The sequence below is a fragment of the Pseudarthrobacter sp. Y6 genome (assembly GCF_050156205.1).
Taxonomy (GTDB): Bacteria; Actinomycetota; Actinomycetes; order Actinomycetales; family Micrococcaceae; genus Arthrobacter.
Genome location: NZ_CP189574.1, coordinates 2,095,693 through 2,151,289, shown reverse-complemented (window position 1 = coordinate 2,151,289; position 55,597 = coordinate 2,095,693). Strand labels below are relative to the sequence as shown.

The window sequence follows — 55,597 nt, the reverse complement described above, 5'->3', positions numbered from 1 at the left end:
TCGTAGGCCTGCTCGGGAACCACATCGCTGCTTCCCGTGTGCTTCTCCAGGGCGCGGAGCTCTTTTCGGGTCAGCGGCCTGGCGCCATCGTTGCTCGTGGCGCCTGAGGCGTCGTCGTTATTGGACGGGCTCACTGTAGCCTTCCGTGTTCTGAGATCGAGTCATGCCTTCCGGGGCCGCATGGTCGGGCTGAACTGCCGAACCTGCTCCGGATGGCCGCGTACGGGGCGGCGCAGTCACGCGGCTGCCAACGTCCGTTCCCCTGGCTTTTTGCATGTCGATGGCGTGCTGGAGGATGCCTGCCGCCGCGACCTGATCCACCACTTTACGGTGGTTCCGGCTGCTCATGCCAGCTTCGCGCAGGTTACGGTGCGCCGTAACACTGCTCAGGCGCTCGTCCACCATATTGACCGGAACATCCATTCCCCGGGCAGCGAACTCCGCAACCAGCAGTTCGGCGTAGTCGGTGGCCATCCTGGCAGAGGCGTGCTCCTCGCCCTTCATGGTGCGTGGCAGCCCCACGAAGACCTGGACGGCGCCGAGTTCCCCAGCGAGGGACGCGATGACGCGCACGTCGGAATTCTTCTTGACGTTGCGGTCCAGGGTCTTGTATGGAGTGGCCAGGATTTCGTCCCGGTCGCAGATGGCGACACCCACGCGAACGGTGCCGACGTCAACCCCCAGTTTGATGCCCTGGGGATAGACGGCGGCGCCAGCGGATTCTGTCACGGGTTCCCTAGCGCCGGGAGATGGCGTCCACCACAGCGGCCAGCGCCGGTGCGACCTTGGCGGCGTCCGTACCGCCGCCCTGGGCGACGTCGTCCTTGCCGCCGCCGCCGCCGCCGAGGATTCCGGCCGCGAGCCGGACCAGGGCGCCGGCCTTCACGCCGGCTTCCCGGGCTGCCTCGTTGGTGGCCACGAGGATCATAGGCCGGTCATTGCTGACGCCGGCCACTGCCACGGTGGATGCTCCCGAACCGAGGCGGTTGCGCAGGTCAAGGGCAAGGTTTCGGATGTCGTCGGCCCCGCCGATCTGGCCAGCGTCGTGCGCGATGACTTGGATGCCAGCTGCGTCCCGCGCGGTGCCCACGAGGTTTCCGGCCGCCGCGGCGATCTGTTCCTTGCGAAGGCGGTCGAGTTCCTTCTCCGTCGCCTTGAGCTTGTTCAGCGTGCTGGCGATTCTGTCGGCGAGCTGACCGGAAGGCACTTTGAGCATCTCGGTCAGTTCGGTCACGAGGGCGCGTTCGGCGGCCAGGTGGCGGAAGGCGTCCATGCCCACAAACGCTTCGACACGGCGGTTGCCGGAACCAACTGACTGCTCGCCGAGCAGCGACAAGCTGCCGATCAGGGACGTGTTTGCCACGTGCGTGCCGCCGCAGAGTTCCCGGGACCACGCGCCGTCGATCTCCACAACACGCACTTCGCTGCCATAGTTTTCTCCGAAGAGCGCCATGGCCCCCAGCGCCTTGGCCTCTGCCAGGCCCATGATCTTGGTGTCCACGCGGAAGTTGTTGCGGATGGCGAGGTTGGAAACTTCCTCGATTTCCGAACGCGTGGCGGTGCTGAGACCTTCGCCCCAGGCGAAGTCGAAGCGCAGGTAGCCGGCCTTGTTGTAGGAACCGCGCTGGGTGGCTTCGGGGCCGAGGATCTGGTGCAGGGCGGCGTGCACAATGTGCGTACCCGTGTGGGCCTGTTCGGCGGCGTGGCGCCGCTCCCGGTCCACGGCTGCGCGGACCAAAGAGTCGGAGCCGATCTCGCCTTCGCGGACGATTGCCTTGTGGACGCTCAGTCCCTTGATGGGGCGTTGGACGTCCAGGACTTCGACGACGAATCCGTCACCGGTGATGAGGCCGGTGTCAGCTGACTGGCCGCCTGCTTCAGCGTAGAACGGGGTCTCCGCCAGGACGAGTTCAATCTCGTCGCCGGTGGCGGCGTGCCCCACGTGCTGTCCGCGGCTGAGGATGCCCCGGACCCGGGACTCACCATCCAGTTCGGTGTATCCGGTGAAGACAGTCTCGCCCTGGGCCAGCAGTTCCTGGAAGGCGCTGAGATCGGCGTGGCCGCCCTTTTTGCCCTTGGCGTCCGCCTGGGCACGCTGGCGTTGTTCGAGCATCAGGCGGCGGAATTCCGGCTCATCGACCTTGAGTCCGGCTTCCTCGGCCATTTCCAGGGTGAGGTCGATCGGGAAGCCGTAGGTGTCGTGCAGGGCGAAGGCATCGGCGCCGGACAGCGGTGTGCCGGCGGCCTTGGACTCCGTCACGGCGTCTTCGAGGCGGGCGGTACCTGAAGCGATGGTGCGCAGGAAGGCCCGCTCTTCGGCATAGGCGATCCGGCTGATGCGGTCAAAGTCCGTCGCCACGATGGGGTACACGCCCTTCATGGCATCTCGTGAGGCGGGGAGCAGGTCCGGCAGGCAGGCCTTTTCGACGCCGAGCAGGCGCATGGAACGCACGGCGCGGCGGATCAGGCGGCGCAGGACGTAGCCGCGGCCCTCGTTGGACGGTGTCACGCCGTCGGCGATCAGCATGAGGGCCGAACGGATGTGGTCACCCACAACACGCATGCGGACGTCGTCCGTGTGGTGCGGATCCTCAGGCGTTTCGGCCGACGTGTACTCCCGGCCCGACAGCTCAGCAGCCTTGTCGATCACAGGCCGGACCTGATCGGTCTCGTACATGTTCTCGACGCCCTGCAGGATCATCGCGAGGCGCTCCATGCCAAGGCCGGTATCGATGTTCTTTTTGGGCAGCTCGCCGACGACGTCGAAGTCGTCCTTGGAGCGGACGTTGTCGATCTGGTACTGCATGAACACCAGGTTCCAGATTTCAACGTAACGGTTTTCGTCGGCGATGGGACCGCCCTCGACGCCGTAGGCAGGGCCCCGGTCGTAGTAGATCTCCGAGCAGGGGCCTGCGGGGCCCGGCTGGCCGGTGTGCCAGTAGTTGTCGGCCTTGCCCATACGCTGGATGCGCTCGGACGGAACGCCGGTGTTCGTCAGCCACAGCTCCTTGGCTTCGTCGTCCTCTTCGTAAACCGTCACCCACAGCAGTTCCGGCGGAAGGCCGTAGCCGCCGTCGTCCACGCTCTTGGTGAGCAGCTCCCAGGCGTACTTGATGGCGTCTTCCTTGAAGTAATCACCGAAGGAGAAGTTGCCGCACATCTGGAAGAAGGTGCCGTGGCGGGCGGTCCTGCCCACCTCTTCGATGTCACCCGTGCGGATGCACTTCTGAACGCTGGTGGCCCGGGCGAAAGGGGCCTCTTCGCGGGCAGTCAGGTAAGGGATGAACGGGACCATGCCGGCCACGGTGAACAGGAGGGAGGGGTCGCTGGAGACCAGCGAGGCGGAGGGAACCGCGGTGTGTCCTTTGCTGACAAAAAAGTCCACCCAGCGCTTTGTGATCTCCTGCGACTTCATGAGCTGATTACATACCCTTCTCGGTTCACGCGTTGTGCCACGCATGACTTATTGATTCAGACGGCAGTGCCGGCAAGCGGCGGCTGCTGGTTTAATTCTCGCGCGTTCAGCGGCGGGCTGGATCCCGCGATGGGACGGCCGGGGAGTCGACCCCGAGTGCGGCCCGAAGGTCCGTCTCGCGCTCACGCATTCCGGCACGCACGGCATCGGCGAAGTCGTACACGCCGTCCGTCAGCCGGCTCACCGCGCGGTTCAGGCCTTCCGCCCCCAGGTTGGCCTGGGCTTCGCTGACCTTGCGGAACGCGATGACTCCGATGGCCACGCCGATTCCCATCCAGACAAATCGTTTCATTTCAGTTCTCCGGTGGCTTAGCGGCTGCGGCGGCCGGGGGCGGGCTTCTTGCGGTTGGCGAGGGCGGAGCGCACGCCGTAACTGAAGGCTGCCACCTTGATCAGCGGGGAACCGACGGTCGCTGCAACGAGTGATGACAGCGCTGAGAGGTTTGCCGACGCATCTGAAATGTTGGAGGCGATGCCATCCACTTTCTTCAACTGCTGGTTGGTGGTGGACACGGTCGCTGTGACTTCGTCCATCAGGGGCGTGGCGCCGTCGCTGAGGGAGCGGATGGAGGTCCTAATTTCCTCCAGCACACTGCCGAGCTTCAGGATGGGCACGGCGAGCAGCAGCACCAGCAGCGCGAACACTCCGGCTGCGATCAGGCCGGCAATATCGCCACCAGACATAGACGTTCATCTCCTTGAAACTGACGTGGATCCGTTACCTGCGCGCACGCTGCCTTGATGCGTTCCGCAGATGTCCCCCAAGTACCTTACATACAAAGAAGCCCGTGGCGCTTGCCACGGGCTTCTTTGGATACGCTGCTGGGATTTAGCGTGCGTAGAATTCGACGACGAGCTGCTCTTCGCAGGTTACGGGAACCTCGGAGCGCTTCGGGCGACGGACCAGGCGGGCCTGCAGGGCGTCAAGCTTGACGTCCAGGTAGGCCGGAACCTGGGGCAGGACGTCGCGGTGTGCGCCGGCGGCTGCAACCTGGAGCGGAACCATGGTTTCGCTGCGGGTGTGGACGTGAACAAGCTGGCCTTCGCCGACGCGGAAGGACGGGCGGTCAACGCGGATGCCGTCAACCATGATGTGGCGGTGCACAACGAGCTGGCGGGCCTGGGCGATGGTGCGGGCGAAGCCGGCACGCAGCACGAGGGCGTCGAGACGCATTTCGAGCAGTTCGATCAGGTTTTCACCGGTCAGGCCCTTGGTGCGGCGGGCTTCTTCGAAGGCGCGGGTCATCTGGGCTTCGCGGATGCCGTACTGGGCGCGCAGACGCTGCTTTTCGCGCAGACGTACGGCGTAGTCGGAGTCCTGCTTCTTGCGGGCACGGCCATGCTCACCGGGGCCGTACGGGCGGCGCTCCATGTACTTGGCGGCCTTGGGGGTCAGAGCAATGCCGAGTGCACGCGAGAGGCGTGCTGTACGGCGAGCACGAGTGTTGTTAGCCACTTGTGTCCTTCCAATATCTGCGGTGTGTCAGTGTTACTGGCCTCCACGATGGAGAGCATCGGCCAACCGCTGCCTTTTGCTACTGGGCACAGGGCTACCCCAACGAACAGCAGAAAATACTGAAGGATGGAGAGATTGCGTCCGCGCCTTGCCAGACAACGAACAACCTTAGCAGGATTCGCGTGCATTCCCTCACTCCGCTCCGGCCGCCGCTTCCCCGCGTCACTCCGGTGGCATCACTGCCCGGGCCACTCCACTGCCGACGCCGGTCAGTTGCCGCGGATGATCTTCCGCAGCCGTTCGAGGCGCACGGCGATGTCCCGTTCCGCACCGTTGGCGGTGGGCTCGTAGTAATCCCGACCCACCAGGTCATCCGGCGGGTACTGCTGGCTGGCCACGGAATGGGGTGCATCGTGGGCGTACTTGTAACCGAGCCCGTGGCCCAGCTGCTTGGACCCCGGGTAGTGTGCGTCACGCAGGTGCGCCGGGATCCCGTTGCCCAGGCCGGCACGGACGTCCGCGACGGCCTTGTTGATTCCCATGTACGCGGCATTGGATTTCGGCGCCGTGGCCAGATGCACCACGGCCTCGGCCAGGACGATCCGCCCTTCGGGCATGCCGATCAGCTGTACCGCCTGGGCGGCCGCAACCGCCGTCTGCAGCGCTGTGGGGTCTGCCATTCCCACGTCTTCCGCTGCGGAAATCACGATGCGCCGGGCAATGAACCTCGGGTCCTCCCCTGCCTCCAGCATCCTGGCGAGGTAGTGCAATGCGGCGTCCACGTCGGACCCGCGGACTGATTTAATGAAGGCACTGGCGACGTCGTAGTGCTGGTCCCCGGCGCGGTCGTAGCGGACGGCGGCCACATCCAGGGCGCGTTCGGTGTGCTTGAGCTCCACGGTGACCCGCGCGTCGGCATCGGCGTCGTCTGCGTCGCCGAATGCCACGCCTGCCGCGGCTTCGAGGGCCGTCAGCGCACGGCGCGCGTCGCCGCCGGCGAGCCTCACGAGGTGCGCCAGGGCCTCGGCGTTGAGCTCCACTTTCCCGTTCAGGCCGCGATCGTCCGCGACGGCGCGCTGCAGGAGCCCTTCAATGTCCGCCTCCGTCAACGGTTTCAGTGTGAGCAGGAGGGAACGGGACAGCAGCGGCGAGACCACCGAAAAGGACGGGTTTTCGGTGGTTGCCGCCACGAGCACCACCCAGCGGTTCTCCACGCCGGGCAGCAGGGCATCCTGCTGTGCCTTGTTGAAGCGGTGAATCTCGTCAAGGAAAAGCACCGTGGTGGTCTTGTACAGATCCCGCGCTGTGAGGGCTTCGTCCATGACCCGCCGAACGTCTTTGACGCCTGCGGTGATGGCGGACAGCTCCACGAACTTCCGCCCCTTGCCCTTGGCGATCACGTGGGCGAGCGTGGTTTTTCCGGTCCCGGGCGGCCCCCAGAGGATCAGCGAGCTGGGGCCGGCGGGACCCAGGGCGTCGGTGCCGGCCGCCAGCTGACGCAACGGCGACCCCTGCCCCAGCAGGTGTTGCTGGCCCACCACATCATCCAGCGTGCGTGGCCGCATCCGGACGGCCAAGGGACTGCGGGGCGCGGCGGTACGGCCGGACGACGACGGTTCGTCACTGTCGTCGTCGTCATTGCCATGCCCTTGGGCGAAGAGATCATCCACATAGATAGGCTACTCATTAGTTCACTGCCCCACTTCCGCCCTCCATGCAAGGGATCCCGCCATGAGCGCACGCAGTACCCCCGGCGCCGGCCGGCCGGGGTCCGTCAGGACCGCGTTTGTGTCCGGCGAACGCCTGGCCGGCTGGGCGGAACGCTTCGGTGCCGCGCACGGCGGCTTCCGGATCAGCGATGACGACGACGGCGTGCGGCTGCTGGCGGCCGACGGCACCACGGCGCTGCTCCAGGCGCCCTGGCCGCCGGACGGACGGCCTGGACGGGGCGCCGATCCGCTGGAGCGCTTGGCTTCCGTCGCCGCCCAGCCACGGACGGCTGGCCTGGTGCTAGTGCGGCGCGGCGGCTATGCGGCGGCCGTAGCCCGGGAAGGCATCCTGCTCGCGTCCAAGGCAGGGTCCCCCTACGTGCAGTCCCGGACCGCGGCCGGTGGCCAGTCCCAGCAGCGGTTCGCACGGCGCCGGGCCAACCAGGCTGATGAGCTGGTGGAGAAGGTGGCGGCGCACGCAGCCGCGGTCTTCGGCGGCCAGCCGATCGAGTACCTGGCGCCCGGCGGGGACCGGACCCTTGCGGGGCTGGTCATGGACCACCCGGCCCTGAGGCTCTACGCCACAGTCCCGCGGCTGGACCTCCTGGATGTGCCTGATCCCACCGGCTCGGTGCTGCGGAAGGCCGCCGCGGATGTCTGCGCCGTCCGGATCCAGGTGGCGGATGCGCCGGCGGACTACCCGGCCAACAATCCGAATCTCCGGGCCCTTTAGCAGCCGGTCAGGTGCCGTTTGGGCCGTTCCTGCCGATAGAGGTAACGGCCTGATTCCAGGAATCCTGCCCTGGCGTAGAGCTGCTGGGCCCCGGAGTTCGCTGCGGTGACCAGCAGCCAGTAGCCGGCGAGGTTCCGGGCGGCGCCTTCTTGCAGGAGTGCCTGCATGATCCGCAGCGCATGGCCGCGCCGCCGGGCGTCCGGGCGGGTGGCCATGCAGTAAAGCCCGCCCCAATGGCCCTCCTCCGTCCCGTCAGGAACAGCCAGCCTTCCGACGGCGGCGGGGACGCCGTCGTCGGACCTCACCAGGGCATAAATCGACGGGCAGCCTGCCAGGATGCTGCGTGCGGTCTCGCGCTCGGCCGGGCCGCCGCGGCCATCGACGCTCCACCACAGTTCAAGCCACTCATCGCTGGGGGCCATGGAGATCTCGACGCCGGGTTGAGCCACCGCAGGTTGGGTCAGCGCAGGTTGGGTCAGCGCAGGTTGGTCCGCCGCCTGCGCCCCGTTGCTCCGGCACATCACCAGCGTTGCGGACTGCCTGGTGAAGCCTTCCCCGTCGAGGACGGTATTTAGTCCGGTGGAGCGGGGTTCATCGAAGACCTGGAAAATCAGCGGCAGGCGCCGGCCGCGGTACCAGAGCCGCGCCGCACGCAGAGCCTCGTGCTGCTGGTGGGTGTCGCACTCCAGCTCGCGAGGCCAGACCGAATTGGCGCGCTGGGTCACGCCGGAGGCCGCGCGAAGCACCCAGCCGTCGGATTCCTCGCGGTCCGGGGCCGGCCAGGCGGCGTCCATCAGCGCCTCAAGCCCGGGCAGGGCTGGTGCTGGAGCTGGAGCTGGAGCTGTCATGGCGTACCGCCCTTCCAATGCGAAAGGCCCCCCGGTTTCCCGGGGAGCCTCTCGACTGCGGTGCTTGGATTACTCAGACTTTTTGGGCTCTTCCGTTTTCGTTTGGGGCTTGAAGTCCACGCCGGCTTCCTTGCGCTGCTGCGCCGTGATCGGCGCGGGAGCCTGCGTCAGGGGGTCGTAACCGTTGCCCGTCTTCGGGAAGGCAATGACGTCGCGGATGGACTCAACGCCCGCCAGCAGTGCCACCACGCGGTCCCAGCCGAACGCGATGCCGCCGTGCGGAGGTGCCCCGAATTTGAAGCCTTCCAGCAGGAAGCCGAACTTGGTCTGGGCGTCTGCCTTGTCCAGCCCCATCAATTCGAAAACCCGTTCCTGGACGTCGCGCTCGTGGATACGGATGGAGCCGCCGCCGATTTCGTTGCCGTTGCAAACAATGTCGTACGCGTAGGACAGGGCCGATTCCGGGTCCTTGTCGAACGTGTCCATGAACTCGGGCTTGGGCGAGGTGAAGGCGTGGTGGACGGCCGTCCACTTTCCGGCGCCAACAGCCACATCGCCGGACGCCACCGCTGCGGCAGCCGGTTCGAACATGGGGGCGTCAACCACCCAGCAGAAGGCCCAGGCGCTGGGATCGATCAGGCCGGTGCGGTGGCCGATCTCCACGCGGGCAGCACCCAGGAGTGCGCGGGCGGCTGACTTCTCACCTGCGGCGAAGAAGATGCAGTCGCCCGGCTTGGCGCCCACAGCGTCGGCGAGGCCTGCACGCTCGGTTTCGTTCAGGTTCTTGGCAACCGGGCCGGCCAGCTCGCCGTCTTCCTTGAAGAGGACGTATGCCAGGCCCTTGTGGCCGCGCTGCTTGGCGAATTCCTGCCAGCCGTCCAGGGTGCGTCGCGGCTGGGAAGCACCGCCGGGCATCACTACGGCGCCGACATACGGAGCCTTGAAGACGCCGAAGCCGGTGTCCTTGAAGAATTCGGTGAGCTCAGTCAGCTCCACAGCGAAACGGAGATCGGGCTTGTCCGAGCCATAGCGCGCCATCGCGTCTGCGTAGGTGATGCGCTGGATGGGAGTCGGGATCTCGACGTCGATCAGCTTCCACAGCGCCTTGACGATGTTTTCGCCCAGGGCGATGATGTCGTCCTGATCCACGAAGCTGGCTTCGATGTCCAGCTGGGTGAATTCGGGTTGGCGGTCGGCGCGGAAGTCCTCGTCGCGGTAGCAGCGCGCGATCTGGTAGTACTTCTCGAAGCCGCCCACCTGCAGGAGCTGCTTGAAAAGCTGCGGGGACTGCGGCAGTGCGTACCAGGAACCCGGCGCCAGGCGGGCGGGGACTACGAAGTCGCGGGCGCCTTCCGGCGTCGAACGCGTCAGCGTGGGGGTCTCGATCTCGACAAAACCGTCCTGGTGGAGCAGTTCCCGGGCAATCCGGTTGGCTTCGGAGCGCAGCCGGAGGTTGCGGGCGGGGCCGGGGCGGCGCAGGTCAAGGTAGCGGTGCTTCAGGCGGGCTTCCTCACCGACCTCCACGTGCTCATCGATCTGGAACGGCAGCGGATCGGAGGTGTTGAGGATAACCACCTTGTCCGCCATGACCTCGATAGCACCGGTGGCGAGGGCCGGGTTTTCGTTGCCCTCGGGGCGCTTGGAGACAGTGCCGGTGATCTGCAGTACGTACTCGTTGCGCAGACCATGGAAGACCTCTTCCTCACGGACCACAACCTGGGCCACGCCGGACGCATCGCGCAGATCCACGAATGCAACACCACCGTGATCACGACGGCGGCCCACCCAGCCAGCCAGGGTTACGGTTTGTCCAATATGCTCGGAGCGAAGGGATCCGAGGTCATGTGTGCGCAGCACAGCACGCCTTTCTGAAGACGACAGCAGGAAAACAAAAGAAACTGCATAGGATCGTTCCGGGAACAATCCCGTCTGAGTTTACCCGCTGGAAAGGCCCGCCTCCCCCATGTCCGAACACCAGCAGCTTCAACGGAGGCTGGGCGTGTTTGACGCCACGTCGATCGGCCTCGGCTCCATGCTCGGGGCCGGCGTTTTTGTGGTCTTCGCCCCGGCTGCGGGACTGGCCGGACATTTCCTGGTCCTCTCCGTCCTGATCGCGGGTGCCGTGGCCTACTGCAACGCGGTGGCCTCCGCAGAGTTGGCCGCTCGGTATCCGGCCAGCGGCGGAACGTACGTTTACGGCCGGAAACGCTTGGGGCAATGGCCTGGTTTCCTGGCCGGCTGGGGATTTGTCAGCGGCAAAACGGCCTCCTGCGCCGCCATGGCCCTGACGTTCGGCCACTATGTCTCCCCCGGCTACGCAGTGCCGGTTGCCGTCGCCGCGGTGGTGGCGCTGACCGCTGTGAACCTGTTTGGGATTACCCGCACAGCGCTGCTGACCAGGATCCTGTTGTGCGTTGTCCTGGCCACACTGGTGTTTGTTGCCGTTGCCGCCATCGTGGGGCCGCATCCGGCTGGAGGGATGTCCCTTCCTGGTAGTCACGGGGGAATCGAAGGGGTGCTGCCGGCCGCCGGCCTGATGTTCTTCGCCTTCGCAGGCTACGCGCGCATCGCGACCCTCGGCGAGGAAGTCAAGGACCCGGCCAAGACCATTCCGCGTGCCATCCTGGCTGCCCTGGCCGGAGCCTTCGTCATCTACCTGGCGTTGGCGCTGCTGCTCCAAAACCACTTGACCGAAGGCCGGCTGGCCGCCACCACGGCTCCGTTGCTGGACGCTGTGCTCAATTCGCAGCTCGCCGCCGGTGCGCCGCTCGTCCAGGCCGGCGCGGCAGCGGCGTGCCTGGGTGCGTTGCTTGCGCTCATCACCGGAGTCGGCCGCACCACCCTGGCTATGGCGCGCGAACGGGACCTGCCGGCGCCCCTGGCCCGGGTGGGCGGCAAGCACACCGTGCCGTTCGTCGCAGAACTGGCGGTGGCCGCCGTCGTGATTTTCCTGATCCTGACCACTGATGTGATGACCGTGGTGGGCTTCTCCAGCTTCGGTGTGCTCATCTACTACGCGGTGACGAATGCCGCGGCGTACACCCTTGGAGTGCACCCGGCCCACGGCCCGAGGTGGCTCAATGTGGCCGGCTTCATCAGTTGCCTGCTGCTGGCATTCACACTGCCGCCCGCCTCGGTGTTGGGGATGGCCGCCGTGCTGACCGCCGGAGCGGCCGGCCGGTTCGTGGTGCTTCGTTTTCGCCGATAGCGCGGCGCGGCAGCCTTAAGTTACTCCGTCGTGGGGCACTTTGGGGCACCTGACCAGGGAAACAGAACTAGAGTGCGGCGAGTCCGTGTCGAAGTGCCCCGTTCAGGCTGCCGCTGGGCCCCACCGCCGTCAGCGTCAGGCCGGCTGGGCTGCCGCTGGCACGTGGACTGCAGTGACCTGGACCTGAAGGTCTTCCGACGGCGGCGTCCAGGTTGCGGGATCGGCGTCGGCCTGCTCGCCGGACCGGATGTCCTTGACCTGGTGCTTGCCGTCGTCGTCGGTGAACCAGACGAACGGGATGCCGCGGCGGTCCGCGAATTTGATCTGCTTGCCGAACTTCTCTGCCTTGGCAGCCACTTCGGTGGCGATGCCCCGGCCACGGAGCTGGGCAGCAACGTCCTGCGCGGCACCCCAGCTGTCGTCATTGGTGAGCGCCACCAGCACGGCGGTGGGGACCGAACGGGAGGCCTTGGCCAGGTCCTGGCTCAGGATGCGCGACACCAGCCGGGTCACACCGATGGAGAGGCCGACGCCGGGGAACTTGCGGTTGCCCTTGCTCGCCAAGGCGTCGTAGCGGCCGCCGGAGCAGATGGAACCGAGCTGTTCGTGGCCCACCAAGACCGTCTCCACCACAGTGCCTGTGTAGTAATCCAGGCCGCGGGCGATGCTGAGGTCGGCAACAACCTTGCCCGGCGCGCGCTGCACGGCGGCCTCGATGACCTGTTCCAGTTCGTTCAGGCCCTCCTCGAGGAGGTCATTCGTCACGCCGAGCGCGCGGACCTGGGCCACAAACGAGGTGTCCTCGGTGCGGATTCCTGCCAGCTTCAGCGCTGCCTCCGCCTGGTCATCGGAGGCACCCAGTTCGGTCTTGAGCAGCTCTGCGACCTTGGCTGCGCCGATCTTTTCCAGCTTGTCGATGCTGCGGAGCACGCCCGCGGTGTCGTCCAGGCCAATGCCGCGGTAGAAGCCCTCGGCAAGCTTGCGGTTGTTGATCCGCAGGCGGAAGTCCGGAATCGGCAGTGCGCTCAAAGCTTCGGCAATGACCAGGGCAATCTCCACGTCATAGCGGAACGGCAGCTCGCCGTCTCCCACAATATCGATGTCTGCCTGGGTGAATTCGCGGGCCCGGCCTTCCTGCGGGCGTTCCCCACGCCAGACTTTCTGGATCTGGTAGCGCCGGAACGGGAACGCGAGGTACCCGGCGTTCTCGACGACGTACCGCGCAAAAGGCACCGTGAGGTCGAAGTGGAGCGCGAGGGCATTGGGGTCAGCTTTGCCAGCCTTGCCCGCCTCGGAAGTGTCGGTGTCGTCGTCCTGAAGGCGGCTGAGGCCGTAGACCTCCTTATCGATCTCGCCCTTGCGCAGCAGCTGGCCCACGGTTTCCACGGCACGGGTCTCGATGGACGCGAAGCCGTGCAGCTCAAAAACCTTACGAAGGGTGTCCAGCACGTGCAGCTCCACCAGCCGCTCCTCGGGAAGCCACTCGGGGAATCCGGACAGGGAGGCGGTGCGTGCCATGGTGGATGTTCTCCTCTTGATGAAGGGTGCCTGGGACTTTGCCCGGCATTCCACCCGAAACGGGCGGGGAACGGCGGCAGTCCGGCAACTCATGCATAAACTATGTGCGGCAGTCAGTTTATGCGTCATCCGCCGGCATCTCTAATACGGCGGCCGGCAGCGCAGAGGGCTGCCGGCAGACAACCGCCTCCGGATTCAGTAACGACCGGACGCGGCCCGACATACAGGAGGACCATTGGCGGCCAGTTCACGCAGCGCCCGCGAAGCCAAACGGCGCATCCAGCAGATGGAGGCAAAGCGCGAGCTGCGGCGGGACCAGGAGAAACGGCGCAAGCGCGACAACCTCATTGCCGCCGGCGCCGGAACCGCCGCCGTCTTGCTCGCCGTCGTACTCCAGCTGACTGCCTTTGCCGGCAACCCCACGGAAGACGAATTCGCCGCCGCAGAGGCCGGCCTGACCAGCCCAACCGACTCCCCCACGCCGTCTGCACCTGCGACCAATGGCGCCAACATCCCGGCCCCGGACACTGCCGCCGGCAAGGTGTTCACCGGTGAACTGGCAATGAACGGGAACGTGCTCGGCGTCGAAATCGACGGGACCAAGGCACCCCAGGCCGCCGCGGTCTTCAAAGCACTCACGGACGAGGGCTTCTACAACGGCAGCGCGTGCCACCGGCTGACCACGGGCGAAACCTTCAGCCTCCTGCAGTGCGGCGGCGCCTCCGCTGCCGCCGACCCCGAGTACACATGGGGGCCCCTCGAAAACACGCCGGCAGACAACACCTACCCTGCGGGCACGATTGCCGTAGCCCGGTCCGGCGACAACGCCTACGGTAACGGAAAGCAGTTCTTTGTGGTCTACAAAGACACGGTGATTCCCGCCGACTCCGCCGGGGGCTATACGGTGGTGGGCAAGGTGACCTCCGGAATGGAAGCAGTGACCGCCATTGCCGCCGCGGGAATCACCCCCGGCTCCAGCGCATCAGACGGCGCACCTGTGCAACCAGTCACGATAGACTCGGTTTCTCTGAAGTAGGAACCCAGGCCTTTACGGCCCCGGTGCAGTACGTGAGTATTTCCCTCCAAGCGAAAGACTTTTAGCGGTGACAGACAGTCAGAAATCCGACGAAACAGCAGCAAACCTGACCGAGGTAACGGCCCCCGTGGCTGACCAGGCAGACGCTGTCCAGCCAACCCCCGAACAGGCCACGGTTGGCGAAACCGTGGCTCAAGCGGACGTGGATCAAGAGGGCCTGGCCGCCCAGGCCGAAGGTGACGAGGGCCCGGTGGCCCCGGTAGAAGCGGCCGGTGACGAGAGTACGGTTATACAGTCCCCGGCTGAAGAAGCCCCGGCTCCGGCACCGGTGCCTGCTCCGGCAGCTCGACCCGCCCCGTCGCCGGCAGCCTTCGCCGCCCGGCCCAAGCCGGCAGCAGCCGCACCTGCGGCAGCACCGGCACCCGTCGCCTCCGCGACCTCGCTGGCGGAAGCTGCAAAGTGGGGCCGTGTCGAGGGTGACGGCCACGTATTCCTGACGATCGACGGCGATGAGCACCCGGTGGGCCAGTACCCCGGCGTCAGCAAAGACGAAGCCCTTGCCTACTTCGCGCGGAAGCATGACGACATTGTTGCCCAGGTTCTGCTCCTGGAGCAGCGCATCAGCTCCAAGGCGCCCAGCACCGATATGCAGAAGACCGTCACGCACCTGCGCGAACAGCTGGCAGAGCGGAACATGGTGGGAGACCTCCGTTCCACCGAAGCACGGCTGGATACTGTTTCGGCGCAGATCGCCGAACTCGAAAAGGCAGAGAAGGCGGAACACGACGCCGTTCGCTCCGCCGAACTCGCGGCCCGCGAGGCCATCGTGGCCGAAGCCGAAGAGATCTCGGGCCAGGATCCCGCACAGATCCAGTGGAAGACCTCCAGCGCCCGGATGAACGATCTTTTTGAAAGCTGGAAGACAGCCCAGAAGAGCGGCATCCGGCTTGGCCGCAGCAACGAGGACGCATTGTGGAAGCGGTTCCGTGCCGCCCGCACCGTCTTCGACCGTCACCGCCGCGCATACTTCTCCCAGCTGGACAGCACCAACTCGGCCGCAAAATCGGCCAAGGAGAAGCTCATCGCGGACGCCGAGGCCCTGTCCTCGTCCACCGACTGGGGCTTTGCCGCCGGCGAATACCGCCGGCTCATGGATGAATGGAAGGCCTCACCGCGCGCCAGCCGCAAGGACGACGACGCCCTCTGGGCCCGTTTCCGTGCCGCCCAGGATGTGTTCTTCACTCACCGGCAGGCAGCCAACGAGGAGATCGACCAGGAATACGCCGCCAACCTCACGGTGAAGGAAGCACTCCTCGTCGAAGCTAACAGCATCCTGCCGGTCAAGGACCTGGCCGCGGCCAAGAAGGCGCTCCAGTCTGTCCGCGACCGCTGGGAAGAAGCCGGCAAGGTCCCCCGCGCCGACATGGGACGCATCGAAGCGGGCCTCCGCAAGGTGGAGGACGCTGTCCGCCACGCCGAAGAGGAAAAGTGGCAGCGCTCGAACCCCGAGACGAAGGCCCGCACCAACAGCGCCCTGTCGCAGCTGGAAGCAGCCATTTCCGGCCTGCAGGACGATCTCGCCAAGGCAGAGAATGCCGGCGACCAGCGCAGGATCAAGGGGGCCCGCGAAGCCCTTGAGGCGAGGCAGGCCTGGTTGGACCAGATCCAGCGCTCGGCCAGCGAGCTTTCCTAGTCAGCAGTTTCTAGGACGCCTTTCGTAGGGCGTTTGTCGCAGGACGCATAGGCCCGGTCCCGGTTATCCACATAGCCGGAACCGGGCCTGTGCGCGTTAAGGGAAGACGCGGCAGGATGGAGGGATGGCCACCTCCTCACCGCCCCAATACCCGGACCTGTATTCGCCGGGGAAGCCTTTCGCGTGGCCCGAACTCCAGTCGCTGGCGGCGGACGGTGTCTTGGCGCAGTTCCACCAGCACGGCTTCACGCTGCCGGACGCTCCGGCGTCACCCCAGGTGCGGGCCAGAACGGTGGCCAACGCGGTTCCGGCAGCGGTCAGGCAACGCGTGGTGGCCGGGCGGATGACGGCGGCCTGGATCTACGGCTGCGCGGCTGAACCGGACCGGCTGGCCTTGCTGGTGGATGCGAAGCGGCGGATTTCGAGCCTCCGCAATACCCGGGGCTGCACGCTCCATGAAGTCAGGCTTGGTCCGTTCGACGTTGTCAGCATGGGCGGGCTGATGGTGTCCAGTCCGCTGCGCACCGCCGTGGACATTGCCCTGCACGTCGACGCCCACCGGGCCTTGCCTGCACTGGAAGGCTTGCTGGCCCGCCCGGAACGGGACGTGCGGCTGCGCCTGCTGATCCTGGCCATCGAAGCCAGCCCGCGGGTCCCGCACAAACGGGCCGCACTGGAAAAGCTGGCCCTGCTAGCTCCGGCGCTTGTTGCCGGTGGTCCGGTAAACGTCGAACACGCCGTCGATGCGCCGCACGGCGCTGAGGACGTGGCTGAGGTACTTGGGGTCGCCCATCTCGAAGGCGAACCTGGAGATGGCCACCCTGTCGGTGGAGGTATTCACGCTGGCCGCCAGAATGTTGACGTGGTTCTCGGACAGGACGCGCGTGACGTCGGAGAGCAAGGACTTCCGGTCCAGCGCCTCAACCTGGATCTCCACCAGGAAAACACTTGACTGGGTGGGTGCCCAGTCCACCTCGACAATCCTGTCGGGCTGGTCCCGGAGATCCGAAATGTTGGTGCAGTCCGTACGGTGCACCGAAACACCGGAGCCGCGGGTGACAAAGCCCAGAATCGGGTCCGGCGGAACGGGCGTGCAACAGCGCGCGAGCTTCACCCAGACATCGCCAACGCCGCGCACCACCACGCCGGAATCGGAGAACTTGGTTTTGGCCACCTGCGTAGGGATGCTGACTTCAGTGATGTCGTCGTCAGTGCTCTCGTTGCCGCCCAGGCTTTCAACAAGTTTCTCCATGACCGACTGCGCTGACGTATGACCGTCGCCTACGCCGGCGTAGAGGCCCGAGATGTCAAGGTACTTGAAACCTGCGGCCACCGACGCGAGGGCCTCGTGCGTCATCAGGCGCTGCAGGGGCAGGTTCTGCTTGCGCATCGCCCGTGTCAGCAATTCCTTGCCGCGGTCGATTGCTTCTTCGCGTCGTTCCTTGCTGAACCACTGACGGATCTTGTTCCGGGCGCGGGCACTCTTGACGAAGTGCTGCCAGTCCTGGCTAGGCCCGGCGCCTTCGGCCTTGGACGTGAAGATCTCAACCCAGTCGCCGTGGTTCAGCTCGCTGTTCAGGGGAACGAGCTTGCCGTTGACCCGTGCGCCGATGGTGCGATGCCCCACTTCGGTGTGGACGGAGTAGGCAAAATCAACCGGAGTCGATCCGGCAGGCAGTGCCATGACCTCGCCCTTAGGGGTGAAGACAAAGACTTCGCGGGCATTGATCTCAAACCGCAGCGAGTCCAGGAACTCCCCTGGATCGGAAGTCTCCTGCTGCCAGTCAACCAGGGATCTCAGCCAGCCCATATCGCCGTCGCGGGGGCTGCCCGGCCCCACTGCCGTACGGTTGGGCTGATCCTTGTACTTCCAGTGGGCGGCCACACCGTACTCAGCACGGCGGTGCATTTCGTGGGTCCTGATCTGGATCTCCACGGGCTTGCCGCCGGGACCGATCACCGTGGTGTGCAGTGACTGGTACATATTGAACTTGGGCATGGCGATGTAGTCTTTGAAACGCCCCGGCAATGGGTTCCAGCGCGAATGCATGGTGCCCAGGGCGGCGTAACAGTCCCGGACCGAATCGACGAGCACTCGGACGCCCATGAGGTCGTTGATGTCGTCGAAATCCTTGTCCCGGACGATCATCTTCTGGTAGATCGAGTAGTAGTGTTTCGGTCTGCCGGTAATGGTGGCCTTGATCCGGGCGGTACGGAGGTCGTCGGTGATCTGGTCCCGGATGACGCCGAGGCTTTTCTCCCGTTCCGGGGTGCGGTCGCCCACCATCCGGACAATTTCCTCATAGACCTTCGGATAGAGGGCCGCGAAGGACAGATCCTCCAACTCCCACTTGATGGTGTTCATGCCCAGGCGGTGGGCCAGGGGCGCGAATATTTCAAGGGTCTCGCGGGCTTTTCGGGCCGATGACTCCGCGGAGACAAACCGCCAGGTCCGGGCGTTGTGGAGCCTGTCCGCGAGCTTGATCATAAGGACCCGGATGTCCTTGGCCATGGCCACAACCATCTTGCGGACGGTCTCTGACTGCGCGGCTTCACCAAAGCTGACCTTGTCCAGCTTGGTGACGCCGTCCACCAGCATGGCAACCTCAGGACCGAAGTCCCTTTTGAGGTCCGCCAAGGTGTAAGGCGTGTCCTCGACCGTGTCGTGCAGCAGGGCCGCAGCGAGGGTGGTTCCGCTAAGACCCAGCTCAGCGAGGATGGTGGCTACGGCCACGGGGTGGGTGATGTATGGATCACCGCTCTTGCGCTTCTGCCCGCGGTGGCTCTGCTCAGCCACCTCGAAGGCGCGCTGGATAAGATCAAAATCTTCTTTGGGGTTGTTCGCGCGGACGGTACGCAGCAGCGGCTCAAGAATGGGCGAATAGGTTGCCGTGCCGCGGCCGGTCAGCCTTGCCAAGCGGGAGCGCGTCCGTTCGCGGCGGCCGGGAAATGTAGGGCGGGCACCCGAGTTGTCCACGGGAACAGCCGGCGCCGGGCGTGCGGAAGCGGTCAGTCCGGTCTGGACTCCGTGGCCCGGACTGTTATCCCCGCCTGCCGTTGGCACCGACGCCGAACGTTCTTCCAATGAAGCACCCCTCACGACTGTTTAATTACCCCAGTCTATTCCCCTGTCAGTTCACTTATGTAACCGGCGCTTAAATGCGAACGGGCCGGGCGACGTCGGTATTCCGACGCCGCCCGGCCCGCTGTGATGCAAAGGGTCAGGCCCCCGCGGGCGTAGCCGATTCTTCGGTCCGGGCATTGTTCGCGGACCTCCGGTGTTCGACCCGTTTCGCCTGCTTCACCAGGTCAGGTTCGTTCTGGCGCAGCCAGACATACATCGGGGCAGCGATAAAAATGGTCGCAGCCGTACCGATCAGAATTCCAACGAACAGTGCGAGCGACAGGTCTCGCAGCGTGCCTGCCCCCAAAAGACCGGCACCGATGAACAGGATGGCGCCGACCGGGAGGATGGCCACCATCATGGTGTTGATAGAACGCACCAAGGTCTGGTTGACGGCGAGGTTGACCTCCTCACCGAAAGTACGGCGGGTGGACGCATCGAGATCAGCGGTGTTCTCACGGATCTTGTCGAAGACCACCACCGTGTCATACAGCGAGTAGCTGAGTACCGTCAGGAACCCGATGATGGCTGAGGGCGTGACCTCGAAGTCGCTAAGGGCATACACGCCGGCGGTGATGAACATCGTCACCAGCATTCCAGCCATCGCGGACAGCGACATCTTCCAGGTCCGGAAGTACAACGCCATCAGCACAGCGGCCAGGGCCACGAAGACGATCAGGCCGATCAGGGCCTGCTTAGTGACATCCGCGCCCCAGGTGGGTCCGATAAAGGTTGAAGTCACCTCGTTGTCGGTGACGCCGTAGACAGTAGTCAGCCCGGCTTTGATTTTGAGGGTCTCATCATCAGTGAGCTTGTCCGTCTGAATCCGCATGGTGGTACCGGCTACGTTGGCCACGCGCGGAATGGCCCCTGGCACCACTTCCTGCACGGCCTGCTCGCCCAGGCCGGCATCAGTTGTTCTCACGTTGGAGACCGTGAACTCGGACCCGCCCCGGAATTCGATGCCAAGGTTGAAGCCACCCTTGGCAGCAGGGATAAGGATGGACAGGGCAACCGCCACCGCCGCGATGAGGAACCAGACTTTCTTGGCCCCGACAAAGTTGTAGGAGCGCTTGCCGGTGTAAAGCTCGTTGCCGAAATTGGCGAAGCTGCTGGACATTACTTGTTCTCCTTGGCTGCGCCGTTGGAGGAGCCCGTAAGCTGCTCCTGCTTTTCTGCGAGGCGGCGTTCGGCGATGGTCATCCTGCGGGCTGCTTCGGCCGCCGCGCCCGTATTCTTGGCCCGGACCACTTCTGGCCTGGCCTCGGGCGTACGGAGGCGCCCTGCGCCCCGGTACAGCGGCACAACGCCAAGGCGCTTGGGGTCAAGCCCGGAGAAGGAGTGGCCCTCGCCGAAGAACTTGGTGCGCGCAAGCATCTGCAGCGTCGGGTGTGTGAACATGAAGACCACGATGAGGTCCGCGATGGCGGTCAGGCCGAGGGTGAAGGCGAAGCCGCGGACGTTTCCTACGGCCACGAAGTAGAGCACCAGAGCGGCCAGCAGGTTGACGGCCTTGGAGGCCAGGACCGTGCGCTTGGCCCGTTTCCAGCCGTTTTCGACGGCGGAGACTAGGCCCCGGCCCTCGCGCAGTTCGTCGCGGATGCGTTCAAAGTAGACAATGAACGAGTCAGCGGTCTGACCGATGGCCACGATGAGGCCGGCGACGCCCGCAAGGGAGAGCCGGTAGTTTTCGGTCCACCCCAGAATCGCGATGGCGAGGTACGTCAGGGAACCGGCCACCACCAGCGATGCAATGGTGACAAACCCCAGGGCGCGGTACTGGAACAGCGAGTAAACCACCACCAGCAGCAGGCCGATGAGGCCGGCCAGCAGGCCCATGCGCAGCTGCTCGCCACCGAGCGTGGCGGAAATCTGCTGCTCACTCTGGATCTCGAAGCTGATGGGCAGCGCCCCGAACTTCAGCTGATCGGACAAGGCCTTGGCGCTCTGTTCGGTGAAGTTACCCGTGATCTGGGGGCGGCCATCAGTGATGACTGCCAGGGACCGCGGGGCAGAGATGACCTGGTCATCAAGAACAATGGCGAACTGGGCTTTGGGGTCGTTGCCGGTCTCGCCGCCGGCTGCCACGTAGAACTGGTTCAGGCGCTGGGTGACGTCTTTGAACTTAGTGGTGCCATCGGCGTCGAACTGGATGTTCACTGCCCACTGGTTCGTCACGGCACCCTGGGATCCCCGCTGAAGCTGGAAGGAGGACGTGACGATGTTGCTGCCCTTCACCTCCACTGGGCCCAGGATGTACTTGATTGCTGGGGTCTTCGCCGTCGCGGGCTCGCAGGTCACCAACGGTTTCGTGGGATCTGAACGCTGCTGCTTTTCCTGCGAGGGGTTGTCGCAGTCCAGGGTTTCGAAGCTGCGGTAGACATCGGCAGTGATCCAGTTGGTGTCACTGCTGTTGGCCGGTGCCGCGGTGGGCTTTGGCAGCTGGTCCTCCGGGGTGAGCGATGCCGTGGGAACGGGTGCGCCGGACCCGTTGAGGAGAACCGGGCGGAAGTTCATGTCCGCGGAAGCCTGGATCAGTGCCCGCGTCTGGGTGGACGGCGTACCGGGAAGGCTAACCACAACGTTCCGGCCGGACTGCGTGCTGATTTCCGCTTCGGCAACACCGGAGCCGTCAACGCGTTGGCGGATGATGGCTACGGCCTGATTGAGCTGTTGTTCGTTAATATCCGAACCGCCACCCTCAACCTTGGGCGCCAGGATCATCTGGGTGCCACCCTCGAGGTCCAGTGCCAGTTTGGGTGCCCAGCTTGCCTGTCCGGCAAGGGTGCCGCCGGCCAGGACGGCGGTCAGCACGGCGAGGACTACACCGAGCCACACCAGTACCCTCAGGCCTGAGTTGTTAGGGCCAGTTCGTGCCATTGTCGATCTTTCTCTTATTTACGGAGGAACCACCGGCGGGAGCTATCAGTCCCACCGGCGGTTGTCCCCAGCCGTAGAGGTGTTGTAACGCGGGCTGCCGTGCGGCGCGGACTAGATGTCCTTCTTGCCCTCGTCGTTGAGGCGCTTCAAGGTCTCGTCCGGGGTTTCGGCGGATGCTGTCGGGGTGCCCGCGTCTTCAGTGGTCAGGGAGGAGGCGTCATCCGGGACGGCCGGAGTCTCGGCCTCGACGGCCGGTTCCACAATCTTGGTCACGGCCTGGCGGTGGACGGTGGCCAGGTTCCCGGGCGAGAGTTCCAGGACAACCTTGTTCTCCGCGTCGTCCATGGAGACAATCCGGCCATAGAGTCCGAAGCTCGTCATGACCTCAACACCGGGCTCGAACTGGGACTGCAGCGTTGCCTGCTGCTCCTTGGTCTTCTTGTTGCGGCGGAACATCATGAAGATAAAGATTCCGAGCATTGCGAACAAGACGATGTTCATTGGATCCACAGGGAAGATTCCGTTCTGTACTGGCGTATCGAGTGTTTGGCAGCGTCCGCGTCGTTCCCCGTTGCAGAAAATCGTGCCTGGCAGGCAACGGCTCCTCGGAGCCGCCGCGGGAACACAGACCCGAACGTGCCGGGTGTCATACCAGTCTAAAGGGAAAAGCTGGGAGGACAGTGCTATTGACCGTTCGGTGCCCATTCAGCTGCGGACTCGGCGGTGTCGGGGTCCGGTTCGAACAGATCCAGCGGCTCCTGCCCGAAAACTCCGGCCGGTACGGCGAAGCCCAAGTGGGTCCAGGCCGGAGCCATCGCGATGCGGCCCCGAGGCGTCCGGCCCAGCAGGCCTTCGCGCACCAGGAACGGTTCCGCCACCGTTTCCACGGTCTCGGTCTCCTCCCCCACAGCAATCGCCAAGGTAGAAAGGCCCACGGGGCCCCCGCCGAACTTCGTAATGAGTGCTTCCAGGACTGCCCGGTCAAGCCGGTCCAGGCCCCTCTTGTCCACTTCATACATGTCCAGGGCAGCAGAAGCTGCGCGGGCATCGATCTGCTCAATCCCATGCACGAGTGCCCAGTCCCGGACCCGGCGGAGGAGGCGGTTGGCGATACGCGGCGTACCGCGGGACCGGCCAGCAATTTCGCTGAAGCCCGCAGAGTTGACCTTGAGGTCCAGCAGGCCGGCAGAACGCCTGAGCACCAGTTCGAGCTCGGCCACGCTGTAGAACTCCAAATGCCCGGTGAACCCGAATCTGTCCCGGAGCGGGCCCGGCAACAGACCGGCGCGTGTGGTGGCACCTACGAGCGTGAAGGGCGGGAGTTCCAACGGTATGGCGGTGGCCCCGGCGCCCTTGCCCACCACAATGTCCACACGGAAGTCCTCCATGGCCATGTAGAGCATTTCCTCTGCCGGCCTGGACATCCGGTGGATCTCGTCCAGGAACAGGACCTCCCCTTCGGAAAGGGAGGAAAGGATGGCAGCGAGGTCGCCGGCGTGCTGAATGGCCGGACCGCTGCTGATCCGCAGTGGCGCGTTCATTTCAGCGGCCACGATCATGGCCAGGGTGGTTTTGCCGAGGCCTGGAGGGCCGGAAAACAGCACGTGGTCCGCACTGCGTCCCCGCATCCGGGAGGCTTGCAGGACAAGCGAGAGTTGCTTGCGGACCCTGTGCTGGCCTACGAAGTCATCCAGGTTCTTCGGCCGGAGGGCGGCTTCGATCACCCGTTCCTCGGGTTCCTCCCCGGCCGCCACCACCGAAGGCTCAGCCACGGCTGCCTACGCGGTTGCCGGCCCGCGCGCCATCCTGGCCCAGCCAGCGCAGCGTGGTCCGCAGGATCTCGGCCACATTGCCACGGAATTCAACCTCGGGATCGTCCGCAAGGGCCTTCTCGATGCTCGCAGCCGCATCCTTTTCCGACCAGCCGAGGCTGGTCATGGCCGCAACCACCTGGGGCTTCCAGGCTGCCTCGGCCGGGGTGGACGCGCCGACGGCACCTGCCGTGCCGTGCGGCACCAGCTTGCCGGCCAGTTCCAGCACGATCCGTCCAGCCACCTTGGGGCCGATGCCTGGCACTTTCGTGAACGTTTTGCTGTCACCTGTGTGTGCAGCAACCCGGACCGCTTCAGGCTCATGCACGGCTAGCACCGCCAGCGCGAGCCGCGGACCCACGCCGCTGACACTGAGGAGTACGTCAAAGACTTCACGTTCGTCGTCGGTGGCAAAGCCGAACAGGGTGAGTGAATCCTCGCGCACGATCAGCGAGGTGAAGAGCTTGCCTTCCTCGCCGGTGCGGAGACGACTGAGGGTCTGCGGCGTGGCGTTGACGCTCATGCCCGCCCCGTTGAGGTCGATTACTGCAGTGGAAAGGCCCACATGCGCTACGGTTCCGCGAAGGAAACTGATCAAAGCCGGGCTCCTGGTGTACTGCCGGGCTCTTGGGAGTAGGACCGGCTATCCGAACATATCTACGAATACCCTAGCAAGCGCCGCGGACATTCAGCGTGCGCGGCGCGCTTTCGCCTCGGCATCGGCCCAGGCACGCTGGGCCGGAGTCAGCGACAGACTGCCGGGGCCAGTGGTTGCCACAGCGGCGCCGCTGCCCGCGCGCCAGGCGTGGGTGATGGCAAGCGCCAGGGCATCTGCAGCGTCTGCAGGCCGCGGCGGCGCGTCCAGCCTGAGGATTTTCGTGACGAGTTTGGTCACGGCTTCCTTGTTCGAGGTACCGCTGCCGGTCACTGCTGCTTTCACTTCTGACGGCGTGTGCAGAGCCACCGGGATCCCGCGCCGGGCCGCGGCAGCAATCACCACACCGGAGGCCTGCGCCACCCCCATCACCGTGCTGACGTTGAGCTGGGAAAAAACGCGTTCGACGGCGAGAACGTGCGGCTCGTAGCGGTCCAGCCACTCGTCGATGGCCAAGGCAATAACCAGCAGGCGCTGGTCCAGGGTCTCCTCGGGAGAGGTACCCACCACCCCGACCGCCACCATCGTGGCCCGCCGGTTCCGCTCGACGTCGACCACGCCGATGCCGCAGCGGGTGAGGCCCGGGTCAACGCCCAATACGCGCAGGGTCACCCTGAGACATCCGCCCTAGGCCACAAAGCGGACAGTCACTCAGCTTCCAGGGCGGCCTGGACTTCGTCGCTGAGGTCCGCGTTGCTGTAGACATTCTGGACGTCGTCGAGCTCTTCCAGGGCGTCAACCAGCTTCAAGAACTTCTTGGCGGCATCGAGGTCCAGCGGCACCTGCATGGACGGCACAAACTCGGCCTCGTCGGTCTCGTACTCCATTCCTGCTTCCTTGAGGGCATCGCGGATGCCCTGGAGATCGGTCGGCTCAGAGTGGATCTCGAAGCTGTCGCCGTTGTCCTTGACTTCCTCGGCTCCGGCGTCGAGGACGGCCATCAGGACGTCATCCTCACTCAGGCCGTTCTTCGGCAGCGAGACGACGCCCTTGCGGCTGAAGAGGTAGCTCACCGAACCCGGATCGGCGATGGTGCCGCCGTTGCGGGAAATGGCCAGGCGGACCTCGGAGGCCGCGCGGTTCTTATTGTCCGTCAGGCACTCGATCAGCAGCGCCGAACCCTGCGGGCCGCGGCATTCGTACATGATCTCGGTGTAGTCAACCACTTCACCGGTGAGGCCGGCGCCACGCTTGATGGCACGGTCGATGTTGTCGGCGGGCACCGATGTCTTCTTGGCCTTCGTGACGGCGAGTTCGAGACCGGGGTTACCGGCGAGGTCCGGTCCACCCATACGCGCAGCGACTTCGATGTTTTTGATCAGCTTGGCGAACGACTTTGCGCGGCGGCTATCGAGGATGGCCTTCTTGTGCTTGGTCGTTGCCCATTTGGAGTGTCCTGACATGCTTTACGCGTCTCCTCTGATCATGCGGATAAAAAGTTCATGTACACGTTTCTCCCCAGTCACTTCCGGGTGGAAGGAGGTGGCCAGCAGGTGGCCGGAACGCACTGCAACAATTCTAGCTGTCCCCGGCAGGCTGGCCGCATGGGAGGCGTGCTCCGGGTCGGCGGGCTCCACCTGGGCCAGGATCTCCACGCCGGCTCCGACGCGCTCCACCCAAGGGCCGCGGATGAACACTGCATGTACTGGCGCAACGCCGGATTCCGTGGCGCTGAAGTCCGGGCCCTTGAAGTCCAGGTCCGTTTCGAACGACTCGCGCTGGCGGCCGAAGGCGTTGCGCCGCACCGTGATGTCCAGGCCGCCGAAGGTCTGCTGCGGATTGCCGGCCAGGTCCATGGCCGGGTCGGCGATCTCGTCGGCGAGGAGGATCATGCCGGCGCAGGAACCGTAGACCGGCAGTCCGTCGCGGATCCGGTCCTTCAACGGTCCGGACAGCTCAAAGGCGCGCGCCAGCTTGTCGATGGCTGTTGATTCGCCGCCGGGAATGACCAGGCCGTCGAGGCCGTCCAGTTCCGAAGACCTGCGGATTCCGACGCCCGCGGCACCGGCGGCTTCCACGGCCCGGAGGTGTTCGCGGAAGTCGCCCTGAAGTGCCAGGACGCCGATCCGCAGGCCCGAGCCCACGCGTGCAGAAGCTGCCGAAAGGGGGTTTGTCATCCAATCAGCATAATGTGCGCGGCTCCCTGGGCGTCGCCGGAAGCGCTTCCCGGGAAGGGTTCTATGCCGTTGCTGGGATATATTACAGAGCATGCTTTACATCAGTGTTCCGCTCGGCAAGCTGGTCCGCCGGGTCTCCCGGCTCAGGGGCGGCGGGTCCGCCCTGCCCGGGCTGGTGGTCGAGAAAATCGATCCCGGCTTTATGCAGCGGACGCTCGCCACGCTCCCCCACGGCGTTGCCGTGGTGAGCGGAACCAACGGCAAAACCACCACCACAAAGATGGTGGTGGAACTCCTGGAAAGCCAGGGCCTGAAGGTCTTCACCAACCGCACAGGCAGCAATTTCACCCGCGGCGTGGCCGCCGCCCTGCTGGGCGAAGTGGACTGGCGCGGCAGGCTCACGGCCGACGTCGCCGTCCTGGAGCTCGACGAAGCCCACGCCACGCATTTTGTGAACCGCGTCCCGCCGCGGTACAGCCTCCTGCTCAACGTCCTGCGTGACCAATTGGACCGGTTCGGCGAGATCGACAAGACAGCCCAGCTGCTCCAGCACATCGCTGACAAGACCACCGGAACCGTGGTCCTCAACCGGGAAGATCCCCGTGTTGCCCGCATCGCGGACACCCTTACCGGCCAGGACGTCCAGTACTTCGGCCTGGACGACTCCCTCCTCAGCACCTTCCCCAACGACGACGACATGCGGGCAGCGCCCGGAAGTCCCGCCCCGGCGACGCTCCCCCACAAGCCGCCCGCCGAAGTCGTACTCCGCAAAGTGGGGCCGGACACTGCCGATTTTGAGTACGACGGCGTCACGGTCACCACCGCGATGAAGCTCCGCGGCGTCTACAACATCTTCAATGCGGCCGCGGCGTTGACCCTGGCCCGCAGCATCTGTGGCGGGGGTGCCGCCACAGCCGACCACGCCACCCTGCTCACCGCACTGTCCCAGGTGGAGCCGGCGTTTGGCCGCGGCGAAAGCCTCACGGTGGACGGCCAGCCACTGGACCTCGTGCTCGTCAAAAATCCCAGCGGTTTCCGGCTCGGACTGAAGTCCTTCCCCGCGGCCGGCTACGCCACCATGATCGCCATCAACGACAACTACGCCGACGGCCGGGACATGTCCTGGCTGTGGGACGTGGAATTCGATTCGCTCCGCGACGGCGGCGTGGACCAGCTGACCGGGTCCCGTGCCTATGACATGGCGCTGCGGCTGCAGTACGACGACGTCCTGATCGGCGGGGTCCAGCCTGAGATCGCGCCCGCACTGGCCGCGTTCATCCGCGAGGCCAAGGGAAAGCCGAAGCGGATCTTCTGCACCTACACAGCCATGCTGGCCATCCGCCGCGAGCTGTCCAAAATCACCACAGTGGAGGTGGTCTCATGAGCGTTGAATCACTGGGCATTGGGCCGGACGGCGTCGAACAGAATTCCAAGGGCACACTCCGGGTCCTGCAGCTCTACCCGCGGGACATGAACATCTACGGCGACTGGGGCAACGCCCTGGTGATCAGGCAGCGGATCGGCTGGCACGGCTATACCCCGGAGCTGCTGGAATACAACGTCGGCGACGAGTTTCCGGCCGATGTGGATCTCATCGTGGGCGGCGGCGGGCAGGACAGCGGACAGCTGGTCATCAAGGACGACCTGCAGTCGCAGGCCGATGTCCTCACTCAGCTGGCCGAGGACGGCGCGCCGATGCTGGTGATCTGCGGGCTGTACCAGCTGTTCGGGCGCTTCTTCAAGACCCGTTTAGGCTCGGTCATTCCGGGCATCGGTGTCCTGGACGTGGAGACGCACGGCACGGACGAACGCCTGATCGGCAACGTCAGGGTGGCCACCGAAGAGTTCGGCGAGGTGCTGGGCTACGAGAACCACAGCGGGCAAACCACGCTGGGTCCCGGCGTCCGGCCGTTGGGGACCACGGCGAAAGGTACCGGCAACAACAGCAGCGACGGCCACGAGGGCGCTCGCTACAAGAATGTGGTGGCCAGTTACCTGCACGGTTCGCTGCTGCCCAAGAACCCTGCCATCGCAGACTTCCTTATCAGGACCGCCGCTGAACGAAAATACGGCATGTTCACGGCCGGCGCCCCGGACGACCGCTACGCGGTGCTGGCCCGGGAGCATGCGGCGCGCCGTCCGCGCTGACTTTACTTTTACTGCGCTGGGTCGCGCCGCGCTGACGGTTTCCCCGTCGCGGCGCCTCAAGGTTCTTTGCTGATCAGCAGTTCGTGCGCGCCTGCAGCAGCCGCGCCCATCGAGTCCACCACGGTGGCGGTCCTCAACCTGGTGGCGGCGTCGGCCTCGGGTGTTGCACAGACCCCCTGCGGCGCGTCCGTTGCCACCGAACACCAGCGGTACGGGTCGCGGACAATCACCGACGGAGCCCAGGCGAGGTCCGTCGCCGTCCACCTGCCGGCCGTGTCCTGGCTGAACTGTGCCCGCACGAGCAGGCCTTCGTTGTTCACGACGTACCAGGGCGACAGTTCCGTGACTCCATTGCCGAGCCCGTAGACGATCCAGGTGCCTTTGTAGTTTTCGATGGGCAGCACCGAGTGGGTGTGGTGGCCGTAGATCATGGTGAACTGGCCGCTGTCCACCAGGGCGTGGGCCGCCTCCTGCTGCTGGGCGTTGGCTTCGCTGGCATACTCGTCGCCGGCGTGCATGGCACCGAGTACGATGTCCGCGCCGAGGGCCCGTGCCTTGACGGCCTTGGCGATCATGGTGGGCGCGTCCAGCGTGTCGACCTGCCAGCGGTACTCAGGGTATTGGCCGTTGAGGCCGTAGGTTCCCTGGATGATGGCGATCTTGGCTGCCTTGGTCTGCAGGATCAGGATGCCCTGGGACTCGGTTTCGGTCCGGTAGGAACCGGTGTGCTTCAGCCCCGCGGCATCCAGTGCATCGAGTGTGCGCAGCACCCCGTCCGTGCTCCGGTCGATCGTATGGTTGCTCGCGGTGGTGCACGCCTGGTACCCCACCGCCTTGGACGCTGTGATGATCTGCGGCGGGACGTTGAACGACGGGTACGCGGCGAACGGGCCGTCGGGCCCGGCCACGGGGGTTTCCTGGTGGCAGATGGCGAGGTCGCTGGCTTGGATGTACTTGCGTTGGCCTTCGAGGAGCGGGGTGAAGTCCAGCCCTGGTTTGCCTGCCGCGGCGGCGTCGTCGCGGGCCTGTTGCCAGAGCTGGGTATGGACCAGCATGTCGCCGGTCACCAGGACGGACGTGCAGCGCAGCGTGGGACACGCCGGCCCCGCGCCGGTGGTGGGAGTGGGCGTCGGGGTGGGGGTCGCCGTCAGGCTTGGCTGCCCTGTCCCGGCACCGGTACTCGCGGCTGCACCGGAGGAAGGGACGGTCTGTTCGGCGATCAGGCCGCAGCCTGCCAGCACCGCCGCGGCCAGGATGCCGGCGGACACCGCAGCAGCGGAACGAACAGCAACAGCGCACACCGAAGCAGCGCCCAATCTTTTCCCCATAGGCGCCATTGTAGGTCTGGACGCCGCGCAAATTCCGCAAAGCCGCACGTTGAGAAGCACACGGCAGTATGAAAGGTTAGCGTGATGACGAATCCCCTCCTCAGCGCCAGCGCCCTGCCCTACGGGCTGCCGCTTTTTGCCCAGATCAGACCATCCGATTACGCCGATGCCGTCGGCGCTGGCCTGGCGGAGCATGTGGTGGAAATCCAGGCGATCGTGGACAACCCGGTGCCGGCGAACTTCGAGAATACGGCCCTGGCCATGGAGAAAGCCGGCCAACTGCTCCAGCGGGCGGCGGCCTCCTTCTTCACCCTTGTCTCAGCCGACGCAACAGACGAAATCCGTGACCTGGAAACCGCACTCTCACCCCGCGTTTCGGCCCATCAGGACGAGATCTACCTCAAGCGCGCACTGTTCGACCGGTTCGCGGCGATTGACACCTCCGGGCTTGACCCTGAGTCCGTCCGGCTCGTGGAGGAGTACGTGAAAGAGTTCCGCCAGTCCGGGATCCAGCTCGAAATGCCGGGCCAGGAAAGGCTGAGGGAAATCAACGCGGAGCTGTCCAAACTGGGCACGGAGTTTGGCCAGCGGGTCAAGGAGGCCATAAAATCGGCCGCACTGCTGCTGGACACAGCAGCAGAGCTGGCCGGCTTGCCGGCCGACGATGTCGCCAGCGCCGCTGAGGCGGCCCGCGCCGTTGGCCACGACGGAAAATTCCTGCTGACGCTGATCCAGCCCACCAACCAGCCCGCCCTGGCTGCCCTCGAAAACCGGGACGTGCGCCGGCGGCTATTTGAGGCCTCCATCGGCCGGGGCACTGACGGCGGCGGCCTGGACGTCCTGGAACTGGTCAGGTTGACGGCCGGCCTGCGCGCTGAAAAGGCAGCTCTTCTGGGTTTTGCCAACTATGCCGAACTCGTGGTGGACCGCCAGACGGCCCGCGACTTTGAGGCGGTCCAGTCCATGCTGAACAGGCTGTCCCCTGCCGCGGTACGCAATGCCGACGCCGAGGCTGCGGCCCTGACCGAGGCGGCAGGGCATCCGCTGGAGGCCTGGGACTGGGCGTACTACTCAGCCAAGGTGCGGCGCGAAAAGTACGCCGTGGACGAGCAGGCGCTCCGCCCCTACTTCGAGCTGGACCGCGTTCTCCGGGACGGCGTCTTCTTCGCCGCCACATCCCTCTACGGCATCACCTTCCACGAACGGAAGGACCTCGCAGGCTACCACCCGGACGTCCGCGTCTGGGAAGTCCGGGACCAGGACGGGAGCGGGCTGGGGTTGTTCCTGGGCGACTACTACACCCGCGAATCCAAGCGGGGCGGCGCCTGGATGAACTCGCTGGTGGAACAGTCGGTCCTGCTCGGCACCCGGCCAGTGGTGATCAATAACCTCAATATCTCCAAGCCGCCGGCAGGTGAGCCCACGCTCCTGACGCTGGACGAGCTGCGCACCACTTTCCACGAGTTCGGACACGCACTCCACGGCCTGTTGTCGAACGTGACCTATCCGCGGTTCGCCGGGACAGCTGTCCCCCGCGACTTTGTGGAATACCCGTCGCAGGTCAACGAGATGTGGATCCTGTGGCCGGAGGTGCTTGCACATTATGCCCGGCACCACGCCACCGGCGAACCGCTTCCGCAGCAGGTTGTGGACAAGCTGAACGACTCACGGCTCTGGGGCGAGGGCTTCGGGACCACGGAATACCTCGGCGCTGCGCTGCTGGATCTGGCCTGGCATGTGCTGGACGAAACCGAAATCCCCGACGACGTCCTGGCCTTTGAGGCGAAGTCCCTCGCGGCCGCGGGCGTGGCTCATGCCCTGATCCCGCCGCGCTACCGAACCGGCTATTTCCAGCACATCTTCGCGGGAGCCGGCTATGCGGCCGGCTATTATTCGTACATCTGGAGTGAGGTGCTGGATGCCGAAACCGTGGACTGGTTCACCGAGAACGGCGGCATAACGCGCGCCAACGGCGAACGCTTCCGCCAGGAGCTGCTCTCCCGCGGCAACAGCAGGGACCCGCTGGAATCCTTCCGCGCGCTCCGCGGCCGCGACGCCCGGCTGGAGCCCCTGCTGAAACGCCGCGGCCTGGAGTAAAACTCAGTTAACAGACGACGCCGGCTCCTCACCTAGAAAGGTGAGGGACCGCCGTAGTAAATCAGGAGCACCAAGCGAACGACGGGGGTGATCCGGCAGCGCGCGTAAAAGGGGCCCCGCGTCCAGGCTCGCCGCGAAGCGGCCTCAGCTGGACGCGGGGAATAGTGCGCAGAGGATCAGCTCCGTCCGGCGCCCCCTAAAGAGGAACTACCAGCCGCGCTCGGAGAGCCGGTGCGGCTGCGGGATCTCGTCCACGTTGATGCCCACCATGGCTTCGCCGAGGCCGCGGGAGGCTTTGGCGATGACGTCGGGGTCATCGAAGAACGTGGTGGCCTTGACCACGGCAGCGGCACGCTGGGCCGGGTTGCCGGACTTGAAGATGCCGGAGCCAACGAACACACCGTCAGCGCCGAGCTGCATCATCATCGCAGCGTCGGCCGGGGTGGCAATGCCGCCGGCGGTGAACAGCACCACGGGAAGCTTGCCGGCCGCGGCAACTTCCTTCACCAGTTCGTACGGGGCCTGAAGTTCCTTGGCCGCGACGTAGAGCTCGTCCTCGGGCAGGGCGGCAAGCTTGGCGATCTCGGCGCGGATCTGGCGCATGTGCCCGGTGGCATTGGAGACGTCGCCGGTGCCCGCTTCGCCCTTGGAACGGATCATGGCCGCGCCCTCGTTGATGCGGCGCAGCGCCTCACCAAGGTTCGTGGCGCCACAGACGAAGGGAACCTTGAAGTTCCTCTTGTCGATGTGGTGGACGTAGTCGGCCGGGGTCAGGACCTCGGACTCGTCAATATAGTCCACGCCCAACGACTGCAGGACCTGGGCCTCCACGAAGTGGCCGATCCGGGCCTTGGCCATGACCGGGACGGAGACGGCTTCGATGATCTTGTCGATCATGTCCGGATCGGACATGCGGGACACGCCGCCCTGGGCACGGATATCGGCCGGAACGCGTTCCAGAGCCATGACTGCAACGGCACCGGCGTCTTCGGCGATGCGGGCCTGTTCAACATTGACGACGTCCATGATGACGCCGCCCTTGAGCATCTCAGCCATGCCGCGCTTGACGCGGTTGCTGCCCGTGACGCTGTTCGCGGACGAACCGGCTTCGCTGCTTACATCAGGTGTAGACACAAAAACCCCTATGGGTAGATAGATGATCTTCGCCGGGCGTGAGGGCGGCATGAAGCCGAAAGTACACGCACCGGGTTGCCGGATCCATTGACCGGGCAGTCACAATACTAGTCCCACGGCAGGCGGCGGGCTTAATCAGCCTTAATCCGAAGCCGCGGACTCCGCGAAGGCCTGGCGATGGACGGTGGCTACGCGCTGGATGACCGTAATGAGGCTGGCCAGGGCCAGGAGTCCGAGCGTCACCAGAAGTACCACCGGGGGCAATCCCAGACCGGTAAATCCGGTGACCACCAGCACCGAAACCAGTCTCTCGGCGCGCTCGGCGATGCCCACGTTTGCTGTGAAGCCGAGGGATTCGGCCTTGGACCGCGCATACGAGACCACCATGCCCAGAACCAGGCACAGCATGGCTGCGACGGCGATGGCGTAATCGGCGCCCCCGGTGAAGAACCAGACAGCCACGCCCGCGAACAGTGCGCCATCAGCGATCCGGTCCAGCGTGGAGTCCAGGAAGTTTCCCCAACGGCCGCCGGTGTCCCGCAGCCGGGCCATAATGCCGTCGAGCACGTCAGAGAAGATGAATGCGGTAATGAACAGGGTCCCCCACCAGAGCTGGCCGAGGGGGTAGAAGACCAGCGCACCGCCCACCACGCCGGCGGTTCCGATGACCGTCACGGCATCAGGGGAAACACCGATTTTCAGGAGCCAACGCGCAAGCGGAGTGAACAGCGCGGTGAAAAACCCGCGCGCATGCCTATTCAGCATCCGTCTCCCCGGGCCAGGCCTCTGCAACCTGCTGGCGGACTTCATCCAGGGTCTGCGTGATGGCCTTGGTCTGGGCAATGATGGGGAAGAAGTTACCGTCCCCGCCCCAGCGCGGAACGATGTGCTGGTGCAGGTGCGCGGCGATTCCTGCCCCGCCCACCACGCCCTGGTTCATGCCAAGGTTGAACCCGCCCGGGTTAGCCACCTTGCGCAGGACCCGCATGGCTGTCTGGGTGATCTCCGAAAATTCCGCGGTCTCTTCCACCGTGAGGTCGGTGTAGTCCGGGACATGCCGGTACGGGCAGACCAGGAGGTGGCCCGGATTGTAGGGAAACAGGTTGAGGACCACGTAACAGGTCTTTCCCCGATAGACGATCAGGGCTTCCTCGTCAGTCCGGCCCGGACCCACGCAGAAGGGGCAGTCGTTCTCGTTCTTGAACTGGTGCTGGCCGCCCTTGATGTAGGCCATCCGGTGCGGAGTCCACAGGCGCTGGAACGCATCCGGCACGCCCGCGAGATCAAAGTCATCTGTCACGCCGGCATCCCCTGGATAGCCTGCGCCTGTGTTCTCCTGCACGGTGTCCTTATCCGTTTCCGCTAGCTGGTCCGGTTACGGACGGCTTCTGTGATCCGTTTGACGGCCTCGGCCACCGGCACGCCGTTGTCCTGGCTCCCGTCACGGAAGCGGAAGGACACCGCGCCGGCCTCGGCGTCGTCGCCGCCGGCGATCAGGACAAACGGGATCTTGTCCTTGCTGGCGGTGCGGATCTTCTTGGGGAACCTGTCCGAGGACGTATCCACCTCGGCGCGGATGCCAGCCGCCTTGAGCTGGTCAACGACGTCGAACATGTACTCGTTGAAGGTTTCGGCCACCGGGATGCCCACCACCTGGACAGGGGAAAGCCACGCGGGGAACGCGCCGGCGTAGTGCTCGGTGAGCACGCCCATGAACCGCTCGATGGAACCGAAGAGCGCGCGGTGGATCATCACGGGACGCTGGCGGGTGCCGTCGGCTGCCTGGAATTCCAGCTCGAAGCGTTCCGGGAGGTTGAAGTCCAGCTGGATGGTGGACATCTGCCAGGTGCGGCCCAGTGCGTCCTTGGTCTGGACGGAGATCTTCGGGCCGTAGAAGGCTGCTCCGCCCGGATCAGCGACCAGTTCCAGGCCGGATTCCTCGGCCACCTCGGCGAGGGTCCGGGTGGCTTCTTCCCAGGCGGCGTCCTCGCCGACGTACTTCTCCGGGTCCTTGGTGGACAGCTCCAGGTAGAAGTCGTTCAGGCCGTAGTCCTTCAGCAGGTCGAGCACGAACTTCAGGGTCTTGGTGAGTTCGTCCTTCATCTGCTCGCGGGTGCAGTAGATGTGGGCGTCGTCCTGTGTCATGCCACGGACCCGGGTCAGGCCGTGGACCACGCCGGACTTTTCGTACCGGTACACCGAACCGAATTCGAAGAGACGCAGGGGCAGTTCGCGGTAGGACCGTCCACGTGAGCGGAAGATCAGGTTGTGCATGGGGCAGTTCATCGGCTTCAGGTAGTAGTCCTGGCCGGGCTTGCGCACGGTGCCGTCCTCGTTGAGTTCCGCGTCCACGTGCATGGCCGGGAACATGCCTTCCTTGTACCAGTCCAGGTGGCCCGAGACTTCATACAGGTGGCCCTTGGTGATGTGGGGCGTGTAGACGAACTCGTAGCCGGCGTCGACGTGGCGCTGGCGGGAGTAGTCCTCCATCTCCTTGCGGATAATGCCGCCCTTGGGGTGGAACACCGGCAGGCCGGAGCCCAGCTCGTCGGGGAAGGAGAAAAGGTCAAGTTCGACGCCAAGCTTGCGGTGGTCGCGCCGCTCAGCCTCGGCGATGCGCTCCTGGTAGGCCTTGAGCGCGTCCTTGGTGGGCCAGGCGGTGCCGTAGATGCGCTGCAGCTGCTGGTTCTTCTGGTTGCCCAGCCAGTACGCGGAGGAGGACCGGGTCAGGGCGAAGGCGTTGGAGATGAGCTTGGTGTTGGGCAGGTGCGGGCCGCGGCAGAGGTCGCACCAGACCGTGGTGCCCTCTTTGCGCTCGACGTTGTCGTAGATGGTGATGTCGCCGGCGCCGACCTCGACGTTGACGCCCTCGCCGGCTTCGGCGGCGTTGTTCTTCTTACCCAGGAGTTCGAGCTTGTAGGGCTCGTTCTTCATGGCCTCGCGGGCCTCGTCCTCGCTGACCACGCGGCGGACGAACTTCTGGTTCTGGTTGACGATCTTGAGCATCATCTTCTCGAGGGTCTTGAGGTCCTCGGGGGTGAACGGTTCGGCGACGTCGAAGTCGAAGTAGAAGCCGTCGGTGATGTACGGGCCGATGCCCAGCTTGGCGTCCGGGCGCAGCTGCTGCACTGCCTGGGCCATGACGTGGGCGGTGGAGTGGCGGAGGACGTCCAGGCCGTCAGGGGAATCGATGGTGACGCCCTCGATCTCGGCGCCCTCGGGCAGTTCCTGGTCCAGGTCCTTCAGCTCGCCGTTGACGCGGGCAACAACAACATCGCGGCGCTCAAAGAAGAGTTCCGCACCGGTTGTCCCGGTAGTCACCTTGGTCTCTTCGCCATCGACGATGAGGGTGATCTGCTGGGCATCTGACACGGGTGTCTCCTATTCAAAGTTTTAGGCTTCATAGCTTGCGGCATACGGGGACCACAGCCAGCCATCGTCAATGCTATCGGTTTCCTGGGAGGCCGACCAACGGGACCCGCGGCCCCTCAGCCGCCCATTCCGGTAATCGCAAGGCTTCGGCTGATCCCGTCCAGGGGATGCGGCACATCGGTGCTCTCCACGCGGTCCGCCGCGAACGGCAAGGATTCCACCCGGCTCAGGTCCCAGGCCATGCTGGCGCTCAGGCTGATTCCCCGGGGACCTGTCCGACGGGTGGTGCCCCGGATCAGCAGCAGCCTGGTGCCGAACAGCAGCAGCCCCGCCTGTTCCTGGGCTTCATGGAAGAACACGGAGTCGACGCAGCCGGTGCCGTCGTCGATGCTGATGAACACCACCCGCCGGCCGCCGCGCATGGGCGGTGTCTGGGTGGCGATGCGCACTCCGGCCACCAGCACCTCGGTGTTGTTGCGCAGGCTCAACAGTTTGTCTGCAGTGGTGACCCCCAGCCGGTCCAGCATGGGCCGGTGGCTGTCCATCAGGTGCCCGCTGACATCTATGGCCATCAGGTCCAGTTCTGCCCGGACGTTTTCCACCAGGGTGGGCGCGGGAAGCCCGGGTTTGACGTTCCGCAGTTCCACATCCCCCAGCGGCAGGGACAGCTGCCCTTCCATGATGTCGATGCCCTTCCGGGTACCGCCCGCGGCCTGGAGCTGTTGCAGGTGCTGGACGAGGTCTGCACGGTTGGCGGTGCCGCCCGACTCCCGGTGCAGGGAGTCAAAGGCACCCAGCTGGGCGAGCCTTTTGATGCTTGGCTTGCTCAGCCTGGACCGTGCCCGGAGGTCAGCCAGGGAGTCGTAAGGCTGACCGGCGACAATCCGTTTGAGCTCGGTCCCGGACAGGCCGTAGATGCCGTTAAGGCTCAGCCTGATCGCCAGCTTGCCGGCATCCGGCCCGTCCGCGACCCGTTCCACCCGGTACTCGGCCTGGCTGCGGTTGATGTCCAGCGGCAGGATGGGGATGCCCAGCCTGCGGGCTTCGGCCACCAGCAGCCGCTTGGGGTACATACCGGGATCGTGTTCCCACAGCCCGGCGAGGAAAGCCTCGGGGTGGTGCGTCTTGAGCCAGGCGGACTGGTAGGTGGGAACGGCAAATGCCGCACCGTGCGCCTTGCAGAAGCCGAAGCTACCAAAGGCTTTCAGGGTCCCCCAGACCTTGTCCACCACTTCCGGGGTGTACCCCTTGATCCGGGCCTCCTTGCGGAAGAACTCTTCCACTTTCAGCTCGTGGACCTCGTTGCCGAGCGCCCGGCGGAACTCGTCTGCGCGCGCCAAGCCGCAGCCGGTCATCACGTTGAAGGTTTTCAGGATCTGTTCATGGAAGACAGTGACCCCATGCGTTTCCTGCAGCACGGGTTTCAGGTCAGGGTGCGGGTAGACCTCCGGCGCGAAGCCGTGCCTGTGCTCCAGGAAAGGCCGCACCATGTCCGATTTCATCGGGCCCGGCCGGAACAGCGAAATGTCGATGATGAGGTCATTGAACTCACGCGGCGCCAGCTTGCCGATCAGCTCACGCTGTCCGGGTGATTCGATCTGGAAACAGCCCAGGGTGTGGGTGCTGCGGATCAGTTCGTAGGTTGGTTCATCATCCAGCGGCACGGCGTTGAGGTCGATGTGGCCGTTCTCGGCGATGTAGTCCGGCCCGGTCCCGTCCGGACCTGCAGGGTGGGCCCCTGCCGCCACCACTTCCGCTTTGGACGGATGGATCCGGATGACTTCCCGGACGGCAAACGCCATGGCGCTCTGCATCCTGACCCCCAGGACATCAAGCTTGAGCATGCCCATGGGATCCATGTCGTGTTTATCGAACTGGCTCATGGGCAGCCCCAGTCCGCTGGGCTGCACAGGGGTCCGGTCAAGCAGCGTGGCATCGCCCAGGATCACCCCGCAGGGATGCATGGAAATATGGCGGGGCAGCCGGTCCAGCCGTTCGGTGAGGTCCACCAGCAGGTCAAGCTGCTGGTTTTCGGCGAAGTCCCGTTGTTCCACCCGCCCGGCGAACTCCCGCAGCTCAGGTTTCTCAACCAGTGCCTCACGGAATTTCCGGGCCGAAAAGCGCCACAACTGCTTGGCGATCTCACCGACGTCGTCATCGTCCATACCCAGGGCCATCCCGGCGTCGCGGACGGCACCGCGGGCGCGGTACCCGTTCTGCATGCTCATCAGCGTGACGCGCTCGGAACCGAAGCGGTCAAAGATCCGCCGGTACACGTTGTGCCGTTCGGCGCTTTCGACGTCGATGTCGATGTCCGGCAACGTGGCCCGGTCCCGGGACAGAAAGCGCTCGAAGATCAGGTCGTGTTGCAGGGGGTCCACCTGGCTGACATCAATCAGGTAGTTGACCAGGCTGGAAGCCCCGGAACCGCGGGCGGCTGCCCTGACCCCCATGTCCATGATCATCCTGGAGACCTCCGCGACAGTGAGGAAGTAGGAGGAAAACCCGAGGTTCCTGATGATCCCCAGCTCGTGCTCCAGCCGCGAGCGCATGTCCTTGCGGGCTGAGCCTGATATTCCGGGGAACCGCCTGCTGATCCCGGCCTCACACCGTTGCACCAGTTCCAGATGCGGGTCTTGGCTGATGCCAATGACCGATGCCTCGGGGACTACAGGCTGCTTCCATCCCATGTCAGTCACCGGGTCAATCCGGCAGAAGTCGGCGAGCGCCTCGGTCTGTGCCATCAGCTGTTTGAGGTCCGCTGTGCCATACCCTGCGGCGCGGATGATTTCCTTGCCCAACTGAAGCATCTGCGCTGATGATTTGAGCCAGGCTTGCCCGTTGGGCTGGAGCAGAGGTTCGGCCGCGAGTTCGGGGAGGGACTTCAGCGTCCGGGCGGAGTCGAGTACGTCCGCCGTGGCGGCACCGTCCTCTGCGCAGTAGCGGACCGCGTTGGTGAGCACGGCCGGCACGTGGTGTTCTTCCGCGAGTTTGAGCATACGTACTGCATGGGCGGTGCTCACGGGCGCTCCGGGGGCAGTGAGCTGGGAAACGACTTCCGCCACCAAGGTCCCTGGGGGCATGGCGTCCAGCCAGCGTTTGAAAAGGGTGCGCGGACGGAGGTAGCGCCGGCCGCCCATGGCCCGTCCGACGTCGGAATCCGGGCCGATCAGGACCGTCAGGACCGGTTTCAGGGTTTTTGGGTCAAGCGTGCGGGAGGCGAGTTCGGCGCGGGTGACCGCCACCGGCACCGCTCCCCCGGCTTTGCCGGAGGTGCGGGCATGGGCATCGGACACCAGCCGGCACAGGGCGCGGTAGCCTGCCCCGTTGTTGTGGCCACGGGCGAGCACCACCACCCTGCCGGCGAGCTGGGTGCGGTGGTCGCCGTCGTCGTCGAAAACCGCAAGGTCCACACCCACGACGGGGTCGATGCCGGCTTCCATGCAGGCTTTGAGGTGTTTGATGGTGCCGTAGAGGCCGTCCCGGTCCGTGCAGGCGAGCGCTGTTGCGCCGTCCGCGGCGGCAACCTGGGCCAGTTCATCGGGCCAGGCAACTCCATAGTGTGCGCTGAAGGCCGTGGAAACGTGAAGGTGGGAGAAGCTCATGCTGTTTGGGGCCGGAGTGCGTCGTGGATCCGCAGGAGCCTCCAGCGGCCGCTGCCGATATGCCTGCTCAGGTCCAGGGTGAGCGGCTCTCCTGCATCCCGAGGGCCGGCACTCCGCGGGTCCGCCCGGACCTGGATGCGCCAGATTTCGTGGTCCACGAGCCCCGGCCCGCTGCCGAGGGGTGCACGGCGTTCCTCGGCCCACCACTGCCGGCGTTCGTACCACCGGACAGGCTCGGCGCACACCGTGTAGTGCCGCCCGGCCCACTGGAGTTTCAGCGGCTGGCCGGTAGCGGTGCAGACGACGTCCACGGACTCGCTGAACATACCCATGGGCGCCTCCCGGAACTGAACGGAGCTGATGCAAAATGCTGATGCAAAAGCAAGGTATTCGAATACATGTTCGAATAAATTCAGTCTACGACGGAGCCCCGACAAAACCTAGACAGGGGTGGACGGACGGGCAGCAGGGAGGCAGGATTGTGGCATGAGCACCAATGACGCACTCCTCAAGCACGTAAGCATCAAGGCCCAGGACGAAAAGCTCGTGGCAACCTTTGATATCGACGGCAACATACCGGGGGCAGGTGCGTACGTAGTGGGACTGGTGGCGGCGAGCCCTGATTACTCATCGCAAAGACGCTTGGGCATTGAGTTCATGAACGGGGAGGCCATTGCCTTCTACTCGTTCAGCCATGACCAGAGCGCCGAGGAAAACTATGATCTTGGCGGCGTGACGCACTCGGGCAGCACCATCACCGGCAACTTCCCCGTCGCGGCCGTCCATGGCCTGGGCAAGGGCCACATTATGTCGGCCTTCAGCGAGGCTGACGGCCGGGAGTTCCAGTCGGGCGTCGCCGTCGACGAAGCGCTCTAGGAAACACCGAGGCAGCTGCTGCCGGAACCATGTCCGGCAGCACCCGGGGCGGCGTCAGCTGCTTTCTTTGTGGACCTTCATTTCGAGTTCGATGAACCCCGAGATCATGGCCCGGTAGGTTGATTCCACGATGTCCGGATCAATGTCCTTCTTTTCCGCGGCGGACCGGACATGCTCAATCACCCGTTCCACCCGGCCGGGGGCGCGGACTTCAGCGTCGTCCCCCTTCAGGGTTCCGGCGATCCGGATCAAGCGTTCACGCCGCGCAATGAGGGTGACAATCTGCTCGTCAACTTCGTCGACCGCAATCCGAACGGCAGCGAGCTGTTCCTTGTCGGCCAAAGCGTCCCTGTCGTTTCCTTGAATTGTTGCCATCTTCTGACAGTATCGAAGCATGCAGCCCCGAGTCGACTTCATCTCACTAGGCGTTCGCAGTGTTGACGCCTCCCGCCGGTTCTATGTGGAAGGCCTCGGCTGGCCTGTCCACCGGGAGTTTCCCGGAGATGTGGTGTTCATCCAGGTCAACCACGGCCTCATCCTTTCCCTGTGGGATGCCGCGCAGATGCACGCCGAGGCGGGGGTAGGCGCTCCCGGCCAGGTCCCCTGCATCACGCTCAGCCACAACCTGCCCAGCACCGAAGCGGTGGACCGGGTCATGGCGGAGGCGGCATCGGCCGGTGCCACCATCATCGCCGTGCCCGTCACACAGCCCTGGGGCGGGTATAGCGGCTATTTCGCCGATCCGGACGGCTTCCGCTGGGAGATTGCCTATAACCCCACTTGGACAGTGGACGACGACGGCAACGTCACCGTCTAGGGGCATGTCGCCCGGAGTGTCGGCTTAGAACAGCGCCTCCACCGGCCAGATGAGTTCCGGGGAGTTGTTGCGTACGTTGCCCACCTCGGTGCCGACGGAATCCACGTGCCACCCGGAAGCGGCGTCCTTCACGCCTGACCGGACGAGGTCCACCAGTCCCGCGGCGTCAACGGCGTGGGGGTCAAGCCACGCTGCCATCGTGGTCCGGTCCATGGGCAGTGGCACGCGGTCGTGCAGGGCAGTGAGCTTGCCGAAAATTGTGGACTCAGCACCAGGTGGCGGGGTGTCTGCCGTCAGGATGGACGTGGAGAGCATCCACCGACCGGGATCGCCCTCGGCCTTGGATGGATCCTTCCACCACTCATACAGGCCTGCGAACACCAGCCCGCTGCCTTTGCCCGGATGGACATAGTAGGGCTGCTTGGCTTTGCCGGTGCCCTGCTTCCATTCGTAGTACCCGTCGGCCGGGACAGCGCAGCGACGTGACTTCACGGCCTTGCGGAAGGCCGGCTTCTCCAGCACAGTCTCGCTCCGCGCGTTGATCATCTTGGGGCCGATACCCGGATCCTTCGCCCAGGACGGCACCAGGCCCCAGCGGGCCACATGCAGCTGCCGCACAGGGCCGTCGTCGATCAGCCGTTCAAGGACGATCGGCACATCGTCGGTTGGCGCCACGTTCCATGACGGGGGAAGGTGCACTTCCTCCTCCAGCTGGGCATCAAAGTCGGCCAGCAAATCGCCCACGGCCCGTGCCATCACATAGCGTCCACACATGGCTCCAGCATGCCATCAGCGTTATGTACTGTCATCCGGCACCGCATCCGCCGGGCCAGCTCAGGGAATAGCCCGCCCCGGGTTACCGTTGATGGGGACGAACCCCCTCAACGATTATCAGGAGAACTCCGTGGACTTTACCCCCGAGAACGGCACCATCACCATGTTTTCCACCACCTGGTGCGGCTACTGCAACCGGCTCAAGAAGCAGCTGGACGCGCAGGGCATCGGCTACACGGAAATCAACATCGAAGAGGTGGAGGGCACAGCCGACCTCGTGGAACAGCTCAACGGCGGCAACCGCACCGTCCCCACCGTGCTCTTCCCGGACGGCACCGCCGCCACCAACCCCTCCGCTGCCGAGGTAAAGAGCCGCCTCGCAGCCTGACCACGGCAGCTCATGTGGTAGACAGAACGGGACCAACATCCGTGTTGGTCCCGTTCTGTCTATCTGCATTGAGGGAGCCTTTCGTGGTCCATAAAGTCAAAGGTGTCGTAGCCCGTTCCAAGGGCGCCCCGGTCACTCTGGAGACCATCCTGGTCCCGGATCCGGGTCCGGGCGAGGCCCTGGTGGACATCCTCACCAGCGGCGTCTGCCACACCGACCTGCACTACAAACTGGGCGGCATCAGCGATGACTTCCCGTTCCTCCTGGGCCACGAAGCCACCGGAGTGGTCAGCGCCGTAGGCCCCGACGTCACGGACGTCGCCCCGGGTGACCGCGTGGTGCTCAACTGGCGGGCCGTCTGCGGCAACTGCCGCGCCTGCAACCGCGGCCAGGCACAGTACTGCTTCAACACCCACAACGCCACCCAGAAGATGACGCTCGAGGACGGCACCGAGCTGTCCGCCGCCCTGGGCATCGGCGCCTTCGTCGAAAAGACACTCGTAGCCGCCGGCCAGTGCACCAAAGTGGATCCCGACGCCGATGCTGCCGCCATCGGCCTGCTCGGCTGCGGCGTCATGGCCGGACTGGGCGCCGCCATCAACACCGGCGGCGTCAAGCGCGGTGACACCGTCGCCGTCATCGGCTGCGGCGGTGTAGGCGTGGCTGCCATCGCCGGCGCCGCGCTCGCCGGCGCAACCACCATCATCGCCGTCGACATCGACGCGAAAAAGCTGGACCGTGCCAAGGAACTCGGCGCCACCCACACTGTGGACTCCTCGGATTCCGACCCAGTGGAGAAAATCCGGGAACTCACCGGCGGCTTCGGCGCAGACGTGGTGATTGACGCCGTCGGCCGTCCCGAAACCTACAAGCAGGCGTTCTACGCCCGCGACCTCGCCGGCACTGTTGTCCTGGTGGGCGTGCCTACGCCGGAGATGACCCTGGAGCTGCCCCTCCTGGACATCTTCGGCCGCGGCGGATCGCTGAAGTCCTCCTGGTACGGTGACTGCCTGCCGTCCCGGGACTTCCCCATGCTGATCAGCCTCTACAAGCAGGGCAAGCTGGACCTGGATGCCTTCGTGACCGAGCGGATCACCATTGACCAGGTGGAGGAAGCGTTCGAGAAGATGCACTCCGGTTCGGTGCTGCGTTCGGTGGTGGAACTGTGAGCCTCCGGATCGAGCGTCTCGTCACGTCCGGGACATTCTCGCTCGATGGCGGCACCTGGGATGTGGACAACAACGTCTGGATCGTGGGCAACGATGAGGAATGCGTGGTGATCGATCCCGCGCACGACGCCAAGGCCGTTGCCGCCGCCGTCGGTGGCCGGAAACTCAAGGCGATCCTGCTGACCCACGGCCACGACGACCACATCCGGTCGGTAGGTGACTTCTGGGACCTCGTCCAGGCCCCGATCCACCTCCACCAGGACGACTGGATGCTGTGGCGCAGCGTCTACCCGGACGTTGAGCCCGACGTCGCCATCAAGCACGGCGACGTCATTGAGGTGGCGGGGGCCAGCCTGGCGGCCTTGCACACCCCCGGGCACTCGCCGGGCTCGGTGTCCTTCCACCTGGCTGACGGGCCCGACGGCGAGGGCTCGCTCTTCAGCGGCGACACCCTGTTCCAGGGCGGCCCCGGCGCCACGGGCCGGTCCTATAGCGACTTCCCCACCATCATCGAATCAATCCGGACGTGGCTGCTGCCGCTCCCGGCCGAAACGGTGGTCCGGACCGGCCACGGCGACAGCACCACCATCGGAGCCGAAGCCCCGCACCTGAACGAGTGGATCGCCCGGGGCCACTAAGGGCCCTGGCCGGCCCGGACAGCCCCGCCCCGCCAGCGCGGGTTACGCCTGCCGAGTATCCAAACCTGCATAGCTGCTGAAGTCGGCGTGCCGGAGGGCGGCGTGGCCCGCGTACGCGGCAATAATGGCGTCCTGGACATCCTGGACCGTGAGGCCAGGCACGAGATCGTTGGCCGCGCCGGCGGTGGCCGGGTCCCAGTCCAGGCCCAAGGCTGCATAGCTGTCCGTCAGGACGCTGCGGATGGGGGCGGAATTTTCCACCACGATCACGGAACTGAACAGCCACCCGCCGCTCACCACGCGCTGTGCTGTGCCGACGAGTTTGATCCGGCGCGCCGGGTCGGCAGGGTCGGTACCGTGAACGCTGAACTCCCCCGGGCAGTACTCCCCCGGAATTTCGCCAACTGCGGCCTGCACACCGACGTTCCGCAAGGACTGCGCCAGCAGCTCACCAAAGAAACTGAACCGGCCCTTGGAACCGGCAATGGCATCCGCATGGGGCATCACATGGTCCACCACCAGCGTGCCCTCGTGGTAGGCGGCGGCACGGCCGCCGGCCTTCCGCACCAGGGGTTCAAATCCGTGTTCGCGGCAGACCTGGGCGGCCGCGTCGAAGCCGGGCAAGCGGGTATCCCGCTGGCCGAAGGCAACAGTGGGTGCGGGCCGGTACAGCCGGAGCGTGGGGCCGATCCTTCCGGTCTTCGCCTGGGCCAGCAGTTCGAGGCCGAATTCCAGGTCACGTGCGGCGCCGAGGGAACGATCCTGCCGCACCACGGTGAGCGTCCGGAGTCCCGCTTCGGCGTCCTGCATGTTGCTAAGCTCCCTTATGGTCATATTGCATTTCCTTGTCGTCGCGGCTGCGTTCGCGGTCATCGACGCCGTCTGGCTCAAGCTCATGAACCCGTTCTACCGCAGCCACATCGGTGACCTGCTCGCAGACAAGCCACACTTAGGTTACGCCGTGGCTTTCTATGTCACGTACATAGCGGGGATTGTCTTCTTTGCGTTGCGGCCGGCGCTTGACGGCGGCAGCTGGCTGACCGCCGTCGGCTATGGGGCCGCCTTGGGCGCCTTTGCCTACGCGACGTACGACCTCACGAATGCCGCCACGCTCAAGACGTGGCCGCTGCAGCTAATTGTCGTGGACATCCTGTGGGGTGCCGCCCTGACGGGGCTGTCCACCCTCGCCGGGTGGCTGGTGTTCCGTTCCACGTGACAGAAGCGACCTGACACGAACGGACTATTACGTGCCGTCCCCCGCCGGGTGGCTAAACTCAGGAACTGGCTGCACCCCGACACTCCCTCAGGAGAGGCAATCCACTGATACGAGTCATTAGCTACAACCTCCGCAAGCACAAGGCCAGCGGGGAACTGGTCGCCCTGGCCCAGGACTTCGGCGTCGATGCCCTGTGTCTGCAGGAGTGTGACACCACTGACCTGCCGGACACGCTGGGTCAGCTGCAACTGGCCGATTCGACTAAAGGGAACCGGCTGGGGCTGGCCATCTACTACCGGCCTGACCGATTCACTTCGCACGGCACCAAAACCTTTGCGCTCAAGAAGTCTTTGCACGACATGGTCCTGGCACCCGCACATGAGCGCCTCATTGGCACGCGCGTGCGGGACAACGAAACCGATCACGAAGTCGTCATTGCCTCATTCCATGCCGCTCCGCTGACCGCCACCAACTCGCTGCGGCGCAACCAGATCCACGCTGCGCACAAGGAACTGCTGGGCATGGGGACGGGCCTGATGACCCTGATGGTGGGTGACTTCAACTACCCGTTCTTCACGAAGAACCTCAACGAACACATGAAGAATTCCGGTTACGAACTCTCTCTCAGCGACCGCAGGACGTACACCCGATACAAGGTTTTTAAGGGCCACTTCGACTTCGCCACATCCCTGGGCCTGAACATCGAGAACGTGGAAACGCTGCCCCGCGGCGCTTCCGACCATCTGCCCATCCTGGTAACAGCCGAATATGGCCAGGAATCGACGCCGGCCCAGGGACCGCCTCATCCCTGATTGCACGTGAGTTGGAGGCCTGAGTGCGGCACGACCGGATCAGCAAGGCGATACCGGGCGTTCGCGTGGCGCGAGGCTACAAACTGTTCTGGCTAAGGTCGGCTCTGGTGGCCGGGGCGGCGCTGAGTGCGGCCCTGACTCCGGCGGGAATGGCCTATACAGAGGCTGCTGGCCTCCCCGCGGCAGGACAGGAACCTGCCCACGCGGTGGCTTTGGCCGGCTTGCTGTCCATCCTGATCGGCGTTTTTCCTGATTGCCGCTGCATCCGTCGCTGCGGTCGCCGCCCTCAATCCGACCGCTGAACTGCCGGTGGTGGGCGCTTTGCCGTCGGGATTGCCGTCCCCGGCCCTGGGCGGCGTCAGCGTGGACGACGCTCTGGCGCTTATCGCGCCGGCCGCAGAAAATTGCGCCGATCGCCTTCGCAGACACTTCCACACTGTCCAAAAGCCTCGCAGGGAGCCGCGGGCAAAAGGTAAGCGGCGAACAGGAGATGGCAGCGCTGGGCGTCGCCAATGTTGCCAGTGGCATGCTCGGCGGCTTCCCGTGCGCGGGAGTTCATCGCGTGCTCGACGCCGGCGCGCGGACCCAGCTGAGCGGGGTGGTGGCTGCACTGCTGGTTCTTCCTTTATGGTGGCCACACCGCGGGTAACCGCCTTCCTGCCCACCGCCACGCTCGCCGCCGTGGTGATCGTGGCAGCGTCGTCGTTCATAGGTGTCCTGCAGGGAAATGCCCTGGCTATTGGCTTGTCCCTTTTGGCCTTTATCCTGCGTGCTGGCCAGCGTGTCTGGGATCCGTACCGCACCGAACTCGCGATGCCTTCTCGGCGACGCGGGGCCCCGACGGTCCCCCACGCATCATCGGGTCATTTCGGCGCTGGGTCCAATGCACCCTTTCTCGCCAGGAATGAAACGCTGGAAACCCCATATTTAGCCGTCGCTGCCTGTGCCCTGTCGGAGATAAATTCGTAGCTGTTTGCCCTGCTGGTCTCGATGGTGAAGCCGGCGCCAGCGATAGTCTCCTGGTAGCTGTCCGTTTGGGCAGCACCTCCAATGCAGGCGGCCCAGAGGTCGGTGTTGCAGACAATTTTCGCGGTGAGCGGTACGGCAGTGACAATGTCGGCGATTGCCAGACGCCCGCCAGGCCGCAGCACACGGGCCGCTTCCCGAAATACCGACGGCTTGTCCGGGGACAGGTTTATGACGCCGTTGGAGATGACGCAGTCAAAACTGCCGTCCGCAAACGGGAGGCCTTCGATGCGGCCCTTGGTAAAGGTGACATGCGGGTAGCCGCCGGCGTTCCGCAGTCGTTCAGCCTTGTCCAGCTGCTCTTCAGTCATATCAAGGCCAACGACGCGCCCCGTGGTGCCAACCATAGCGGCGGCGGAAAAGACGTCGGTCCCGGAGCCGGAACCGAGGTCCAGGACCTTCTCGCCGGGGATTAGATCCGCCAGGTCGAAGAAGTATCCAACGCCGGCAAACGATTCGAGGGCGCCAGCAGGAATGGTGTCCAGGAGCTGGGGCGGGTAGCCCAGCTGCTCGGCAAGCCCCCGCCCCATTTTGAAGTGGTAGCTGCCGGTGGGGTTCAGGGCCACCGCGCGGTAGACCTGCTTGACCTTTTCCTCGAGTTCGCGGCGGTCTACTTCAACCGTTTCCGTATCCATGGCCCGGCCTTCCGTCAGGCGATTTCGAGCGTGGTGTGTACCGGGACCGGATTGGCCAGGCAGTCGCGGACGGGCGAAGTGTCCTGGACGTAACGGCACAACGCCTGCAGCTGCTCCGGGGTCGCATTCGGGCTGGAGACCCGGGCTGTTGCGCGTATCGCGGTGAATCCCGGCCGCGGACCGTCCAGGCCCAAGAACGGACGGGCGTCCAGGTCGCCCTCCACCTGGAATTCCAGCGAGCGGATTTCAATGCCCTGGGCAGCCGCGTTTGCCGCGTAGCCCACGGAGTAGCAGAAGCCCAGCGCCTGCAGCAGGAGCTCGACGGCGTTGGGCCCGGCGTTGTTGCCGAGCAGCACGGGCGGCTCATCGCCTTCGAGGACGAAGCTGCCGGTCCGGCCGGTGTCGGGCTCGCCTGCATGCGTAAACCCGAGAATGTTGCCGGTGTTGTGCGTCCCATCAAGCCAGGTTGTGGTTGCCTTGAAGGTGAAACTCGCCAGAGCAGGATCCGATTGAATTGCCCCTATCGTCCCCACCAGCCGGTCTACGTCAATTCCATTTCGGATGGCGGCTACATCTCCCATCCCAATTCGCCTCTTTCCGATTTTTGGCGGATCCGGAGCGGGTCCTCACAGCTATAATCAAGCAATCACTTGACTACTTGAATTGCACACCTGGACGGGATAAATTGTCAAGTACTTACTTGAATAGGTGCGATGAGGGGAGGCTCCGGTGAGCAGCAGGAAAGCCAAGGACGCACTCTTTGACGCATTTTCCTCGGTGGCCAAGGTGCTTGGCAGCGGCCGGCGCGCCGAACTGGTGGACGTCCTTGCCCAGGGCGAACGCCCGGTGGACGAACTCGCTCAAGAGATCGGGCAGAGTGTAGCCAACACCTCACAGCACCTCCAGCACCTTCAGCGGTCAGGGCTGGTGCGCAGCAGGCGCCAGGGAACCCGGATCTACTACCGGCTTAGCGGATCATCGGTGGCCGAACTTTGGGCAGCCATCCGCAATGTGGCTGCAGAGCATGTGGCGGAACTCGATAAACTTGCCACGGCCTATCTTGGCGACCGTTCCGCCCTGGACACCCTGACGCAGGATGAACTCCGCGAGCGGATGTCCGCCGGCGATGTTGTGGTCCTCGATGTGCGGCCGGAACCGGAGTTCCAGTCCGGGCATATCGCAGGAGCGCTGTCCGTTCCGCTCAAGGACCTGGCGGCGAGACTGAGAAATCTCCCCGATGACCGCCAGGTTGTTGCCTATTGCCGGGGCCCTTACTGTGTGTTCGCAAACGAAGCCGTACAAATGCTCCGCCTGGAAGGGATCCCGGCCACACGCCTGGAAGGCGGCTACCCGGAGTGGGCTGCTGCCGGGCTCCCGGTGGAGGCGGCCCCGTGGCAGGAATAGCATCCGGCTGTGCGGGCGGAGAGGGTCGCTGTTCTGAGGTTAGCTCAGGCGCAGCGTCAGGATCTGCTCAGCACGGCCGAAGGGGCCCTGGAGATCGTGCAGGACGGTGGACGTGAGGCCAATCCCGTCGGTTCCGAACGAGACGGCGTTGTCCAGGCCCAGCCATTCGCCCTCGGGCCTGCGGTACATGTGGATCTGCAGGTCCAGGTTGGGGAAGGCATAGCTGTCTTTGCCCGGGGGGACCCTGGCCGCGATCCCGTTGGCTGTGTCAACGAGCCCCATCAGCCGGGCCAGGTCGCCGCTGTCGGCTTTATCCGTCAGGGGGTGCTGGGTGCGGAGCCAGACGATGCCCGCGCCGGGCCGGTGGCCCTCGGCCACGCGCATCTCCAGGGACCGGATGTATCCGCCTGGCCAGATGGCAGGGCCGTCGAGCGGTTTGCATTCATCCGGCGCCGGTATGGCAGTGTCCTCGACGGCGGCAACGGCGGCCGTGTCGCTGGTGATCATCCGCCACGCGGTGGCGCGGATGGCCACCCGGCCGTTGGCAACCAGTTCTGCCTGCAGGAGCTCGATGGTCCGGCCCGGACGGACGGTGGTGGTTTCGATGTGGAAGCCGCCACCGGGGATCAGGCCCAGGATCTCGTAGCTCAGCCGGGCCATGCGCATGTCGTCGCGGGGTTCGTGGCGCTCCAGGCTGTCCGCCATCAGGCCGGAGGCCGGCGCCATGTGCTGTTCGTGCTCGTTCCAGGCCCCTTGGGCGTGGATGGTGGAGCGGAATTGGCCGCCGCCCTGCGCCTGGTAGTAGAAATCGCCATCGGCCAGTTCCGGGAGTGCAGCAGTCAACATTGACCCTTTCGCTTGTTCTTGTGGGACTCAGCCCACCTTATCCGCTGTGCCCGCCTCCGCCTGCTCAGCAGTGCTCCCCCGCGACCGGCGCCGCCGTCGTACCAGCAGCCACGCGATGAGTCCGGCCGCCGCGGCGGCCAGCACAACAATCCCCCACGGGGAGCCGGCCGCCCAAGCCAGCCACGCTTCCACGGCGGCGAGCCCGATGGTGGCGTAGATCAGTGCCCAGAGGATGGATCCGGCGACGGCGGCGGGAAGGTAGCGCCGCAACGGCATCTTCGCAGCACCGGCGGCGAGGTTGACGGCGGTCTGCAGGCCGATGGTCAGGAACGAAAGCGTCACGGCGAACGGTCCCCACCGGCGGACCAGCTCTTTCGCCTGGACGGCACGCCGGCCGTTCCAGGACGACGCGAACCGCGTGTGTTCCACGCCTGCTGCCGCTCCCCGGCCGATCCAGTACGTTGCATTGACGCGCAGCATAACAATGGCGAACAGGCTGGCCGCCGCCACGCCGAAAGGCAGATCCAGGAACTGGTCCATGGGTCACGCCGCAGGCTGCGGACGGGCCCCGACGGCGGACTGCAGGTCCGCGAAGATGTCGCCGTTGAGCCGGAAGGCGTGGGCGGCGTGGGCGAGCACCGCCTCGGTCCGGTCCGTGTCCAGCGCCAGGGCGTCCAGCCGGAGCCGGTAGCCGTCCTTGTACTGCTTCATTTTCCCGATGCCGGGAAAGAGGTAGAAGTTCAGTCCGTCGTCCGGGATTCCGTAGTGCCGCTGGACCAGGCGGTGGATGATCTGCCCGCCTGACAGGTCCCCGAGCAGCCGGACGTAGTGGTTGGCGAGCATGAACTCGGCACTGTGGTGTTCGCGGATCAGGGTGGCGTAAGCCGTGGTGGCGGGGACGGTGACAATCCGGCCGTCCGCCAGCCGGGCCCGCCAGCCGGCACCGTAGTGGAACACCATGTCCGCCTCGAGGGCAGCCGTCCGTTCCAGGGCGGGGTCCAGGAACCCTGCCAGCAGCGGATCGGAACCGTACTCGGGCCGCGCCACCGACTCCATGGCACCGTACACCGTGTACAGCTGGGTAGTGAGGGCAGCGACGACGGTTGCGTCCAGCCGGCCCTCGAGCAGGTCACCCATAAACGGGGACGACTCGGCCTCTTCGTGGGCCGCACTGGTGGACTGTTTGAGCAACACGGAGAGCGGTGCGGTCATGTTCTTCCTCACGCGCAGCAGGGGTCGGAACACCATCATGGCGCACCGCACTTAGGTAAGACTAACCTAATAGACTGACGGTCTGTCGGCAAAATTCAGTAGGCGGCAGGGCCGCAGGGTTCGACATCGCAGTACCGTGGCTCGTCAACGCTGCGCGGGTGCGGCCGCTAGGGTTTCACCATGTTGTTTGAGACGGACAGATTGATGGCGCGCCATTTTGAAAACGCAGATCTTGACGGCTTCGCAGCACTTTGCGGGGACGCCGAGGTCATGCGGCTTGTCGGCGACGGTAAAACGCTGGGGCGTACGGAAGTCGCTCACTGGATAGACGTATGTCAGGAAAAGTACGCGACACGTGGATATGGCACGTCAGCCATTTTCGAGCGGTCCACGGGCGCCTTTGTAGGCTACTGCGGCGTCGTAAGGGCTCCGGACCAGGACTTTGATGAATTGGTTTATGTCTTCCACCAGAAGTCCTGGGATAAAGGCTACGCAACCGAAATCGGGCGGGAAATGCTCGCCTACGTCTTCAAAATCTCCACGCTCCATGAAATTTCCGCGACGATCGACTCAAGTAACCAACTGTCCATGCAGGTAGCAGCCAAACTCGGAATGATGGAAACATCTTCTTCCGACAACACAGTGAGCCACTGGATTATTCAACGCCCTGGACCCAACAACGCGGCCGGAAAGTGACTAGCGGAACATCTCTACTGGCTCCGCTCGGCAGAAAGCCCAAGCATGCGCGTCCGCAGGTCCGGCCACGATGCTGCGAAACCGGGATGGAGCTCCTTCAGGTCCACCGCATCCAACGGAACCCACTGGAGTTCGAGACTTTCCGGATCGCTGATCACGGGCTCAAAAGGCGCGGTCACCAGCACAATAACGGTGGTGTAGGACCAGTAGCCAATGTCCAGCACAGACGTGAAGAGGACGCTCACGTCCGCGGCCGGCACCGCAGCTTCCTCGTGCGCCTCGCGGAGTGCCCCGGTGACGGCGTCCTCGCCCTCGTGCAATGCTCCGCCGGGCAGTCCCCAGGTACCACCGTTGTGGCTCCACAGGGCGCGGTGCTGCAGGAGAACACCCTTGCCGGGATCATAGGCCAAGACGCCGGCGGCACCGAACCTGCCCCAGAACTTGCCGCGGCCGCCCTCCACCCAGGCGTCACCGGGGTCCCGCGGACCGGACCGGACCGGCGGAAACATGAGGCTCGCATCAGGGGACGTGGCAGCCAAGAAGTGATCCATTCTTTCAGTCTGACAGGTGCCCGATGGCCCTGACGCGCATCCCGGGGCGCGTCAGCCCGTTTGTCCCCCGTGACCGCGTTCGACGGCGAAATCACCGCCGGGGTACATGACGGTTTCGTGTCCGTCGTCGAATCGGACCAAGTAGGGCGGATGACCTTCCTGACCGCGGACTTCAACGATCACCCCGTGCCGGTCCGTAGATCCGACGGTCCTCCCCCGGACGATGATCCTGTCGCCCTGCATTGCCTCCATGGCAATCACCTCCAAGGCCCAGAGTACGACTGACGGGGACCAGGGAACAGGGGTCAGCCGCGTCCCCGGCCGCGGTTCCCGGAAATGCGCTGCAGGTCAGTTCCCTGAGGCGCGATGAGCCGGGCAGCATGGCGGAGCGCGTCGTCGGGGTCCTGGTGCCAGCGGGAGATGACGACGTCGGCGCGCGGGCGGTCGCTTTCGCCCAGACCCTGCAGCAACGGAACCACAACGTCGGCAATCAGGGGGTCCACCAGCTCACCGGTCTGCGCGGATCTGATAAGCCCTCCAGCCGCGTCAGGTCAGTGTGACGGAGGAGGGCCACCCGGGACTGCAGCAACACAACGGCAGCCAGCCGTCGCTCATAGATCGGCCGTCTGCCCGGACCGGGACGGCCCCAAAGGAGCGACGCCAAAGAGGTCACCTCATCATGGTCAAGGTCCTTAAACTTCCTGCCGGCATCGCGGACGGTGCCACGTACGGCTCCCACCGATGATCCATAGGACCCAAGTGCCCCGCCCACCCGGGACTCCACGTCTTCCGCCCGGTACCAGGTGCCCTCGTTCTGCAGGGTGGCGTCGATGAAGCCGGCAGCCTCCTGCCCGCGCTCGTTCACTGCACCCTCCCGTTCGCTGCGACTTGGGTCACGGCACTTGAGTTCACGGCGCAGTTACCGTCCCTGCCGGCCGCCGGCGGCGTGGAGTATGCAAAACGCGGTCGACGGGCGGGCTTCGAGCCGTCCCTCCGCGATGGGATCCCCGCACACGGCGCACGTACCGTAGGTGCCCGCCGCAATCCGCTTCAGGGCCGCGTCCACCTGTTCAAGGCCCGAACTGCTCTGCTGCAGGAGCGCCGATGCCTGCGACAGCTCGAACGCAATGGTGGAACCCTCGGGGTCGTGTTCGTCATCCACGTTGGAATCCTGGCGGGCGGCATTGGCGGAGGAAATGTCCGCTCGGAGGGCCGGGAGGAGGGCGAGTTTCCGGGTGCGCTCTTCTTCCAGCAGGAGCCGGAACCGTTCAAAATCGGACATGGGAAAAGCTTAATGGTTTGGGTCTCGACAAGTGCGGCCAGTGGAGGATGCTGGCAATCGTAAGCGCCTCATATGCCGTCTGGCAGCCAGGGACAGACAGCTGATGGACACAAACTCCACAGAGAAAGTCTGCGTGTTATGCCTACGAACATAGTCACCCAGCTGGAAGTCAAATCCCACAACACGCCAGATGAGAAGCGCCGCCCGGACAAGACTGAAGTCGACATCGTCAAGGTGGGTGACTACACGATAGGCCGGATGACATTCAGTCCCGGCTGGCGCTGGTCCGACTGCATCAAGCCGGTGGTCCAGACCGATTCATGCCAGAACAACCACGTCGGATTCTGCGTTTCCGGCGCCCTCAGCGTCGAAACCACGGACGGCAACCGGATCAGCATCAGTGGCGGCGACTCCTACACCATTCCGCCAGGACATGACGCGTGGGTGGAGGGAGATCAGCCCTTCGTCGGCATTGAATTCCTCAGCGCAGCGGAATTCGCCAAAGCCCCGGGAACGTGACCCAGCGGCCGTCCCAGAACAGGTCAGTACCAGTTGTTGGCCACGGAATGGTTCCACGCGCCGCATGGTGACCTGTAGCGGTCCGCGATATAGGACAGTCCCCAATTGACCTGGGTCCGGTAACTGGTGAGCCAGTCGCTGCCGGCCGTCGCGTACTTACTGGCCGGCAGCGCCTGGGCGATGCCGTATGCGCCCGAGTAGGGGTTGGTGGCGGTGGTCAGCCAGTTGGACTCCTTGGTCCACAGTGACGCCAGGCACTGGAACTGGTCCTGGCCCCAGCCGTAGGCAGCCAACTGCCCGGCCGCGTAGTTTTTTGCGCCGGCGGGGTCGTTCACGGCGCCGCCCGGCACGGACGGCACGACGACGACGGGCGGCGGGGCCGGCGTCGGGCTCGGGACAGGAGCGGGTGCTGGCACTCCCGGTACAGCAGGTGGGGCCGGAGCCGGTTTCTGCGCGGCGGCGAGGGCGGCTGCCTTGGCTGCCGCTTCCGCCTGTTGGCGGGCCTGTTCCTGGGCAGCGGCGCGCTTGGCGGCCTGCGCTGTCTCGTACGCGGCCAAGGCCGCCTGGCCCTGCCGGAACTCCCCCTCCACCGCAGCGGTGGTGCCCTTGAGGGAGGCCAACTGCGCGGTCAGTTCCTGGCCGTGCTCCTGCTGCTCCGCAATCTGCCGGGACATGGCCTGCTGGGCGGACTGGGCGGCGTCGAGCTTGGCTTTGGCCTCGACGGCAAGGCGCTCCCTTTCCGCTTTGGCTGCCTGTTCCTGGTCGGCGAGGGCGCGGGAAGTGCGTTCG

58 protein-coding genes (2 of these 58 running past the window's edge) are annotated in these 55,597 nt (G+C 65.1%); 18 read left to right on the top strand and 40 right to left on the bottom strand.

Translation table 11 applies throughout. The features are described 5' to 3' along the window. The 7 genes from mltG to ACQCSW_RS10310 form a co-directional block, all read right to left on the bottom strand. Window positions 1–134, bottom strand: the 5' portion of a protein-coding gene (gene mltG, locus ACQCSW_RS10340) for an endolytic transglycosylase MltG (RefSeq protein ID WP_426985624.1). Its footprint begins 1,579 nt before the window's first position; only the first 134 of its 1,713 coding nucleotides appear in the window; it begins with the start codon at window positions 132–134; its stop codon lies off the left edge, out of view. Beyond that, window positions 118–729: a Holliday junction resolvase RuvX gene (gene ruvX / locus ACQCSW_RS10335; RefSeq protein ID WP_426985622.1), complete on the bottom strand. Its 612-nt coding sequence runs from the start codon at window positions 727–729 to the stop codon at window positions 118–120. Before ruvX ends, mltG begins: the two co-directional genes overlap by 17 nt. A gap of 7 nt (window positions 730–736) precedes the next feature. Then, the gene (gene alaS, locus ACQCSW_RS10330) at window positions 737–3,415 is read right to left on the bottom strand and encodes an alanine--tRNA ligase (RefSeq protein WP_426985620.1); all 2,679 of its coding nucleotides are present in this window, start codon (window positions 3,413–3,415) and stop codon (window positions 737–739) included. 106 nt (window positions 3,416–3,521) lie between these two features. Further along, entirely contained in the window at window positions 3,522–3,767 is a 246-nt protein-coding gene (locus tag ACQCSW_RS10325) for a hypothetical protein (protein ID WP_426985618.1), read from the bottom strand. 17 nt (window positions 3,768–3,784) lie between these two features. Beyond that, window positions 3,785–4,159, bottom strand: a complete 375-nt coding sequence (locus ACQCSW_RS10320; RefSeq protein ID WP_426985616.1) for a DUF948 domain-containing protein — start codon at window positions 4,157–4,159, stop codon at window positions 3,785–3,787. Between the two features lie 145 nt (window positions 4,160–4,304). Then, window positions 4,305–4,931, bottom strand: coding sequence for a 30S ribosomal protein S4 (gene rpsD / locus ACQCSW_RS10315; protein ID WP_056340296.1), 627 nt, complete (start codon window positions 4,929–4,931; stop codon window positions 4,305–4,307). 269 nt (window positions 4,932–5,200) lie between these two features. Continuing rightward, complete coding sequence (locus tag ACQCSW_RS10310) at window positions 5,201–6,601, bottom strand: replication-associated recombination protein A (protein ID WP_426985613.1); 1,401 nt, start codon at window positions 6,599–6,601, stop codon at window positions 5,201–5,203. Between the two features lie 61 nt (window positions 6,602–6,662). On the opposite strand from ACQCSW_RS10310, the gene ACQCSW_RS10305 reads away from it, so the two are divergent. Next, on the top strand, window positions 6,663–7,373 hold the full coding sequence (locus ACQCSW_RS10305; RefSeq protein WP_426985611.1) for an acVLRF1 family peptidyl-tRNA hydrolase: 711 nt from the start codon (window positions 6,663–6,665) through the stop codon (window positions 7,371–7,373). Here the strand turns inward: ACQCSW_RS10305 and ACQCSW_RS10300 are convergent. Further along, window positions 7,370–8,221 (bottom strand): GNAT family N-acetyltransferase, encoded by an 852-nt coding sequence (locus ACQCSW_RS10300; protein ID WP_426985609.1) that lies wholly within the window; start codon window positions 8,219–8,221, stop codon window positions 7,370–7,372. The two genes, ACQCSW_RS10305 and ACQCSW_RS10300, sit on opposite strands and share 4 nt — an antisense overlap. A 69-nt stretch (window positions 8,222–8,290) precedes the next feature. Continuing rightward, entirely contained in the window at window positions 8,291–10,078 is a 1,788-nt protein-coding gene (gene aspS, locus ACQCSW_RS10295; RefSeq protein WP_426985607.1) for an aspartate--tRNA ligase, read from the bottom strand. A 106-nt stretch (window positions 10,079–10,184) separates the two neighbouring features. On the opposite strand from aspS, the gene ACQCSW_RS10290 reads away from it, so the two are divergent. Continuing rightward, on the top strand, window positions 10,185–11,429 hold the full coding sequence (locus ACQCSW_RS10290) for an APC family permease (RefSeq protein ID WP_426985605.1): 1,245 nt from the start codon (window positions 10,185–10,187) through the stop codon (window positions 11,427–11,429). Between the two features lie 135 nt (window positions 11,430–11,564). Here ACQCSW_RS10290 and hisS read toward each other — a convergent pair whose 3' ends face one another. Further along, window positions 11,565–12,947: a histidine--tRNA ligase gene (gene hisS / locus ACQCSW_RS10285; protein ID WP_426985603.1), complete on the bottom strand. Its 1,383-nt coding sequence runs from the start codon at window positions 12,945–12,947 to the stop codon at window positions 11,565–11,567. Window positions 12,948–13,182: 235 nt separating this feature from the next. On the opposite strand from hisS, the gene ACQCSW_RS10280 reads away from it, so the two are divergent. Together ACQCSW_RS10280 and ACQCSW_RS10275 are read left to right on the top strand one after the other, a co-directional pair. Continuing rightward, window positions 13,183–13,983: a peptidylprolyl isomerase gene (locus tag ACQCSW_RS10280; RefSeq protein ID WP_426985601.1), complete on the top strand. Its 801-nt coding sequence runs from the start codon at window positions 13,183–13,185 to the stop codon at window positions 13,981–13,983. 67 nt (window positions 13,984–14,050) lie between these two features. Then, entirely contained in the window at window positions 14,051–15,676 is a 1,626-nt protein-coding gene (locus tag ACQCSW_RS10275) for a DUF349 domain-containing protein (RefSeq protein WP_426985599.1), read from the top strand. A 691-nt stretch (window positions 15,677–16,367) separates the two neighbouring features. Here the strand turns inward: ACQCSW_RS10275 and ACQCSW_RS10270 are convergent. The 9 genes from ACQCSW_RS10270 to pdxT form a co-directional block, all read right to left on the bottom strand. After that, the gene (locus ACQCSW_RS10270; protein WP_426985597.1) at window positions 16,368–18,761 is read right to left on the bottom strand and encodes a RelA/SpoT family protein; all 2,394 of its coding nucleotides are present in this window, start codon (window positions 18,759–18,761) and stop codon (window positions 16,368–16,370) included. A 136-nt stretch (window positions 18,762–18,897) separates the two neighbouring features. Next, window positions 18,898–19,920, bottom strand: a complete 1,023-nt coding sequence (secF, locus tag ACQCSW_RS10265) for a protein translocase subunit SecF (RefSeq protein WP_426985595.1) — start codon at window positions 19,918–19,920, stop codon at window positions 18,898–18,900. Next, window positions 19,920–21,680, bottom strand: coding sequence for a protein translocase subunit SecD (gene secD, locus ACQCSW_RS10260; RefSeq protein ID WP_354250188.1), 1,761 nt, complete (start codon window positions 21,678–21,680; stop codon window positions 19,920–19,922). The genes secF and secD overlap by 1 nt, the downstream gene beginning before the upstream one ends. Before the next feature lie 111 nt (window positions 21,681–21,791). Continuing rightward, on the bottom strand, window positions 21,792–22,181 hold the full coding sequence (yajC, locus tag ACQCSW_RS10255; RefSeq protein WP_426985593.1) for a preprotein translocase subunit YajC: 390 nt from the start codon (window positions 22,179–22,181) through the stop codon (window positions 21,792–21,794). A 182-nt stretch (window positions 22,182–22,363) separates the two neighbouring features. After that, window positions 22,364–23,452, bottom strand: coding sequence for a Holliday junction branch migration DNA helicase RuvB (gene ruvB, locus ACQCSW_RS10250; RefSeq protein ID WP_426985591.1), 1,089 nt, complete (start codon window positions 23,450–23,452; stop codon window positions 22,364–22,366). After that, window positions 23,445–24,089, bottom strand: coding sequence for a Holliday junction branch migration protein RuvA (ruvA, locus tag ACQCSW_RS10245; RefSeq protein ID WP_426985589.1), 645 nt, complete (start codon window positions 24,087–24,089; stop codon window positions 23,445–23,447). Before ruvA ends, ruvB begins: the two co-directional genes overlap by 8 nt. Before the next feature lie 90 nt (window positions 24,090–24,179). After that, window positions 24,180–24,758 (bottom strand): crossover junction endodeoxyribonuclease RuvC, encoded by a 579-nt coding sequence (gene ruvC / locus ACQCSW_RS10240; protein ID WP_111907711.1) that lies wholly within the window; start codon window positions 24,756–24,758, stop codon window positions 24,180–24,182. 35 nt (window positions 24,759–24,793) lie between these two features. Next, window positions 24,794–25,549, bottom strand: coding sequence for a YebC/PmpR family DNA-binding transcriptional regulator (locus ACQCSW_RS10235; protein ID WP_426985587.1), 756 nt, complete (start codon window positions 25,547–25,549; stop codon window positions 24,794–24,796). Between the two features lie 3 nt (window positions 25,550–25,552). Then, window positions 25,553–26,263, bottom strand: a complete 711-nt coding sequence (gene pdxT, locus ACQCSW_RS10230) for a pyridoxal 5'-phosphate synthase glutaminase subunit PdxT (RefSeq protein ID WP_426985585.1) — start codon at window positions 26,261–26,263, stop codon at window positions 25,553–25,555. 91 nt (window positions 26,264–26,354) lie between these two features. On the opposite strand from pdxT, the gene ACQCSW_RS10225 reads away from it, so the two are divergent. Both ACQCSW_RS10225 and ACQCSW_RS10220 read left to right on the top strand, forming a co-directional pair. Continuing rightward, window positions 26,355–27,647: a MurT ligase domain-containing protein gene (locus ACQCSW_RS10225; protein ID WP_426985583.1), complete on the top strand. Its 1,293-nt coding sequence runs from the start codon at window positions 26,355–26,357 to the stop codon at window positions 27,645–27,647. After that, a complete protein-coding gene (locus ACQCSW_RS10220; RefSeq protein ID WP_426985581.1) occupies window positions 27,644–28,411 on the top strand; it encodes a type 1 glutamine amidotransferase in 768 nt (255 codons plus the stop codon). Before ACQCSW_RS10225 ends, ACQCSW_RS10220 begins: the two co-directional genes overlap by 4 nt. Before the next feature lie 56 nt (window positions 28,412–28,467). Here the strand turns inward: ACQCSW_RS10220 and ACQCSW_RS10215 are convergent, their stop codons facing one another. Then, window positions 28,468–29,739 (bottom strand): CapA family protein, encoded by a 1,272-nt coding sequence (locus ACQCSW_RS10215; protein ID WP_426985579.1) that lies wholly within the window; start codon window positions 29,737–29,739, stop codon window positions 28,468–28,470. A gap of 84 nt (window positions 29,740–29,823) precedes the next feature. Between ACQCSW_RS10215 and ACQCSW_RS10210 the strand changes: the two genes are divergently transcribed. Beyond that, complete coding sequence (locus tag ACQCSW_RS10210; RefSeq protein ID WP_426985577.1) at window positions 29,824–31,836, top strand: M3 family metallopeptidase; 2,013 nt, start codon at window positions 29,824–29,826, stop codon at window positions 31,834–31,836. 207 nt (window positions 31,837–32,043) lie between these two features. On the opposite strand, the gene pdxS is transcribed toward ACQCSW_RS10210, so the two are convergent. The 6 genes from pdxS to ACQCSW_RS10180 form a co-directional block, all read right to left on the bottom strand. Beyond that, window positions 32,044–32,970: a pyridoxal 5'-phosphate synthase lyase subunit PdxS gene (pdxS, locus tag ACQCSW_RS10205; protein ID WP_354250179.1), complete on the bottom strand. Its 927-nt coding sequence runs from the start codon at window positions 32,968–32,970 to the stop codon at window positions 32,044–32,046. 141 nt (window positions 32,971–33,111) lie between these two features. Continuing rightward, window positions 33,112–33,735 (bottom strand): phosphatidylinositol phosphate synthase, encoded by a 624-nt coding sequence (pgsA, locus tag ACQCSW_RS10200; protein ID WP_426985574.1) that lies wholly within the window; start codon window positions 33,733–33,735, stop codon window positions 33,112–33,114. Beyond that, window positions 33,725–34,312, bottom strand: a complete 588-nt coding sequence (locus ACQCSW_RS10195) for an HIT family protein (protein ID WP_426985572.1) — start codon at window positions 34,310–34,312, stop codon at window positions 33,725–33,727. The genes pgsA and ACQCSW_RS10195 overlap by 11 nt, the downstream gene beginning before the upstream one ends. Before the next feature lie 20 nt (window positions 34,313–34,332). Continuing rightward, a complete protein-coding gene (gene thrS / locus ACQCSW_RS10190) occupies window positions 34,333–36,342 on the bottom strand; it encodes a threonine--tRNA ligase (RefSeq protein ID WP_252563517.1) in 2,010 nt (669 codons plus the stop codon). A gap of 116 nt (window positions 36,343–36,458) precedes the next feature. After that, window positions 36,459–39,947, bottom strand: a complete 3,489-nt coding sequence (locus ACQCSW_RS10185) for a DNA polymerase III subunit alpha (protein WP_426985570.1) — start codon at window positions 39,945–39,947, stop codon at window positions 36,459–36,461. Beyond that, window positions 39,944–40,279: a DUF6504 family protein gene (locus tag ACQCSW_RS10180; RefSeq protein WP_354250174.1), complete on the bottom strand. Its 336-nt coding sequence runs from the start codon at window positions 40,277–40,279 to the stop codon at window positions 39,944–39,946. Before ACQCSW_RS10180 ends, ACQCSW_RS10185 begins: the two co-directional genes overlap by 4 nt. 154 nt (window positions 40,280–40,433) lie before the next feature. Here ACQCSW_RS10180 and ACQCSW_RS10175 point away from each other — a divergent pair, with 154 nt between their 5' ends. Then, entirely contained in the window at window positions 40,434–40,823 is a 390-nt protein-coding gene (locus ACQCSW_RS10175) for a hypothetical protein (RefSeq protein WP_056340376.1), read from the top strand. Window positions 40,824–40,877: 54 nt separating this feature from the next. Here ACQCSW_RS10175 and ACQCSW_RS10170 read toward each other — a convergent pair whose 3' ends face one another. Further along, window positions 40,878–41,198 (bottom strand): chorismate mutase, encoded by a 321-nt coding sequence (locus ACQCSW_RS10170; RefSeq protein WP_111907724.1) that lies wholly within the window; start codon window positions 41,196–41,198, stop codon window positions 40,878–40,880. 19 nt (window positions 41,199–41,217) lie between these two features. Between ACQCSW_RS10170 and ACQCSW_RS10165 the strand changes: the two genes are divergently transcribed. Further along, window positions 41,218–41,640, top strand: a complete 423-nt coding sequence (locus ACQCSW_RS10165) for a VOC family protein (protein ID WP_426985567.1) — start codon at window positions 41,218–41,220, stop codon at window positions 41,638–41,640. A 24-nt stretch (window positions 41,641–41,664) separates the two neighbouring features. Here ACQCSW_RS10165 and ACQCSW_RS10160 read toward each other — a convergent pair whose 3' ends face one another. After that, complete coding sequence (locus ACQCSW_RS10160) at window positions 41,665–42,396, bottom strand: SOS response-associated peptidase (protein WP_426990667.1); 732 nt, start codon at window positions 42,394–42,396, stop codon at window positions 41,665–41,667. 148 nt (window positions 42,397–42,544) lie between these two features. Here ACQCSW_RS10160 and ACQCSW_RS10155 point away from each other — a divergent pair, with 148 nt between their 5' ends. From ACQCSW_RS10155 to ACQCSW_RS10145, 3 genes are all read left to right on the top strand, one after another. Continuing rightward, window positions 42,545–42,802 carry a mycoredoxin gene (locus tag ACQCSW_RS10155; RefSeq protein ID WP_111907727.1) on the top strand — a complete coding sequence of 86 codons (258 nt, stop codon included), beginning with the start codon at window positions 42,545–42,547 and terminating at the stop codon, window positions 42,800–42,802. A gap of 83 nt (window positions 42,803–42,885) precedes the next feature. Then, on the top strand, window positions 42,886–43,971 hold the full coding sequence (locus ACQCSW_RS10150; RefSeq protein WP_111907728.1) for an S-(hydroxymethyl)mycothiol dehydrogenase: 1,086 nt from the start codon (window positions 42,886–42,888) through the stop codon (window positions 43,969–43,971). Further along, window positions 43,968–44,609, top strand: a complete 642-nt coding sequence (locus ACQCSW_RS10145) for an MBL fold metallo-hydrolase (RefSeq protein WP_426985564.1) — start codon at window positions 43,968–43,970, stop codon at window positions 44,607–44,609. The genes ACQCSW_RS10150 and ACQCSW_RS10145 overlap by 4 nt, the downstream gene beginning before the upstream one ends. Before the next feature lie 42 nt (window positions 44,610–44,651). Here the strand turns inward: ACQCSW_RS10145 and ACQCSW_RS10140 are convergent, their stop codons facing one another. Then, window positions 44,652–45,419, bottom strand: coding sequence for a lipoate--protein ligase family protein (locus ACQCSW_RS10140; protein WP_426990666.1), 768 nt, complete (start codon window positions 45,417–45,419; stop codon window positions 44,652–44,654). Window positions 45,420–45,435: 16 nt separating this feature from the next. On the opposite strand from ACQCSW_RS10140, the gene ACQCSW_RS10135 reads away from it, so the two are divergent. The 3 genes from ACQCSW_RS10135 (at window position 45,436) to ACQCSW_RS10125 (ending at window position 47,286) form a co-directional block, all read left to right on the top strand. Beyond that, the gene (locus ACQCSW_RS10135; protein ID WP_426985562.1) at window positions 45,436–45,825 is read left to right on the top strand and encodes a DUF2177 family protein; all 390 of its coding nucleotides are present in this window, start codon (window positions 45,436–45,438) and stop codon (window positions 45,823–45,825) included. Window positions 45,826–45,932: 107 nt separating this feature from the next. Beyond that, window positions 45,933–46,637: an endonuclease/exonuclease/phosphatase family protein gene (locus tag ACQCSW_RS10130; protein WP_426990665.1), complete on the top strand. Its 705-nt coding sequence runs from the start codon at window positions 45,933–45,935 to the stop codon at window positions 46,635–46,637. Window positions 46,638–46,890: 253 nt separating this feature from the next. After that, on the top strand, window positions 46,891–47,286 hold the full coding sequence (locus ACQCSW_RS10125; RefSeq protein ID WP_426985560.1) for a SulP family inorganic anion transporter: 396 nt from the start codon (window positions 46,891–46,893) through the stop codon (window positions 47,284–47,286). 214 nt (window positions 47,287–47,500) lie between these two features. Here the strand turns inward: ACQCSW_RS10125 and ACQCSW_RS10120 are convergent, their stop codons facing one another. Together ACQCSW_RS10120 and ACQCSW_RS10115 are read right to left on the bottom strand one after the other, a co-directional pair. Further along, window positions 47,501–48,298 carry a methyltransferase domain-containing protein gene (locus ACQCSW_RS10120; RefSeq protein ID WP_426985558.1) on the bottom strand — a complete coding sequence of 266 codons (798 nt, stop codon included), beginning with the start codon at window positions 48,296–48,298 and terminating at the stop codon, window positions 47,501–47,503. A 14-nt stretch (window positions 48,299–48,312) separates the two neighbouring features. Next, on the bottom strand, window positions 48,313–48,879 hold the full coding sequence (locus tag ACQCSW_RS10115; protein ID WP_426985556.1) for an OsmC family protein: 567 nt from the start codon (window positions 48,877–48,879) through the stop codon (window positions 48,313–48,315). Window positions 48,880–49,027: 148 nt separating this feature from the next. On the opposite strand from ACQCSW_RS10115, the gene ACQCSW_RS10110 reads away from it, so the two are divergent. Further along, a complete protein-coding gene (locus ACQCSW_RS10110) occupies window positions 49,028–49,702 on the top strand; it encodes an ArsR/SmtB family transcription factor (RefSeq protein ID WP_426985554.1) in 675 nt (224 codons plus the stop codon). Window positions 49,703–49,741: 39 nt separating this feature from the next. Here the strand turns inward: ACQCSW_RS10110 and ACQCSW_RS10105 are convergent, their stop codons facing one another. Genes ACQCSW_RS10105 through ACQCSW_RS10095 form a run of 3 tightly spaced genes read right to left on the bottom strand, consistent with a single transcriptional unit; the run spans window position 49,742 to window position 51,760 of the window. Then, window positions 49,742–50,545, bottom strand: coding sequence for a thioesterase family protein (locus tag ACQCSW_RS10105; protein ID WP_426990664.1), 804 nt, complete (start codon window positions 50,543–50,545; stop codon window positions 49,742–49,744). 30 nt (window positions 50,546–50,575) lie between these two features. Then, a complete protein-coding gene (locus tag ACQCSW_RS10100) occupies window positions 50,576–51,088 on the bottom strand; it encodes a DedA family protein (protein WP_426985552.1) in 513 nt (170 codons plus the stop codon). A gap of 3 nt (window positions 51,089–51,091) precedes the next feature. Then, window positions 51,092–51,760 (bottom strand): heme oxygenase (biliverdin-producing), encoded by a 669-nt coding sequence (locus tag ACQCSW_RS10095; protein ID WP_426985550.1) that lies wholly within the window; start codon window positions 51,758–51,760, stop codon window positions 51,092–51,094. Between the two features lie 180 nt (window positions 51,761–51,940). Here ACQCSW_RS10095 and ACQCSW_RS10090 point away from each other — a divergent pair, with 180 nt between their 5' ends. Further along, window positions 51,941–52,456, top strand: coding sequence for a GNAT family N-acetyltransferase (locus tag ACQCSW_RS10090; RefSeq protein WP_426985548.1), 516 nt, complete (start codon window positions 51,941–51,943; stop codon window positions 52,454–52,456). 14 nt (window positions 52,457–52,470) lie between these two features. Here the strand turns inward: ACQCSW_RS10090 and ACQCSW_RS10085 are convergent, their stop codons facing one another. The 5 genes from ACQCSW_RS10085 to ACQCSW_RS10065 are packed head-to-tail and all read right to left on the bottom strand — an operon-like array spanning window position 52,471 to window position 54,289. Continuing rightward, the gene (locus tag ACQCSW_RS10085; protein ID WP_426985546.1) at window positions 52,471–53,007 is read right to left on the bottom strand and encodes an NUDIX domain-containing protein; all 537 of its coding nucleotides are present in this window, start codon (window positions 53,005–53,007) and stop codon (window positions 52,471–52,473) included. A 51-nt stretch (window positions 53,008–53,058) separates the two neighbouring features. Beyond that, on the bottom strand, window positions 53,059–53,259 hold the full coding sequence (locus ACQCSW_RS10080; protein WP_354250160.1) for a DUF1918 domain-containing protein: 201 nt from the start codon (window positions 53,257–53,259) through the stop codon (window positions 53,059–53,061). A gap of 53 nt (window positions 53,260–53,312) precedes the next feature. Further along, a complete protein-coding gene (locus ACQCSW_RS10075) occupies window positions 53,313–53,510 on the bottom strand; it encodes a hypothetical protein (protein WP_426985544.1) in 198 nt (65 codons plus the stop codon). Further along, on the bottom strand, window positions 53,498–53,872 hold the full coding sequence (locus tag ACQCSW_RS10070; protein ID WP_426985542.1) for a hypothetical protein: 375 nt from the start codon (window positions 53,870–53,872) through the stop codon (window positions 53,498–53,500). Before ACQCSW_RS10070 ends, ACQCSW_RS10075 begins: the two co-directional genes overlap by 13 nt. A 54-nt stretch (window positions 53,873–53,926) precedes the next feature. Then, entirely contained in the window at window positions 53,927–54,289 is a 363-nt protein-coding gene (locus tag ACQCSW_RS10065) for a TraR/DksA family transcriptional regulator (protein WP_426985540.1), read from the bottom strand. A 138-nt stretch (window positions 54,290–54,427) separates the two neighbouring features. Here ACQCSW_RS10065 and ACQCSW_RS10060 point away from each other — a divergent pair, with 138 nt between their 5' ends. Further along, window positions 54,428–54,808 (top strand): cupin domain-containing protein, encoded by a 381-nt coding sequence (locus tag ACQCSW_RS10060; RefSeq protein WP_426985538.1) that lies wholly within the window; start codon window positions 54,428–54,430, stop codon window positions 54,806–54,808. Between the two features lie 23 nt (window positions 54,809–54,831). On the opposite strand, the gene ACQCSW_RS10055 is transcribed toward ACQCSW_RS10060, so the two are convergent. Beyond that, window positions 54,832–55,597: the 3' portion of a lytic transglycosylase domain-containing protein gene (locus ACQCSW_RS10055; RefSeq protein WP_426985536.1), read on the bottom strand. The gene runs 506 nt beyond the window's last position; only the last 766 of its 1,272 coding nucleotides appear in the window; the start codon falls outside the window, past its right edge — the gene reads right to left on this strand; the stop codon is at window positions 54,832–54,834.

Bases quoted from the DNA above. Each gene is read 5' to 3' on its own strand.
- alaS (WP_426985620.1), bottom strand. From the start codon at position 3,415: ATGAAGTCGCAGGAGATCACAAAGCGCTGGGTGGACTTTTTTGTCAGC.
- ACQCSW_RS10325 (WP_426985618.1), bottom strand. From the start codon at position 3,767: ATGAAACGATTTGTCTGGATGGGAATCGGCGTGGCCATCGGAGTCATC.
- ACQCSW_RS10320 (WP_426985616.1), bottom strand. From the start codon at position 4,159: ATGTCTGGTGGCGATATTGCCGGCCTGATCGCAGCCGGAGTGTTCGCG.
- ACQCSW_RS10305 (WP_426985611.1), top strand. From the start codon at position 6,663: ATGAGCGCACGCAGTACCCCCGGCGCCGGCCGGCCGGGGTCCGTCAGG.
- ACQCSW_RS10300 (WP_426985609.1), bottom strand. From the start codon at position 8,221: ATGACAGCTCCAGCTCCAGCTCCAGCACCAGCCCTGCCCGGGCTTGAG.
- ACQCSW_RS10290 (WP_426985605.1), top strand. From the start codon at position 10,185: ATGTCCGAACACCAGCAGCTTCAACGGAGGCTGGGCGTGTTTGACGCC.
- hisS (WP_426985603.1), bottom strand. From the start codon at position 12,947: ATGGCACGCACCGCCTCCCTGTCCGGATTCCCCGAGTGGCTTCCCGAG.
- secF (WP_426985595.1), bottom strand. From the start codon at position 19,920: ATGTCCAGCAGCTTCGCCAATTTCGGCAACGAGCTTTACACCGGCAAG.
- secD (WP_354250188.1), bottom strand. From the start codon at position 21,680: ATGGCACGAACTGGCCCTAACAACTCAGGCCTGAGGGTACTGGTGTGG.
- yajC (WP_426985593.1), bottom strand. From the start codon at position 22,181: ATGAACATCGTCTTGTTCGCAATGCTCGGAATCTTTATCTTCATGATG.
- ACQCSW_RS10235 (WP_426985587.1), bottom strand. From the start codon at position 25,549: ATGTCAGGACACTCCAAATGGGCAACGACCAAGCACAAGAAGGCCATC.
- pdxT (WP_426985585.1), bottom strand. From the start codon at position 26,263: ATGACAAACCCCCTTTCGGCAGCTTCTGCACGCGTGGGCTCGGGCCTG.
- ACQCSW_RS10225 (WP_426985583.1), top strand. From the start codon at position 26,355: ATGCTTTACATCAGTGTTCCGCTCGGCAAGCTGGTCCGCCGGGTCTCC.
- ACQCSW_RS10220 (WP_426985581.1), top strand. From the start codon at position 27,644: ATGAGCGTTGAATCACTGGGCATTGGGCCGGACGGCGTCGAACAGAAT.
- ACQCSW_RS10215 (WP_426985579.1), bottom strand. From the start codon at position 29,739: ATGGGGAAAAGATTGGGCGCTGCTTCGGTGTGCGCTGTTGCTGTTCGT.
- ACQCSW_RS10210 (WP_426985577.1), top strand. From the start codon at position 29,824: ATGACGAATCCCCTCCTCAGCGCCAGCGCCCTGCCCTACGGGCTGCCG.
- pgsA (WP_426985574.1), bottom strand. From the start codon at position 33,735: ATGCTGAATAGGCATGCGCGCGGGTTTTTCACCGCGCTGTTCACTCCG.
- ACQCSW_RS10185 (WP_426985570.1), bottom strand. From the start codon at position 39,947: ATGAGCTTCTCCCACCTTCACGTTTCCACGGCCTTCAGCGCACACTAT.
- ACQCSW_RS10180 (WP_354250174.1), bottom strand. From the start codon at position 40,279: ATGGGTATGTTCAGCGAGTCCGTGGACGTCGTCTGCACCGCTACCGGC.
- ACQCSW_RS10175 (WP_056340376.1), top strand. From the start codon at position 40,434: ATGAGCACCAATGACGCACTCCTCAAGCACGTAAGCATCAAGGCCCAG.
- ACQCSW_RS10170 (WP_111907724.1), bottom strand. From the start codon at position 41,198: ATGGCAACAATTCAAGGAAACGACAGGGACGCTTTGGCCGACAAGGAA.
- ACQCSW_RS10165 (WP_426985567.1), top strand. From the start codon at position 41,218: ATGCAGCCCCGAGTCGACTTCATCTCACTAGGCGTTCGCAGTGTTGAC.
- ACQCSW_RS10160 (WP_426990667.1), bottom strand. From the start codon at position 42,396: ATGGCACGGGCCGTGGGCGATTTGCTGGCCGACTTTGATGCCCAGCTG.
- ACQCSW_RS10140 (WP_426990666.1), bottom strand. From the start codon at position 45,419: ATGCAGGACGCCGAAGCGGGACTCCGGACGCTCACCGTGGTGCGGCAG.
- ACQCSW_RS10135 (WP_426985562.1), top strand. From the start codon at position 45,436: ATGGTCATATTGCATTTCCTTGTCGTCGCGGCTGCGTTCGCGGTCATC.
- ACQCSW_RS10120 (WP_426985558.1), bottom strand. From the start codon at position 48,298: ATGGATACGGAAACGGTTGAAGTAGACCGCCGCGAACTCGAGGAAAAG.
- ACQCSW_RS10115 (WP_426985556.1), bottom strand. From the start codon at position 48,879: ATGGGAGATGTAGCCGCCATCCGAAATGGAATTGACGTAGACCGGCTG.
- ACQCSW_RS10100 (WP_426985552.1), bottom strand. From the start codon at position 51,088: ATGGACCAGTTCCTGGATCTGCCTTTCGGCGTGGCGGCGGCCAGCCTG.
- ACQCSW_RS10095 (WP_426985550.1), bottom strand. From the start codon at position 51,760: ATGACCGCACCGCTCTCCGTGTTGCTCAAACAGTCCACCAGTGCGGCC.
- ACQCSW_RS10090 (WP_426985548.1), top strand. From the start codon at position 51,941: ATGTTGTTTGAGACGGACAGATTGATGGCGCGCCATTTTGAAAACGCA.
- ACQCSW_RS10085 (WP_426985546.1), bottom strand. From the start codon at position 53,007: ATGGATCACTTCTTGGCTGCCACGTCCCCTGATGCGAGCCTCATGTTT.
- ACQCSW_RS10080 (WP_354250160.1), bottom strand. From the start codon at position 53,259: ATGGAGGCAATGCAGGGCGACAGGATCATCGTCCGGGGGAGGACCGTC.
- ACQCSW_RS10065 (WP_426985540.1), bottom strand. From the start codon at position 54,289: ATGTCCGATTTTGAACGGTTCCGGCTCCTGCTGGAAGAAGAGCGCACC.
- ACQCSW_RS10060 (WP_426985538.1), top strand. From the start codon at position 54,428: ATGCCTACGAACATAGTCACCCAGCTGGAAGTCAAATCCCACAACACG.